Source organism: Bacteroides sp. HPS0048 (assembly GCF_964240755.1).
GTDB lineage: Bacteria > Bacteroidota > Bacteroidia > Bacteroidales > Bacteroidaceae > Bacteroides > Bacteroides nordii.
Genome location: NZ_CAXSVC010000039.1, coordinates 1 through 48,942, shown reverse-complemented (window position 1 = coordinate 48,942; position 48,942 = coordinate 1). Strand labels below are relative to the sequence as shown.

At 47.5% G+C, this 48,942-nt stretch carries 53 protein-coding genes and 3 pseudogenes; 15 read left to right on the top strand and 41 right to left on the bottom strand.

Going from position 1 to position 48,942, the window contains the following annotated elements; translation table 11 throughout:
• From ACESQI_RS21255 to ACESQI_RS21235, 5 genes are all read left to right on the top strand, one after another.
• Positions 1–621 (top strand): M91 family zinc metallopeptidase (locus ACESQI_RS21255; RefSeq protein ID WP_373127054.1); only part of this gene is annotated, 621 nt, incomplete at its 5' end.
• Between the two features lie 12 nt (positions 622–633).
• Positions 634–1,161, top strand: a complete 528-nt coding sequence (locus ACESQI_RS21250) for a hypothetical protein (RefSeq protein ID WP_002562621.1) — start codon at positions 634–636, stop codon at positions 1,159–1,161.
• 706 nt (positions 1,162–1,867) lie between these two features.
• Positions 1,868–2,080: a DUF6132 family protein gene (locus tag ACESQI_RS21245; protein WP_122201544.1), complete on the top strand. Its 213-nt coding sequence runs from the start codon at positions 1,868–1,870 to the stop codon at positions 2,078–2,080.
• 496 nt (positions 2,081–2,576) lie between these two features.
• A complete protein-coding gene (locus tag ACESQI_RS21240; RefSeq protein ID WP_074783354.1) occupies positions 2,577–3,800 on the top strand; it encodes a site-specific integrase in 1,224 nt (407 codons plus the stop codon).
• A gap of 20 nt (positions 3,801–3,820) precedes the next feature.
• On the top strand, positions 3,821–5,146 hold the full coding sequence (locus tag ACESQI_RS21235) for a site-specific integrase (protein ID WP_004311809.1): 1,326 nt from the start codon (positions 3,821–3,823) through the stop codon (positions 5,144–5,146).
• Between the two features lie 24 nt (positions 5,147–5,170).
• Here the strand turns inward: ACESQI_RS21235 and ACESQI_RS21230 are convergent, their stop codons facing one another.
• The 28 genes from ACESQI_RS21230 to ACESQI_RS21095 form a co-directional block, all read right to left on the bottom strand.
• Entirely contained in the window at positions 5,171–5,482 is a 312-nt protein-coding gene (locus tag ACESQI_RS21230) for a helix-turn-helix domain-containing protein (protein ID WP_004311808.1), read from the bottom strand.
• Positions 5,479–5,772 (bottom strand): helix-turn-helix domain-containing protein, encoded by a 294-nt coding sequence (locus ACESQI_RS21225; protein ID WP_074783337.1) that lies wholly within the window; start codon positions 5,770–5,772, stop codon positions 5,479–5,481. The genes ACESQI_RS21230 and ACESQI_RS21225 overlap by 4 nt, the downstream gene beginning before the upstream one ends.
• Positions 5,773–5,784: 12 nt before the next feature.
• Positions 5,785–6,108 carry a helix-turn-helix domain-containing protein gene (locus tag ACESQI_RS21220; RefSeq protein ID WP_074783352.1) on the bottom strand — a complete coding sequence of 108 codons (324 nt, stop codon included), beginning with the start codon at positions 6,106–6,108 and terminating at the stop codon, positions 5,785–5,787.
• A gap of 206 nt (positions 6,109–6,314) precedes the next feature.
• On the bottom strand, positions 6,315–6,731 hold the full coding sequence (locus ACESQI_RS21215) for a hypothetical protein (RefSeq protein ID WP_004311805.1): 417 nt from the start codon (positions 6,729–6,731) through the stop codon (positions 6,315–6,317).
• A 312-nt stretch (positions 6,732–7,043) separates the two neighbouring features.
• Positions 7,044–8,351, bottom strand: coding sequence for a sigma-54 dependent transcriptional regulator (locus ACESQI_RS21210; RefSeq protein WP_117808932.1), 1,308 nt, complete (start codon positions 8,349–8,351; stop codon positions 7,044–7,046).
• Between the two features lie 12 nt (positions 8,352–8,363).
• Entirely contained in the window at positions 8,364–10,685 is a 2,322-nt protein-coding gene (locus tag ACESQI_RS21205; RefSeq protein ID WP_373127051.1) for a hybrid sensor histidine kinase/response regulator, read from the bottom strand.
• Between the two features lie 146 nt (positions 10,686–10,831).
• Positions 10,832–11,434 carry a hypothetical protein gene (locus tag ACESQI_RS21200; RefSeq protein WP_060407914.1) on the bottom strand — a complete coding sequence of 201 codons (603 nt, stop codon included), beginning with the start codon at positions 11,432–11,434 and terminating at the stop codon, positions 10,832–10,834.
• A gap of 56 nt (positions 11,435–11,490) precedes the next feature.
• A complete protein-coding gene (locus ACESQI_RS21195) occupies positions 11,491–12,192 on the bottom strand; it encodes a DUF2589 domain-containing protein (RefSeq protein ID WP_117884719.1) in 702 nt (233 codons plus the stop codon).
• 21 nt (positions 12,193–12,213) lie between these two features.
• On the bottom strand, positions 12,214–12,711 hold the full coding sequence (locus ACESQI_RS21190; protein WP_005680436.1) for a DUF2589 domain-containing protein: 498 nt from the start codon (positions 12,709–12,711) through the stop codon (positions 12,214–12,216).
• A 229-nt stretch (positions 12,712–12,940) separates the two neighbouring features.
• Complete coding sequence (locus ACESQI_RS21185) at positions 12,941–14,647, bottom strand: fimbrillin family protein (protein ID WP_070750202.1); 1,707 nt, start codon at positions 14,645–14,647, stop codon at positions 12,941–12,943.
• Between the two features lie 12 nt (positions 14,648–14,659).
• Positions 14,660–16,234, bottom strand: a complete 1,575-nt coding sequence (locus ACESQI_RS21180; RefSeq protein ID WP_373127048.1) for a fimbrillin family protein — start codon at positions 16,232–16,234, stop codon at positions 14,660–14,662.
• Positions 16,235–16,256: 22 nt separating this feature from the next.
• Entirely contained in the window at positions 16,257–17,831 is a 1,575-nt protein-coding gene (locus ACESQI_RS21175) for a fimbrillin family protein (protein WP_122339069.1), read from the bottom strand.
• Between the two features lie 34 nt (positions 17,832–17,865).
• The gene (locus ACESQI_RS21170; RefSeq protein WP_122339071.1) at positions 17,866–18,753 is read right to left on the bottom strand and encodes a fimbrillin family protein; all 888 of its coding nucleotides are present in this window, start codon (positions 18,751–18,753) and stop codon (positions 17,866–17,868) included.
• A 20-nt stretch (positions 18,754–18,773) separates the two neighbouring features.
• Positions 18,774–19,661, bottom strand: a complete 888-nt coding sequence (locus ACESQI_RS21165) for a FimB/Mfa2 family fimbrial subunit (RefSeq protein ID WP_373127046.1) — start codon at positions 19,659–19,661, stop codon at positions 18,774–18,776.
• Between the two features lie 16 nt (positions 19,662–19,677).
• Complete coding sequence (locus ACESQI_RS21160) at positions 19,678–20,778, bottom strand: DUF3575 domain-containing protein (RefSeq protein WP_118420478.1); 1,101 nt, start codon at positions 20,776–20,778, stop codon at positions 19,678–19,680.
• Positions 20,779–21,015: 237 nt separating this feature from the next.
• Positions 21,016–22,098 carry an AraC family transcriptional regulator gene (locus ACESQI_RS21155; protein ID WP_077155676.1) on the bottom strand — a complete coding sequence of 361 codons (1,083 nt, stop codon included), beginning with the start codon at positions 22,096–22,098 and terminating at the stop codon, positions 21,016–21,018.
• Between the two features lie 154 nt (positions 22,099–22,252).
• The gene (locus tag ACESQI_RS21150) at positions 22,253–23,041 is read right to left on the bottom strand and encodes a PRTRC system ThiF family protein (RefSeq protein WP_075965637.1); all 789 of its coding nucleotides are present in this window, start codon (positions 23,039–23,041) and stop codon (positions 22,253–22,255) included.
• Positions 23,038–23,739 carry a prokaryotic E2 ligase family D protein gene (locus ACESQI_RS21145; protein WP_075965636.1) on the bottom strand — a complete coding sequence of 234 codons (702 nt, stop codon included), beginning with the start codon at positions 23,737–23,739 and terminating at the stop codon, positions 23,038–23,040. The genes ACESQI_RS21150 and ACESQI_RS21145 overlap by 4 nt, the downstream gene beginning before the upstream one ends.
• A 16-nt stretch (positions 23,740–23,755) precedes the next feature.
• The gene (locus ACESQI_RS21140; RefSeq protein ID WP_227045012.1) at positions 23,756–24,682 is read right to left on the bottom strand and encodes a hypothetical protein; all 927 of its coding nucleotides are present in this window, start codon (positions 24,680–24,682) and stop codon (positions 23,756–23,758) included.
• A 17-nt stretch (positions 24,683–24,699) separates the two neighbouring features.
• The gene (locus ACESQI_RS21135) at positions 24,700–24,867 is read right to left on the bottom strand and encodes a hypothetical protein (protein ID WP_227045009.1); all 168 of its coding nucleotides are present in this window, start codon (positions 24,865–24,867) and stop codon (positions 24,700–24,702) included.
• 5 nt (positions 24,868–24,872) lie between these two features.
• On the bottom strand, positions 24,873–25,094 hold the full coding sequence (locus tag ACESQI_RS21130) for a PRTRC system protein C (RefSeq protein WP_075965634.1): 222 nt from the start codon (positions 25,092–25,094) through the stop codon (positions 24,873–24,875).
• A gap of 3 nt (positions 25,095–25,097) precedes the next feature.
• On the bottom strand, positions 25,098–26,072 hold the full coding sequence (locus tag ACESQI_RS21125) for a PRTRC system protein E (protein WP_075965633.1): 975 nt from the start codon (positions 26,070–26,072) through the stop codon (positions 25,098–25,100).
• A 33-nt stretch (positions 26,073–26,105) separates the two neighbouring features.
• The gene (locus ACESQI_RS21120) at positions 26,106–26,321 is read right to left on the bottom strand and encodes a hypothetical protein (protein WP_075965632.1); all 216 of its coding nucleotides are present in this window, start codon (positions 26,319–26,321) and stop codon (positions 26,106–26,108) included.
• Between the two features lie 12 nt (positions 26,322–26,333).
• Positions 26,334–26,657 carry a hypothetical protein gene (locus ACESQI_RS21115; RefSeq protein WP_159441746.1) on the bottom strand — a complete coding sequence of 108 codons (324 nt, stop codon included), beginning with the start codon at positions 26,655–26,657 and terminating at the stop codon, positions 26,334–26,336.
• 11 nt (positions 26,658–26,668) lie between these two features.
• The gene (locus tag ACESQI_RS21110; protein ID WP_055300465.1) at positions 26,669–26,905 is read right to left on the bottom strand and encodes a hypothetical protein; all 237 of its coding nucleotides are present in this window, start codon (positions 26,903–26,905) and stop codon (positions 26,669–26,671) included.
• 195 nt (positions 26,906–27,100) lie between these two features.
• Positions 27,101–29,200, bottom strand: a complete 2,100-nt coding sequence (locus tag ACESQI_RS21105) for a DNA topoisomerase (protein WP_373127042.1) — start codon at positions 29,198–29,200, stop codon at positions 27,101–27,103.
• Between the two features lie 93 nt (positions 29,201–29,293).
• Positions 29,294–29,557 carry a DUF4099 domain-containing protein gene (locus ACESQI_RS21100; RefSeq protein WP_075966082.1) on the bottom strand — a complete coding sequence of 88 codons (264 nt, stop codon included), beginning with the start codon at positions 29,555–29,557 and terminating at the stop codon, positions 29,294–29,296.
• A gap of 48 nt (positions 29,558–29,605) precedes the next feature.
• Positions 29,606–31,378 (bottom strand): DUF3945 domain-containing protein, encoded by a 1,773-nt coding sequence (locus tag ACESQI_RS21095; protein WP_075965624.1) that lies wholly within the window; start codon positions 31,376–31,378, stop codon positions 29,606–29,608.
• A gap of 104 nt (positions 31,379–31,482) precedes the next feature.
• Between ACESQI_RS21095 and ACESQI_RS21090 the strand changes: the two genes are divergently transcribed.
• Together ACESQI_RS21090 and ACESQI_RS21085 are read left to right on the top strand one after the other, a co-directional pair.
• Complete coding sequence (locus ACESQI_RS21090) at positions 31,483–31,659, top strand: hypothetical protein (protein WP_195326194.1); 177 nt, start codon at positions 31,483–31,485, stop codon at positions 31,657–31,659.
• 6 nt (positions 31,660–31,665) lie between these two features.
• Positions 31,666–32,049, top strand: a pseudogene (locus ACESQI_RS21085) (beta-barrel fold lipoprotein); the annotation flags it as partial.
• A gap of 128 nt (positions 32,050–32,177) precedes the next feature.
• Here ACESQI_RS21085 and ACESQI_RS21080 read toward each other — a convergent pair.
• Positions 32,178–33,239: a LuxR family transcriptional regulator gene (locus tag ACESQI_RS21080; protein ID WP_373127040.1), complete on the bottom strand. Its 1,062-nt coding sequence runs from the start codon at positions 33,237–33,239 to the stop codon at positions 32,178–32,180.
• A 303-nt stretch (positions 33,240–33,542) separates the two neighbouring features.
• Between ACESQI_RS21080 and ACESQI_RS21075 the strand changes: the two genes are divergently transcribed.
• From ACESQI_RS21075 to ACESQI_RS21065, 3 genes are all read left to right on the top strand, one after another.
• On the top strand, positions 33,543–34,763 hold the full coding sequence (locus ACESQI_RS21075) for a DUF3575 domain-containing protein (RefSeq protein WP_269096961.1): 1,221 nt from the start codon (positions 33,543–33,545) through the stop codon (positions 34,761–34,763).
• On the top strand, positions 34,760–35,680 hold the full coding sequence (locus tag ACESQI_RS21070; RefSeq protein WP_127075091.1) for a DUF5119 domain-containing protein: 921 nt from the start codon (positions 34,760–34,762) through the stop codon (positions 35,678–35,680). The genes ACESQI_RS21075 and ACESQI_RS21070 overlap by 4 nt, the downstream gene beginning before the upstream one ends.
• A 108-nt stretch (positions 35,681–35,788) precedes the next feature.
• Positions 35,789–36,907 carry a fimbrillin family protein gene (locus ACESQI_RS21065; RefSeq protein ID WP_029257268.1) on the top strand — a complete coding sequence of 373 codons (1,119 nt, stop codon included), beginning with the start codon at positions 35,789–35,791 and terminating at the stop codon, positions 36,905–36,907.
• Positions 36,908–37,087: 180 nt separating this feature from the next.
• On the opposite strand, the gene ACESQI_RS21060 is transcribed toward ACESQI_RS21065, so the two are convergent.
• Positions 37,088–37,345 (bottom strand): hypothetical protein, encoded by a 258-nt coding sequence (locus ACESQI_RS21060; RefSeq protein WP_118104835.1) that lies wholly within the window; start codon positions 37,343–37,345, stop codon positions 37,088–37,090.
• A gap of 4 nt (positions 37,346–37,349) precedes the next feature.
• A complete protein-coding gene (locus ACESQI_RS21055) occupies positions 37,350–38,108 on the bottom strand; it encodes a ParA family protein (RefSeq protein ID WP_005868802.1) in 759 nt (252 codons plus the stop codon).
• Between the two features lie 287 nt (positions 38,109–38,395).
• On the opposite strand from ACESQI_RS21055, the gene ACESQI_RS21050 reads away from it, so the two are divergent.
• From ACESQI_RS21050 to ACESQI_RS21035, 4 genes and pseudogenes are all read left to right on the top strand, one after another.
• Positions 38,396–38,725, top strand: coding sequence for a hypothetical protein (locus ACESQI_RS21050; protein ID WP_005868799.1), 330 nt, complete (start codon positions 38,396–38,398; stop codon positions 38,723–38,725).
• A gap of 3 nt (positions 38,726–38,728) precedes the next feature.
• Positions 38,729–39,559 (top strand): virulence RhuM family protein, encoded by an 831-nt coding sequence (locus ACESQI_RS21045; protein WP_074784307.1) that lies wholly within the window; start codon positions 38,729–38,731, stop codon positions 39,557–39,559.
• 13 nt (positions 39,560–39,572) lie between these two features.
• A complete protein-coding gene (locus ACESQI_RS21040; RefSeq protein ID WP_074784310.1) occupies positions 39,573–40,211 on the top strand; it encodes a recombinase family protein in 639 nt (212 codons plus the stop codon).
• 127 nt (positions 40,212–40,338) lie between these two features.
• Positions 40,339–40,653: pseudogene (locus ACESQI_RS21035) on the top strand (cell filamentation protein Fic); the annotation flags it as partial.
• 56 nt (positions 40,654–40,709) lie between these two features.
• Here the strand turns inward: ACESQI_RS21035 and ACESQI_RS21030 are convergent.
• The 3 genes and pseudogenes from ACESQI_RS21030 to ACESQI_RS21020 form a co-directional block, all read right to left on the bottom strand.
• A pseudogene (locus tag ACESQI_RS21030) lies at positions 40,710–40,844 on the bottom strand (hypothetical protein); the annotation flags it as partial.
• Positions 40,845–41,194: 350 nt separating this feature from the next.
• Positions 41,195–41,449, bottom strand: coding sequence for an IS66 family insertion sequence element accessory protein TnpB (gene tnpB, locus ACESQI_RS21025; RefSeq protein ID WP_237471669.1), 255 nt, complete (start codon positions 41,447–41,449; stop codon positions 41,195–41,197).
• 4 nt (positions 41,450–41,453) lie between these two features.
• Positions 41,454–41,888, bottom strand: coding sequence for a transposase (locus ACESQI_RS21020; protein ID WP_074784313.1), 435 nt, complete (start codon positions 41,886–41,888; stop codon positions 41,454–41,456).
• Positions 41,889–42,445: 557 nt separating this feature from the next.
• Here ACESQI_RS21020 and ACESQI_RS21015 point away from each other — a divergent pair.
• The gene (locus tag ACESQI_RS21015; protein WP_074784316.1) at positions 42,446–43,321 is read left to right on the top strand and encodes an Abi family protein; all 876 of its coding nucleotides are present in this window, start codon (positions 42,446–42,448) and stop codon (positions 43,319–43,321) included.
• A 419-nt stretch (positions 43,322–43,740) separates the two neighbouring features.
• Here the strand turns inward: ACESQI_RS21015 and ACESQI_RS21010 are convergent, their stop codons facing one another.
• The 7 genes from ACESQI_RS21010 to ACESQI_RS20980 all read right to left on the bottom strand — a co-directional run.
• Complete coding sequence (locus tag ACESQI_RS21010; protein ID WP_074784319.1) at positions 43,741–44,217, bottom strand: hypothetical protein; 477 nt, start codon at positions 44,215–44,217, stop codon at positions 43,741–43,743.
• A gap of 12 nt (positions 44,218–44,229) precedes the next feature.
• A complete protein-coding gene (locus ACESQI_RS21005; RefSeq protein WP_081356603.1) occupies positions 44,230–44,481 on the bottom strand; it encodes a hypothetical protein in 252 nt (83 codons plus the stop codon).
• A gap of 11 nt (positions 44,482–44,492) precedes the next feature.
• On the bottom strand, positions 44,493–44,750 hold the full coding sequence (locus tag ACESQI_RS21000) for a hypothetical protein (protein WP_074784331.1): 258 nt from the start codon (positions 44,748–44,750) through the stop codon (positions 44,493–44,495).
• Between the two features lie 235 nt (positions 44,751–44,985).
• The gene (gene mobC, locus ACESQI_RS20995) at positions 44,986–47,013 is read right to left on the bottom strand and encodes a conjugal transfer protein MobC (protein ID WP_074784322.1); all 2,028 of its coding nucleotides are present in this window, start codon (positions 47,011–47,013) and stop codon (positions 44,986–44,988) included.
• A gap of 34 nt (positions 47,014–47,047) precedes the next feature.
• Positions 47,048–48,301, bottom strand: coding sequence for a conjugal transfer protein MobB (mobB, locus tag ACESQI_RS20990; protein ID WP_074784325.1), 1,254 nt, complete (start codon positions 48,299–48,301; stop codon positions 47,048–47,050).
• Complete coding sequence (mobA, locus tag ACESQI_RS20985) at positions 48,291–48,761, bottom strand: conjugal transfer protein MobA (protein ID WP_074784334.1); 471 nt, start codon at positions 48,759–48,761, stop codon at positions 48,291–48,293. The genes mobB and mobA overlap by 11 nt, the downstream gene beginning before the upstream one ends.
• On the bottom strand, positions 48,739–48,942 hold a 204-nt coding region (locus ACESQI_RS20980; protein WP_373127056.1), incomplete at its 5' end, for a hypothetical protein. The genes mobA and ACESQI_RS20980, both read right to left, overlap by 23 nt.

Sequence of the window (48,942 nt, the reverse complement as noted above, 5' to 3'; positions counted from 1 at the left end):
GCAAGATTGCAATATACTCGCATTCCAAGATTCTCAACAATGGATCCATTGTTGGAAAAGTATTATCATTTATCGCCATATGCGTATTGTGCGAACGATTTCACACATCTGATAGACCCAGATGGGAGGAAAATAGTAGTCGGTAGTTTTTGGGGAAGAGTTGCAGCTTTCTTTGGTGCAGATAATTTTGAATCTCAGGTTCAAAATCAAACAGAACAACTAAAAGAAATGGATGAAGATGTAAAAAATGTGATTGAAGATATGGAGAATAGTGAGCTTGAAGTAAAGATTGTTCCAACCAATAATAGGAAAGAGACATCCCAAAATGCCACTGAGAAGAATTATCCAAATGCGGAAATAAAACAAGGTTCTACTATCTATTATGATGTGAATTCTAAATCGAATCATTTAGGACCTCGTTCTCCTATAATTGGGCTTGCCCACGAATTAGGACATGCAGATGACTATATAAATGGTAGAGGTGTCAATTGGAATAAAAAGGGAACAGCCAAAGAAAAAAAAGAAGCTAGGCAACAAGCGGAAACTAATGCAATCAAGATTGAAAATAAAGTAAGAAAAGCATTAAATGAGCCATTAAGACCATTGGATTATTTTAAATAAAAAGATAATTATATGAAAAGAATATGTTATATGCTAATAATGACGGTTTTAATATCTTGCCAGTCCGATTGGAAAACAATATTTCATGGAAGCAACGACTATGACGTATTAGTCTGTTTTCCAATAATTTATAAAGGAGAGGACTCAATAATGGTATATAAGTCAATTGGGGGATTGTATTTATCCCAAAATATTCAACTTGTATCTTACAATGATTTTTGCACTGAACTATACAAACATATTAAAGAAAAAAAATGTATTGAAGTTGATTCTACCCTATATTCTACTCTTGGTCTTAACAATCGCATTGATGTTGATTCTACCCTATTACAATTATATAATAAATGTGGTATAGATAGTCTTTTGAATAAATATTTAGATAAGGAGTATGAAGCTTTATATATTTATCCTCCTGTGGCTTACAATGAACAAGTGAATGTAGAATATATTTTGTATTTATGCTCTTTACATAACATATATTTCGAAGATAGAGAAGCTGGAGGAGATGTGTATGGCTGGTTTCGTTGGCATAAGAGATAGAAATATTGGATATGAGAAATGTTTTATGCTAAAGAACTTATTAATATGTATTATAATGTCTTTTTAGAATTATTTGGATTATTATCTACAAATACTATGCATCTATATTCTGAAGGTCCAAAAAAAATGGGCGTTATTATGATGTATACTACTTTGACCAAGGAATAATACTTTGGGTATGGCGTAACAAAATCAGAACTATCCAAATTGGCTATATATATGAAGAGGACGGAGAGCATATAAAATTATAAAATACCCCCATTAGATTGCATAAATAGATGTTGAAATGATCATCCTATTCTTTTCATAATAAAATGGATATGCTATTGTATATACTATAATAGATGTTAATGATCAACGAAGAACTATATATAAATAACAACATAAAAATAGTACATTATGGATTCTAATAAATTTTATAGTTTTTACATGAAAGGATGGGATGAACCATGCTTAGGAATTATCCAATCTATAGGAGACGAGTGGATTTTAATAAAAAAAATCATAGTAAATCACAACTATATACTTAATTGAACGAACTCGGAATAATCGATCCCTTTTCCTTAATTCTTATCAAATCCATGAATTATTAGCAAATAAATGTTACTACACAAATATTTTCCGAAGGAAATTTGTTTTAATAGAAAACAGTTAAACTGATTACATAACTATATGCTTCAAAACGAAGCTTTAATAAAAGAATAATATGATAAGAAATTTCTTTAAAAGCCAGTGGCTTACTTTGACAGGAATAGCAGTTGGTGCATTGGGTGGTTTTCTGTACTGGAAATTTGTAGGTTGTACTACCGGGAGTTGTCCTATCACATCCTCACCTGTCAATAGTGCTTTATGGGGGGCACTTATGGGTGGACTACTCCTAAGTTCTTTTAAAGTGACAACTAAAGAAAAAATAAAATAAAAAGAAACAAGGAAAAATAAAAATAGGTTTCAGGTGATTTGATTATTCGGCACTGTCCACGATTTTGTGTAAATAGAAAACTAGAGGATTCGAGTTTTATACTTGAATCCTGTTTTCAAATATAAGAAAACTCGCCCAAATACGGATGGATTTAGGAAGAATAATGTAAACTATTGGGTTTTCAGGGAGATAGGCAATATTATTCTACATTTGTAAACGTGTGCTTTGAAGCTGTTTTTTGAATAGTTAAGCGGAAAAATTGCTACCTATCCGTTGCCCATTCCAGTTGTATGGAGTTGTTTGAAAATCCTTTTTGCTCCGACCATAAAGAACGCAGTTTTATCATTTTAGCTTAGCGAAGGTACTTATTTTTTTTGAGATATGAAAAATATAGGTTCCGGAAGTCAATGGTGATAGCTTTGTCTATGTTTGACGATATTTTACATGCCGATGATTAACTCTGTCTCCGTTAATTTTGCAAACAATGGAACAGATTATGAATCAAACAGATGTAAAGGTTTCGTTCTACCTTAAAAAGAGCGAGGCGGATGCCAAGGGAAATTGTCCCGTAATGGCACGGCTTATTGTCGGCAAGTACTCTGAAACAGCATTCAGTGTTAAGCTTCGTGTGCCACAGTCTTTGTGGTTATCTGGACGTGCCTGTGGGAAAAGCGCTGCGGCCCGAGACATAAATAACAGGCTGGATGAAATACGTGCAGCTGCTTTCAGTATCTATGCGGAACAATCCGCAAACCGTGAAGTTGTTACTGCAGAAGAAGTAAAACACCAGCTTTTGGGAATGGCTTCGGAACAGGAAACCTTGTTAAGCTATTTCAGGCTTTTCATGAGAAATTTCGAGAAACGTGTTGGGATTAACCGGACGGAAAGCAGCTTGAACGGTTATCGAAATTCCTATGATCATCTGGTTCGTTTCTTACAGTCACAATACAAGTTGTCAGACATTCCTTTTGCAGCATTAGACCGTTCTTTCATTGAAAAATTCGATTTGCATTTGCGTACGGAATGTCATTTAGCTCCAGGAACGATTGTAAATCTTACTGTAAGGCTGAAAACAATTGTCGGAGAAGCGATTGCGGACGGTATCATTACAGCGTTTCCTTTTGTGGGTTATGAACCGACACATCCGCAACCGGAACAAAAATATCTTACAACAGAGGAATTGAACAGAATCATGACCACCCCTTTGCATAGTCGCACCCTTTATCATGTACGGGATTTGTTTTTGTTTTCCTGCTATACTGGTATTCCTTATAGCGATATGTGTATGCTGACAAATGAGAATCTTTCCCTTGCTGAAGATGGCACTTGGTGGATTAGGAGTTCACGCAAGAAAACCGGTGTAGATTTTGAAATACCGCTTATGGAATTGCCGCTTCATATCATTGAAAAGTACCGGGATGTGGCTCCTGAGGGAAAACTTCTTCCTATGTATTCCAACAGTTCGTTGAACCATTATTTGAAACAGATAGCCGTACTCTGTGGCATAGAACGCAAGCTGGTCTTCCACGTAGCCCGTCATACCTATGCGACCGAAATCACCCTTTCCCATGGTGTACCACTTGAAACGGTCAGCAAGATGTTGGGACACAGCAGAATTGGCACTACACAGCTTTATGCAAAGGTTACAGACAATAAGATAGATACAGATACAAAAGCATTGGATAAAAAAATTGCTGAGAGGTTTTCTGTAGTTATTTGATAATGGCAAAAAATAGGATTATGAAAAGAAATACTGATAATATGGAAATCAAACGTCGCAGTACATTTGCGATATTGTTTTATATAAACCGTACCAAAATCCGTAAAGACGGAACATGTCAGCTGCTGTGCAAGATAAGCATAGATGCCAAATGGGAACAGATAGGAACGAAAGTGTCTGTCAATCCTGCCGTTTGGAATCCGGAAAAGGGACGGGCTGACGGCCGCAGTGAGAATGCTATTACCGTCAACCGGGCCATTGATGATCTGACAAAAGAAATCAAGGAGCATTATAGGCGGATTAAGAACAGTCTGGGATTTATTACGGCAGAGCAGGTAAAGAATGCTGTGATGGGAGTCGGTCAGAAACCGCTAACTCTGCTGGCTCTTTTCAGAGAGCATAACGAGGAGTTCAAGAAGCGTATCGGGGTGGATCGGATAAAGGAAAGTTATGATTCTTACTTGCGCTCATATAAGCACCTTTCTGCTTTTGTGCAGGAAAAACGTGGTATAGAGGATGTTCTTTTACGGAATCTTGATCGTGTTTTTTATGATGACTTTGAACTGTTTCTCAGGACGAACAGGAACTTAAGTCCGAAGACAGTACATGAACACCTTTATAGACTGAAGAAGATGACTATGAGGGCTGTCAGTCAGGGAACAATACGCCGCGATCCTTACTGTCGTCTTCATCCGGAATTACCCAAACGGAAAAGTCGTCATCTGAAATTGGAAGATCTGAAGACACTGCTTACAACCCCGGTCGAGAAGCCACAGCTTCAGTTTGTCCGAGACATGTTCATTTTCTCCACCTTTACCGGACTTGCCTATGCAGATTTGAAAAGACTGACTGTTAATGATATTATACAATCTGAGGATGGTTCGTGGTGGATTCATATCCAACGTCAGAAAACAGGGACATTGTCTTCTGTACGGCTGTTGGATATTCCGTTGAAGATAATTGAAAAGTATCGGGAACAGCGTCATGATGACAAGGTTTTCAATTTATACAAGCGTGAGTATTTCATTATGCTTACCCGTAAGTTAGGTGAGGTATACGGTTTTGAACTCACATTCCATAAGGCGCGACACAATTTCGGAACTCATATAACTCTTTCAATGGGCATTCCAATTGAAACGGTCGGTAAAATGATGGGCCATATGCGAATTGAAACTACGCAGCTTTATGCTAAAGTCACCGACAAGAAAGTAGATGAAGACATGAAACGTCTGAAGGCAGCTGGTCTAAGCCAAACATCCGGCTTATATGAGGAGGATATTATAGTAAGGAAACAGAGACGAAAATCCCAAAGCCAGCTATCAGAAAATAAAGAAACGACCTTGTAACGAGGCCGTTTCTTTTGCATTGTTTCATACCCATCGCTGTTCTTCCCTGCATCTTTTATATGCGTCGTCAAGAACTTTCTGTATGTCTGACTCTTTGTAAAGGGCTTTTCCCTGCACAAGGTAGTAAGGTATCACGCCGAGGGTCCGGTATTCCTGCAAGGTACGCCGGCTTACTTTCAACAGCTTTGAAAGTTCCTCGTCCGTGAGGAAATAATCACTGTGGAATGCGGGTCTCGGAGCCGTCCTTATTGCGTCTATCATACGCTCCATGTTTTCCAGCCCTTTGAAAATAGTATCAATCCGCTGGTCCTTTCTGTCTATAAGATCGTAACTCATGGCTTTCTTTTTTGTGGGTGATAACTTGATTCCAACATGTTTTGCACATCTTCCGGCTTGTAGAAGAACTTGTTCTTGATCCGGGTGAAAGGCAACAGTCCTTTCTCACGATATACCTGAAGCGTTCTCTTTGATATGCGGAGAATCTCGCATACCTCCTGATTGTCCATCCATTTTTTCAGTCCTGCATCTTTGGCCGGATTGCATATACCAGTGACTTTTTTCTCTATCATGCTGAATCGGACAACCAGTTCGTCAAATGTCCGTTTGTCTATACATATAATTTCCATACTGCCGTTTTGTTAGAATTGAATACCGAGTTCCTTTTTAATTTTTGCCGGAAGTACCTTTCCTTTCCTGCTCAGGAAGTCCTGGACTTCCGAAGCCTTGTAATAGGTACGTCCGTCAATCATGTAGTAGGTGACGAGTTTCTTCTGGCGGTAGCGTGCAAGTGTACGCTTGGTAACACCAAGGAGCTCGCACATATCCTGGTTGTCAAGCAGCTTGTCACCCTCAAGAGCGGCCGTCTGCCTGTTCATGCGGTTCAGCCTGTCATCTATCCTGTCAAACCGTTCCATTATCTGATGGAGCATCATCTGGAATGTCTCCCTGTCTATCTGTATCATAATGAATTCTGTTTTTAGTGTAATAATTCCATTTTTTACACCGTGTTGCGCAACAGGTTTCATTATGATATAGGCCAAAACATAGACCAACGGAACATATCGCCACATAAAAGTATGACAAGTCATTGAGTAATAGGGAAATAAAAAATCAGCCCCATAAAAATGAGACTGATGGAAGTATTGCAAATGCAATATGTTGCAATGCCTTATTGCAATGTCTTGCAATAAACCAGGCGACAAATTCCGTTTTTGAATGTTTTGGATTTTACGGTTTTCCACTCTCCACGTGGCAGATGTTTTGAGACGGATTTATGGTTCGGACGAGTGGAAGGAAACAGGAAAATGATCATTTCATCTATGAGATGATAAACTGAGAGACCACGCAAAAGTTCTATACTTTCTTCGTCATGTATCTCGGCTTGATAAAGGATGGATGGGTCTGACATGTCTTTCTCGCACATGAAATCCACAAGCGGATAACCCGGATAGAGCCGGCGGGTACATTTGTCGCGCCCGTATGAGAATCCGTCCTTGTCGTCTCTCATCCATTGTAATAAGGGGTCGTCTTCAGCCGGAATGGAACCGTCTAATGTCATTGCTATCAGAACCTGTAACTTGGCCATACCTTTTTTCCTCTAAATGAAAAGCGTGAAACTCACGCACTATCAGGTAGAGGCTCTGGTAAGCCCATTGTAGAATCATGCATGAGCTCACGCTATAGGACATAGCATAAGCTACACGCAAAAGCCTCTACAATATCAATTTACCAGATTTCTACCTGAGACGTCTTGCGACTTATGTTGTAATGTTCGGCAAGGCTTAAAGCAATGCCGATATTTTCTCCTTATGTTGTGACTGTCATTCCTATATTACAAGGATTTCCAATCATATGCAAATGTAGGCATTTTATTCCAAACAGAAATATGGAATGACGGTTATTTGTCATTCAATCCATATTTTTTCATTTTCCGATATAGTGTGGACGGATCAATATGCAGTATGCCTGCTGCTTGTTTGCGACTCCCATGGCTGGTTTTCAATGCCTGTATTATCGAGTGTTTCTCTTCCGCATCGTTTTCAGGAAAAAGATTGATTTCATCGGTCGCCGCTTCCAGTTTGATATTCAGGTCGGCGGTTTCAATGAGCGGCTGTTTAGCCATAAGTACCGCCCTTCTTATCCTGTTATGCAGTTCCCGTACGTTCCCAGGCCAGCGGTAAGAGAGAAGCAATTGTTCCGCTTCAGAACTGAAGCCTTCTGTCGGTCTTTTCAGTTCTCCGGAAAACTTTTTTCTGAAATGATGAGCCAAAGGCAGAATGTCATCGGGGCATTCATGCAAGGAAGGCAGGACAATCTCAAATTCGCATAGCCGGTGGTATAGGTCTTCCCTGAACCGTTTTTCTTGTATTGCAAGTTGGAGATCTTCATTGGTGGCGGCTACAATTCTTACATTAGCCCGCTTTTCTTTGTTACCACCTATTGGGATGTATGTGCCTTCTTGCAAAACCCGCAGCAGCATGGCTTGGACGTCCAGGGACAAGGTCCCTATTTCATCCAGAAAGAGTGTTCCGCCTTTTGCCATTTCAAAATATCCGTCCTTGTTGGCGTCGGCACCGGTAAATGTTCCCTTTATGTGCCCGAAAAAGAGGGTGGGTGCAAGCTCTTTGGGTATGACTCCACAATTCACGGCGACAAACGGCATATCCTTCCGCTCTCCTATATAGTGGATACGCTGTGCAACCGATTCTTTTCCGGCACCGTTAGGACCAAGTATAAGCACAGAAATGTCAAATGGGGCGACTGTACTGACCAGATGTTCGACCTCCTGCATCTGAAGGCTGTTTCTGGGGAGCAAATCCTTGTTTTTGTCGCATATCACAGATTTGGGACGGAAAATATCTTTCAGTTGTCTTTGCAATTCGTCCATCTGTACCGGCTTTGCCAGATAGTCTTTGGCTCCCAGTTTTATGGCTTGTACAGCATCCGGTACTGAAGCATATCCGGTCATGATAATGAAAGGGATATCCATCCGTTCCTTCCGCATCCATTCGAGCAAAGATATACCGTCCCCTTCCGGCAGGCGTACGTCGGACAGCACAAGGTCGAAACTTTCTTTCTTGAGCAGTTTTCGTGCCCCTGGTTCATCTATTGTTATCTCTGCTTCATAACCGGATTTTTCCAACCTTTTTTTCTGTTGCCCGGCAAGCATGATGTTGTCTTCAACTATCAGTATTCTGTATTTCATTCATGTTTTCATTTAATTATGTCCGTCCATTTCCGATAATCGGCTTTTTGTCTCAGATATCAGCCGGTCTATTCTTCTGACAATTCTTTCCACATCATTGCGGAATGCTGACTCATCCGTATCTTCCACATACTCTTCATAGCTGTACGATTCCAGCTCATGGGCTATTCCCAATTGCTCCCACATCGGGTACATCCTGTGCAGAGTTTCCCATATCCGCTTCCGGTCGGGCTTTTCCTGACTCAAAGAATCCAGCAAGTCAGAACTGTTCCTATTGGATTCCTCTATAAGAGTCTCCAAAGTCCAGCGTTCGTCTCCCGTAGTGACATACAGAGCCTCGAAATCTGGAGAATGATTATCCATTGTTCTGTCCTGTCCAATGAGTGACGAGAGAAATTCGAGCAGGTCTCTTGTATAGAACGGTTTGTGGATACAGCCGGCAAGTCCGGCTTGAATATAGCGGTCTGCATCGCCGTCGTTACGGGCGGTCATTGCAGCTATGGGAATTGTCCGTGAATTTCCTATGTTGGAAAGGCGTAGCAGATGCAACAGGTCAAAACCTCCCGTACCACGCATCTGTATATCGGTCAGCAATAGGTCGTATTCTCCGGTTCTCAATGCCTTGACCACTTCCTGTGCATTGGTACAGGCTCGGCATGAGATACCGTTCCGTTCCATCATTTCAACTGTGTTGCGCAATTGTATCGGATCGTCATCGACTACAAGAACCCGTCGAGGAAGTCTGAGGTTTCCCGTATAAGTTTCTGGCTTGTCTCTTGCAGGCTCATTGGTCTGCCTAAGCGGAATTTCCACCTTGAATTCGCTGCCTTTACCGATCTGGCTCGAAACAGAGAGTCTTCCTCCGAACAGGTTCACCAGCCCTTTCGTAATGGAAAGTCCCAGTCCGAAGCCTTCTGAATCCAAATCAGGAGCAGCCCGTTCAAAGGGCTGAAAAATGCGTTGTGTTGTGTTCTCGTCCATTCCTATCCCCGTATCTTTGACCTTTACTGAAAGAGTATCTTCTTCATAACTTGCCAGAAATTTGATATAACCTGTACGGGTGAATTTTACAGCATTCTTCAGAATGTTGACCACTATCTGCCTTATGCGGTCTGCATCGCCAAGGGCGGTGATGCCGCAACCCATAAAAGCCTTGTCAAACATCAATCCTTTGTCGTTCGCCTTGCGTGTGTATTCTTCAGCGATACTTTCCAGAAAGGATTCAAGATGGAAAGGAATTTCGTTTAGGGTTTCTTTAGCATCGTCCAGACGGGAGAGGTCAAGCAGGCTGTTGGCAAGCCGGGTGATATGACGGGATGATTCAAGGATGTTTCCGAGATAGGCATTGCGGCGTTTCCGGTCACGAGTATCCATGGCCAGTTCAGCACTGCCACTGATGGCATTGAGAGGTCCTCGTATGTCATGGGAAAGTGTGATGATTATTTTCTTGCGCATGTCGGAGAGTGTACGGTTTTGTGTTGCCGTATCTTCCAGTTCAGCCTTGTCCCTTTCCCTGCGGTTAAGGTCACGCATGATGATAAGGTGCGAAATGATGAGCAGGATGATGGCCATGCCGATTACTCCTGCCATTAAAAAGAACGACATTTTCTCTGCTTCTGCCATTTTTAACTCTCTTTGTGAGAAGGCTGTTTGTGCCTGTTCGTCAAGGTCGTTTATCAGCTTGTTCAATGTCCTGTTCAATTCCCTGTTGCGCATACGCAGGCTGTCGGCATAAATGTCCATTTCGCTCGCTTGTCTTTGATGTATTGCTATCAGGCTGTCACTGAAATCATGAAGTTCTTTTTGGGATGGCATTACTTGTATTTCTTCTTTTTTCCCGAAGAATCCTGCAATCCCTTTTTTCTTTTGTTCTATGGTACGGATATGTGTTGCACGCCTTGCCACTTCCGGCAACTGGTTTACCAGCACGCTGTCCGCTTCAGTTCGCCGTTCAAACATTTCCATTATGTGCAGCAGGTGTGTCTCCTTTTCGGCAAGCAGAGCACGAAGAGTGTCTATCTGTTCCGGGCGTACATATTCACGGCAGTGCCGTTTCAGCAAGTTCAGTAAACTGTCGGCTTGCAGTCGGCGGTTACGATAGTATAGATAGTCCGCTTTGTTCCAATTTACCACACCCTCACCCAATGTGGCGAGCCCCGTAATACGGCGATGAGCCGTGTTGATACTACGACGCACTTGCCGTATCTCGGCGGACTCGGCCTCTATCTCTTTTATTCGTTTGCGTTCATGTACCAAAATGGCGACCATACTGCCTATGGCCGCCAAAAGAATTATATATCCCAAAAGAATCTTATGTCGTAATCTTATCTCCATCAACTAAATCAAGCGTTTGCTAAAATGGCAGCCATGCTGCCGATGACTGCCATAAAATAATGTTGCGTATGTCATGTCTCAATAAAGCTGCCATTCACAATTCAAACAAAATTCATAAATAACGGGTAGTGCTTGCATTTTGCATTTTATAGCTGCAACAAACGAAACCTATCGTTAAAAAAGCCTCTGTATTTACCTCCTTTGGGTGTAAATGTTTTTATGATATCTACTGATGGATGAACATATTTTGTATAAACGCCAAAAGCACCTACATGCCAGGCATTATTATAATAAACAAATATGAATTGAACATTTGGAGCTGCCGTCTTATAAAGCCCATAGTTATCCCAATAGGATCCGGATTGAATTCGACAGACTTGAGCCCCTCTATTTGTAGGCGGGATGCGATACATATTTCTACCATCACTATCATGATAGAAGACATAACGATTGAGACTTGGGAAAGAGTGGACTTCTATAGCACATCCGCTTAACGCCAGTGTCGTGACAATTTGTCCATTGAATGGATGGTTAACAACACATGAACCTACATTATTTGGTATGAATGGGAAATAGAAGTCAGTACCAAGTGGTGTTGGTATTAACCTGAAAAGAGAGCCTCTTCTCAAACTAATTTCTGTTATTGTTACTGGACCTGCAGGAAATGCATATCCTTGAGGAAGCACAAAAATATTTGAACTATTGATAGTCGCTACAGGGTTAATTCTTAAACTCGGTAATATCGGCATTTTTGTATGAATTATAAGAACGGGACTTTATCCATCCCGTTCTATATGTTTATACTCTATTTACTGCTTTCTGTATTTATAGGCTCGATACAGGAAGCCATTATATCCATCAGTTTTGACAGACCTTCGGTCTGTGGTTGCTGGCTGGCCGAAACATGTATCTGGTATTTTGCCGTTTGGTTGGTCATGCGGGTGTTCTCGCGGGCGGTCGTGACTTTGCCGCTGATTTCCGCATTTATAAACCAATGTTTTGCAGAAGCTTTTGCCTCTACTTCTGCGTTGGTAGTGCTTTTTACGTTTGATGTATCGGTAACCTCCATCTGGAAATCGACATCCACGCGATCTATGAGCAGGGAAGGAATAGGCACCAATCCTATAAACGGAGCCTTGACACTTTGTGACATTGTTGTCATTTTTCCATCCTGCTGTATCGGTCTTTCGACATCGAATTCCAATATACGCGCTTTATTGCCGCTTTTACCATCAAATGCAATTTGCTGGTAGAAATTCCATGCTGTCGCTGCCAATTCCTGTTGTGCTTCGGCTGCTGCAATAAGTGGAGCTGCAATAAGTTCCCGCATGGGAAGCCCCTTGAATTTGTCAGTCACGTTTGAATCTGCTTTAAGAACTGGAGAAGTTTCTCTGTTTTGAGTCTCTTCCAATGCAGCGGAGATAATTTCTTTCGCCTGTCCGCTTACATTTTCATTCAAGTTTTCCGCATTTTCTTGTTGCCCTTGGTTCTTTATTTCTTCTGCCATAACATTTGAATTTTAAAATTGTTAGATATTTTTTACAAAATCGTCAATAATTCGGGAAATGCTCTCTGGAGTCTCCTGAACCTTAAAATTGACGCAAACCTCCATGACATCATCCGCATCCGGTTTTATGTTGCTCATCTGCATCTGGAGATTGGCTCTTTGTGGGCTGGATAACAATAAGTTGTTTTCTGGAATCTGTGATTCCACGCTTCCGACCTTCGCCTTGAACTTTATCTGCACATTATCCATCGCAAGATAATGATGGGATATCAAAGCTATAAGTGGAATATCAATAGTCTTGTCTCCAACCATGATTTTTTTCGATTGGAACGTATTTGCGTTATTTGCATTTGTTCCTTCAAAAAGTCTGGTCAGATTTTGTATCTGATGATTCTGCAATGTATCTTGTGCACAGTTTACGGCGTATTGCAAACCATTCATAATATCAGAGAATGAATTGGTTTGAACACTGTCCGGCTCATCGTCATTATTTTTCTTGTCTCTGTGAAAAAGTCCCATGTTTTTAATTTAATTACTTGATTTGTTGCCTTTAATGAGCACCAATCTTGACAATGTCCGGCTTACAGCTTCCATATTTACACTGGAGTCTATATTATTATTAACAATGCCTTGATGCCAAAACCTATATGGTGGATTCTCCGTGTGTTCCAGCACGTCCTCCTTTTTTTATTGGGGTTATACTTCGGTTAATGTTCGTTGCGGGCGGAACATTTCCGCCCGCAACGGCTTACTGCTTCCTCAAGGTAGGCAATGCTCCTTTAAGTTCGTAACGCCACTTTGAGCCTGCGTTCTGCAAGGCGGTGTTCATGGCATCAACGGCATTCTTCCAGGTAACGCCAGTGCCGTCCACCTTCGTGGCTTCGGGGACGATGTTTTCTTTATTGTAGCCGATGCCTTGTTCATGATTGTTCTTCCAATAGCAGGCGGTCACGGTGGTGTAGTTATTTCCCAAAAAGCCGCCGATATGTACTTTGCCGGTGCTACTACCCGTACTGGTTACGTTGCCCGTGGCATAGCAGGCAAGGAGGCTGATTCCTGCGTTCATTCCCACCAGACTGCCGCCAGCGATATTCTTTTTGGGGTTTATTTCTATGATCACGTTGCCCGTGGCATAGCAAGCGGTCAGGGTGGCACTCGAATTCGTCTGACCTGCCACGCCGCCGACATCGACCGTTCCCTTCACTGTGGCAGAGGAACTGCATCCGGTGATGGAACCGCCTATTTGAACACCCACCACACCGCCGACATACACCGTGCCGCTGACGTTGCCCGACACCGAGCAGTTTTCAATGGTGCCCCAGCTAGATCCTACCACGCCGCCAATACTGCCGCCATATATTTGATTGCTTGTTATCTGTACGCCCTCCATCACCACGTTCTTCACCGTACCAGCTCTATTGAGCCAGCCGAACAGACCCGCAAATTCGTCATTTGTCGTAAAGGTCAGCCCCGTAATGGTATGGCCGCCACCATCGAAGGTGCCTTTGTATGAGTTGTCGTAGTCTGTGCCTATCGGCGTCCAGGCTTTGCCGGTGAGGTCAATGTTTTTGTCGAGGGTAATGTTTATGTCGGTCTTACCTCCGTTCACTAATTCGGCTATATTCATCAGACCGTCGGCGTTATAGACCGTGTAGCTGCCGTCGTCCTCTATGATATAGCCTCTTGCCGTAGCGAGGGAGACGGTGTAGGTATATTCACCGCCCGCCTGCCAGTCGGTAGCATTCTTCATCTTATAAACTAAGGTCTTGCCGTTAGTGAAGGTGCAGGTAATGAAGGCCGTGCCAGCTGCCACACTTTGCGGGGCTACGATGGCGGTGTAGGTGTTGCTGCCCTTGTCATACGGGACGATTATATCCGGGTTGCCGCCTTCGGTGGAGAGACCCGTCAGCTGCACGGATGCCAGCCCCTCGGTGTTGTCCGTCAGAACGATGGTCACCCGCGCCGTGCGGTGGGTGAAGCGGAGCGTGGGGCTGCCGTAGGTCACCGTCTGCCCGTCGGCTACGATGAGGTCGCTGCCCTCAAAGTCTTTCTGGGCACTTTGGTTGGCTTTTACCTTTACCGCAGGTGGGGTTGTCTCGCCAGCGGTGTAGGGCCACCACGCCGTGACGGTGATGTCGTTGTGGTTGGTCCAGTAGTACGGGTCGGTGGAGGTCAGCGTGGCGCTGGTGGGGTCGGCGGTGGAGGGCGTCACGTTGTACGTCTTCACCGTGCCGTCCATCAGAACTGCCACGCTCTGCACACCCGTCCAATTGCCATCCGCGGGGGCACGGGTGCCGACGGTGGCTGTCGCGGCGGGATTCAGTCCCGTGGCGGTGAAGACGATGGATGTGCCTTCCGCCCCTTCCGGTAGGAAGCCCGCTTCGTCCTGCGTGCAGGCGGCAAGGGCGAACAGCAGGGCGATGGCTGCGAATATATGGATGTTTGTTCGTTTCATGATGCGTGTTGTTTAGGGGTTGTTATTGTTTCTTTTCAGTACGGGCAGGCCGTCGGTGCCGAGTGCCCACTGGTAGTCGTTGCCGGTGAGGGCGGGGTTCATGCCGTCGACGGCTGTCTGCCATTTCGCGGTCGCACCGTCCACCTTCGTGGCATCTACCGTTCCTCCATGATTACGGAATACTCCTTGCCCGGCATTGCCTCCCCAATAACAGGAAGTTATAGTATTGTAGTTATAACGCACTATTGCTCCAGATTCATACTCTTTCAATGTGCCGTCGAACCAGCAAGCGGTGATACTGCCATAATTTAAATCGGCTATACCACAAGTTCTACCATATGCAGAAATTTTTCCCGTCACAGAGCAGGCAATGATTTGACCCTCATTTTGCTCCACTATTCCAGCTGCTGATCCACTACTGCCATACAGATTCACATCTATGAGTTGTAGGTTCTTTATCACACCACGTACATTTAATAACCCAAAAAGTTCAGTAGTCGCTGCTGAAATGTTTAATCCCGTAATGCGGTGTCCCTGCCCATTAAAGACGCCGGAGTAACCTGGCCATGTGCCTATCCGTGTCCATTCCCTACCCGTCAGGTCGATGTCGGCGGTGAGGGTGCAATTTATTGATTCATCTTTTTGTACGGCTTTGTTCCATGCCAGCAAGCCGTCGGCGTTATAGACCGTGTAACTGCCGTCGTTCTGTATAGAATAACCCAAATCCTCAGCCTCACCGCTCTCGCTGCCACCGTCAGCCCAGTCACCGATAGTGCAGCCATCTAATGTCAGGCCAGTGGCGTTCACCTTAACGGTATATTTATAGCGACTGCCTGCTGCCAACACGACGTTGTTCTGCGGCCGGAAGTAGAAAGTGCCGCTGCCGAGTTCCACCCTGATGAACGGCTTGCCTGCCACAACGGTCTGCGGAGCGGTCAGTGCCTCGTAGGTGTTGCCGCTTGCGTTGTAGGTCTTGATGGCGGTCGGGTTGCCGTTATCGGCAGACAGGCTTACGAGGCTCACCGTGGCACCGGCGACGCTCGTGAATCCCGTGCCGGGCTTCAGATCGATTGCCACGCGTGCCGTGCGGTGGGTAAATTCAAGTGTCGGGTCGTCAAATTTCACCGTCTGGTTTTCGGCAGAGATGAAGTCGCTGTTCTGAAAGTCAGCCAATTTGCTCTGGTCTTCGGCCACCTTCACGGCAGGCATCTGTGTGATGTCGGCATTATCGAAGGGCCACCATGCCGATACGGTAATCGGGTCGCGGCTGGTCCAGTAGTGCGGGTCGTTCTCGCGTGAGAGTGTGGCACTCTTGAAATCGGTAGAAGCCGTTACGGTGTATTCCTTTACCGCATCGCCCGTCTTGAGTGCCACGGAAGTGACGCCCTGCCAGTCGCCGTCCACGGTGGCACGGGTTGATGGGGCTGCCTGCGGCGTTGCCTCTACGGACAGTCCGGTGGCACGGATGACTACGGGGTATTCTCCTTCGGGCAGACGGTTATCGTCGGCAAGTTCGTCCTGCGTGCAGGCGGCAAGGCCGAGCAGCAGGGCGATGGCTGCGGATGTATGGATGGTTGCTCGTTTCATGATGCGTGTCGTTTAGGGTTCGTTATTGTCTCTTTTGTAATACGGGCAGACCGTCGGTGCCGAGTATCCACTGGTAGTCGCCAGCGGTGAGGGCGGTGTTCATGCCGTCGACGGCTGTCTGCCATTTCACGGTCGCGCCGTCCACCTTCGTGGCATCTACCGTTCCTCCTTCAATACGGAATACTCCTTGCCCGGCATTGCCTCCCCAATAACAGGAAGTTATATCAGCGTAGTTATAACGCACTATAGCTCCATTGTTAGACTCTTTCAATGTGCCGTCGAACCAGCAAGCGATGATATCGCCATAATTTGATTCGGCTATACCACAAGTTCCACCATATGATGCAGAAATTTTTCCCGTCACAGAGCAGGCAATGATTTGGCCATGATTTCGGCCCACTATTCCAGCAGTATTTCCACTACTGCCATACAGATTCACATCTATGAGTTGTAGGTTCTTTATCACTCCACGTTCACTTAAGAGTGAACCCAAAAATCCAGTATTATTCATTGCTGAAGAGTTAAATCCTGTAATGCGGTGTCCCTGCCCATTAAAGACGCCGGAGTAGAATGTAAATATGCCTGACCGTGTCCATTCCTTACCCGTCAGGTCGATGTCAGCGGCGAGGGTGCAATTTATCGATTCATCTTTTTGTGAGGCTTCGTTCCATGCCAGCAGGCCGTCGGCGTTATAGACCGTGTAGGTCTTGGTGTTGCTGTCGTAGATGTAGCCCAAATCCTCGGCTGTGCCGCTCTCGCCGCCGCCGTCAGCCCAGCTGCCGATGGTGCAACCCTCTAACGTCAGGCCGGTGGCGTTCACCTTGACGGTATATTTATAGCGGCTGCCCGCTTCTAATACGACGTTGTTCTGCGGACGGAAGTAGAAGGTGCCGCTGCCGAGTTCCACCTTGACGAATGGCTTGCCTGCCGCAACGGTCTGCGGGGCGGTCAGTGCCTCGTAGGTGTTGCCGCTTGCGTTGTAGGTCTTGATGGCAGTCGGGTTGCCGTTATCGGCGGACAGGCTCACGAGGCTCACCGTGGCACCGGCGACGCTCGTGAATCCCGTGCCGGGCTTCAGTTCGATTGTCACGCGTGCCGTGCGGTGGGTAAATTCAAGAGTCGGGGTGTTAAATTCCACCTTCCGGTTCTCAGCAGAGATGAAGTCGCTGTTCTGGAAGTCAGCCAATTTGCTTTGGTCTTCGGCCACCTTCACGGCAGGCATCTGTGTGATGTTGGCATTGTTGAAGGGCCACCATGCCGATACGGTAATTGGGTCGCGGCTGGTCCAGTAGTACGGGTCGTTCTCGCGTGAAAGCGTGGCACTCTTGAAATCGGTAGAAGCCGTTACGGTGTATTCCTTTACCGCATCGCCCATCTTGAGTGCCACGGAAGTGACGCCCTGCCAGTCGCCGTCCACAGCGGCACGGGTGGAAGAGGCTGCCAGCGGCGTTGCTTCTACGGACAGTCCGGTGGCACGGATGAATACAGGGTATTCACCTTCGGGCAGACGGTTATCGCCAGCAAGTTCGTCCTGTGTGCAGGCGGCGAGGGCGAACAGCAGTGCGGTGGCTGCGGGGATAAATAATCTATGTCTCATAATTCTTTATTCTAATCGATTAATTATTAACATCCTACAGGTCAGCGCCCACTTCTCCGCCGTCTATATCGTTCCACTTTGCAATGGTGGCTTCGCTGACTTCAAGGACTTTGTTGCGTACCTTGACGGTATAGGTATAGTTGTTGCCCGCCTGCAGTGCGCCTTCGGGCACGGTGAGTGTGGCATGATATTCCTGACTTTTGTAATTCACAACCAACGGCAGGGATGCAACTGTCTGCGGGAAGAGGATGATCGATGACGTGAGAACGCCGTCTGCCAAATTCATGGCCAGTTCTCCGGTCTGTGCCCCGTTGTCTGCGGTGGCAATACCGTCGGCCGTGTTGAACGTACCGGTGAGTAACAATCCGTCCAGCGTGTAACGTTCAGGCTTGACCACGCTGAAATCCACGCCGTCGCCCGCCTCGAAGGTAAGGGTTATCCGGCTCATGCGGTGGTGGAAGGAGTTGTCTTCACCGCCTTTGCCGGTTTTGTCGGTGAAGCTCACTACCGGGCTTTTTTTGTCTCCCGTGGCTCCTGTGGCAAAGAGGAAGTCAATGGCAGACTGGTTCTGCTGCGCCGTGGCATCGGTCGTGGCTGCGAGGATACCTCCCGCCGCGTTGTACGGATAGTAGGCGCGGAAAGTATGGGTCTTTGTATCTTCGATATAGATGACCTTTTTTTCTGCCTCAAATTTCCCATTTTTCAGGATGAAAGGCACGTTGCCGTACTGGGTGTCGTTGCCGATGTCGGTGATGCCGATACGGTCGCCGTTATCCCAGGTGGTTCCGCTGGCGCGGGTGGCGAGGGCGATGTCGGCGGTAAACTGGGCGGCCACTGGGTCACCGTTCAGGTTCTCGTTGTCGTTGTTGCAGGCTGCCAGTGCGAGGACGAGCGTCGCAAGTGCAAAAAATCTTGTCTTCATTATATCTGTCATTATATTAGTTACAAATCGGCATTTACATCATCACCTTTCACTTCTTCCCAGCCGTTGATTTCGGATCCGTCCACTTCCATGCCTTCGGGAGTCTCAACCAGCGTTCCGCCGAGGGTCAGCGATGCGCCCTTTCTGGTATTGAACTCCTTGAGGGCTTCCGTGAGGTCGCTTTTCAGCATCGTGGGGGTCGGGTTGCCGTCCGCATAGCGGATTTCACCCGTCAGCAGTTGTTCCGTGCCTGTCACACCCAGTAGCCGCACCGTGGCTTTCCACTTGCCAGCATCGTCACCTTCGGTTATCTTGGTGAAGGGCAGCACGACGTTCGAAGCGGCTCCGTAGGTATCAGTAGCGAAATTGAGTGTTCGGGCTGCACCCGTCAGATGGGCAACAATCTCCGTGATGCGTCCAGCGGCATCACCCGTCGGTTCGACGACAAGCGTCAGCTCGCGCACCTGCTGCTTCATTGTAGCGGTCAGCGGATAGTTCTTGTCTTTCTCGATGGTCACCTGTTCCGTATAGGTGAAGAACCATCCCGGGGCATTGTTCACAAAGGCATCCGTGCCTGCCCGGGTTCCCGTGGCTGCGGCAATGGTGGCTGTGGTGCCGTTCACCGTGATTCCTTCAGCCGGGTTCCACACCGCAAGGGTGTAGCTGCCCGGAGCAAACAGATGGTCGGGGGCATGGGTGGCGGAAGTCTCCGTACCCGTATAGTCGCCCATGGTGACCGTCCATGTGGCAGGTATGTCGATACCCTCACCGCGGGCCGACCAGTCGGCTGTTACCGCAATCTTCCCGTAGTCGGGGTGCGGCGTGTCATAAAGCGTGTCCTTCACGCAGGAAGAGAGCAGCACGGCGGCTGCCATTCCCATCATATTTATATATTGTTTTGCTTTCATATTCTATTCCTCCGTGTTAGAATAACTTCCATACCAATGTCACACCGGCATTGATGGGGCCCCACCAATCTTTTGTCTCGTTGCCGTGGCGTACACGCACGCCGTCGATGACCTCATATTTCTCATAGTCGGCATTCAGGTAGCCCAGACCGAGGTTGAAATCAAGAGCCAGTGCCTTGTTCAGCCGCAGCTGGTGGCCGGCGGTGATGCCGCCACCCATCAGGTCGCCCTGTTTGCCTGTTTCGGAGAGCTTGTAGTTGAACTGTCCGGCCTTGAACAGCGCGCCCAGATACCAGGCTTTCTTCTCACCCATATAGTAACGCACTTCCGGAGCCACTTCCCAGAGTGCATAGCGGCGGTCCTTGTCGCTCCACGTCCATGAAGTCCACGAGCCGTTTACGGCAATGCCCCACGATGGGCAGATGCGCCATTCCACGCCAAGGTCGGGTGTCAGGGTAGCCCAGCGCAGCAGGTTGGCACGCAGGGAGAGATGATAATCAGTTGTGATTTTGGTTTCCGACGGCGTGTCGGCAAGTGTATTTTGTTGAGCGGCTTTCTCGGCTTCTGCCTTTTCAGCGGCAAGTCGGGCTTCTTCCGCCTTGCGCTGCTCTTCGGCAAGTCGTTCCTGTTCGGCACGCTTCTCGGCTTCCAGTCGTTCGGCTTCCGCCTTGCGTCGTGCTTCCGCTTCCGCATCCGTCACGGCTGTTTCCTTGACCGGTACCGTCAGGCGCACAGTGACAAAGTCTCCCTCTGTCGCATGGTTGCGGGTGATAAAGTTTTCTTCCTTGATTTCCGCACGGATAATCAGTTCGGATTTCACACGGTTGGCACGGATCTTCGCCGTGGCAAGGTTCTCGGTTTCACTGCCCAGCGAGTTGCAGTAGCCGTCAACCAGCAGCGGCAGCCTGCCGTCAAGAATGTCCGTTCTGTTGCGCTCGATGCATTCCAGCAGACGGGCAAGTTCCGTGTCATTGCCATTCCAAGGCACGTAGAACATGTCCTTCTGCGGAACGAACCGGAAGGTGTAGGTCGTGTCTGCTTTCTGCTGCGCAATGACAGGAAAAGTTACCGTCATCAGCCACAGAAACAGGGTGAGAAAAGTGATTTTTCTGCTCATATAAACTTGAATTTATTATCTTTGTCTTCTCCAAAGGTAATAAATGCCATTCAGCGCCCAAAATATTACAAAAACTTTTTCTGTTGAAATACAGCGTTTTATAAAAATTGTCGTTTGAGCACTTTTCAAATTGTCGTTTGAGCACTTTTTTTTGTCGAATTAGCACTTTTTTGTCGCTTGAGCACTTTTTGAAAATGAGCTTCTGAGACCTTTTTCATCGGCTTTTTACCACACAAATTATTCCAGATTTGCTTTTTTCCACTTGCCAGGCGTACATCCTTCCTTCTCTGTAAATGATTTGATAAAGTTACTGCGGGAAAGAAAACCGGAAGACTCAGCCAGCTTCTGTATATTGATTTCCGGATGCTCCTTCAGTATGTTTTTCGCATACTCCAACCGGAGACCGGTTATCCATTCGCGGAATGTCATTTTATACGTAGTCTTGATATAAGCGGAAAGATAGGTACGGTTCGTATGAAGTATTTCGGACAGTTCTTTTATGGTAAGTCCCTGCTGGACATAGCCGTCTGTCTTTATCCAGTTGGCCACTTTCTCTATAATTTCTGTATAGGACACTGGAACTTCTTTCTCAGAAACTATTTCAGGTTCTGTTTCCGTATCTGTCAGAAGTTCTTCTTCAGACTGTATATCTTGCTCAAAAGCATTTTCCACCTGTTCATAGAACAGCAGGTAGTTCTGATAGCTGTAGAAAAGATAGCTGTAGAACGGTATTGACGACAAAATCCAGATAAAAACATATTTGTCTGGCAGAAATGTCAGCAATCCGCATCCGACACCGAAGATAACAGCCCAATAAGTGAATATGGAAAGCCATTCGATATATGTGCCTATATCATCCGCCTGAGTTTCATTGAAAATCCGAATGGCTCTACGATATGCAATTATGACTCTGCGAGCTAAAACGACTCCAAAAACGATTAACCAGACAGCTAAAGCAAATAAAGAGATTTTTTGCATGATTCCGCTTGGCAACAGGAACAACACAACTCCGGAAAGAGTTGAGAATATAATCCATAAAATGATATGTGTCCACACACGCCGTTTGGTAATGTAAAAACAATCAAGCAACATTATCAATGCCGAACTGAACAGAGAATAGCACAGGAAGTATGTGGACATGTTCATCAATATGGAAGAATCCGCATTTTTGAATCGAATACCAAAGAAGAAATGTACCGAATAATTTGCCGAAAGCAGCAGCATAGCTATACCCATAATCTGTCGGGAGCGGAGATAATTCTTGAAAATTTTCTTTTCAGGAGTCTTTGCAAACAAAAAATAAAAGCCGAAGAATAACATCAACGGCAGTGCGGCACAAAGTGAAAAACTGTATATAGATGGTTCCATTGTTATGCTTATTTGATTTTGATACAAAGTTACGAAAAATATTGGTTTTCAGGATTATTTTCCTGAGTTCTTTTTTATATTTTAATCATACGGAAACGCTTTGATATTATACAGTTATCGGATTCACTTTCATGGTGGAGAGATTCAGGTACAGCCCGTGATGCTCGATCATACCGTTGCGGAACATTTTCCACAGGATGTTGCAGCCGAGCTGTGCCAGTGTGGAGTTGATGAACAGGTCCTGTTTCTCCAGAGCCTCCGCCAGCGAACAGCTCGGTCCGGAATCCTTTTCCTTCACTCTTGCGTATTTGACATATCGTGTGATCACCTTCAGCGATTCCACCGTTTCGTACAGCTTGGATGCCGGCTGTCTGATTTTCTTAGGTACGGTTCCGAGGATGACCTGTCCCGTATTCTGCATGTTGCCGAAGTCCATCCAGTACAGTGGTGTTTCGTGGCTTCTGTATTCCGAAACCGGCACGGCTTTCAGTATGTTCCAGAGGTCGAGACGGGACTTTATGTTGTCCGTGCAGGTAATCATTATGTTGGCCAGATTATCCCGTCTGGCGTCCTTCAGGGCTGCCGGATAGATGTCCGGTACCGCCTTCCAGTCGTTGCCGAAGAAGTTGTTCATGCGTGTGACGAGGCACTGCGCCTTGTTCAGTCCGATGTCCGAAGGGCTGAAGAGCTGCCGCCCGATGTTGGCTTCCGTCACGATGTCGGAATCATACAGTGTCACGAACAGTCCGGGATGTCCGAGTCCCCTCAGTGCCGTGTCAAGCCTGGCCAGGCAGGTAAGCACCTGTGAGCCTGTTCCTCCCGCTCCGATAAGGTTTACCGTTACCGGATGCTGCGGGTTTATGAGATAGTTGTCGATGTAGTGTACTCTTTTCATTTCAGTATGTCTTTAAGTTTCATGTTGTTCAGTTGTTTCAGTTCGTCGAGGTTGAAGTCCCTGTCCCGTGCCGCCTTTGCCACCAGCACGAGGTTTGACCTTGTCGGGTTCCCGTTCCCTCCCAGGTGGGTGAATTCCGTCAGCCAGAATTTCCGTTCCCAGTACTGCAGCAGCTTTTCATAGGTCAGGTCCTTCGGCAGCTCTATCCTGGCGTTTCCCAGACATACGCTGGAACCTGTCACGTTGAAGAACGGTGCGGCATACAGTACGGTATCCGGTCTGGGAACGTTCCCCTTGTAGGCATAGATTCTCATTCCGTGCTCTCCGGCCTCGTAGATTACTCCCGGCAGGTAATATTCCGCGTTTTCTATTTTGAGTGCGGTGCTGAAGAACATCATCCGCTTGTGCGGTGGATTGTACCACACGTATCTTTCGCTGCCCTTGCGCGAGTCGCAATACAGCAGGTTGTCGGGTATCTTCCCGTATGGAGTGGTACCGTGTCTTTCCGAGTATTCCTTCACGAGGGTGTTCATGAATTCCAGTGTCACCGGTCTTCCTTCCGTCATGTTTCCCCGGTCGTCAATACCCCGGATTTCAAGGAAGAAGTTCTTGTCCCCTTCCGAGGCATAGGCTATCAGTGCCGCCCTGGGGTTGAGCGGTGTCTTGATCTTTCTGGTCAGTTCGTTGCTGTCTATCATATGCTTTCAGATTGGTTTATATTGTGATGTTGATAAATTTTTCCGCCCATTTGAAGAAGCGTTCCGGGTAGTCGTCCATGCGGAACAGTTCCTCCGTTTCCGGAGACAGGTCACAGGTGGTGACCGGAATGATGTCGTATGTCTCCCGGCTGTAGGAGTTGTAGTAGTCCACGAGGTTGTCCGTCACGGGATCATTGCAGTCATAGACGACCCTTATCTGCCTGTTGAGATACATGGGCAGGTAGTCCGGTTCCTCTTCATAAAACGGGTCGTAGCCGTATTCCATGATGCCGCGTTCAGGCGAGAGGAATTCCAGACCTTCCTTCATGGCGGAGAGCAGGGACTGTTCGTATCCGTTCGCCGGCTTATACCGTCCGATTGCCTTCGGCAGGTCCTTGTAGTAGGATTTCCGTTCCACTCTCCTGAGCAGACTGTGTATCCTGCCTTTCTCGTATGAATGCAGCAGTTTCAGCCGTTTTTTCCTGTCGTCCTGTTCGTCGTCATTCTCTTCAGCCAGCCAGGTAAGCGCATATTCCGTGTCATCCTCGTCCAGTATGGTGTCAATTCCGTTTGCCTGCATCAGGTTGTGGATGAAGGTGACAGATATGCGTCTCAGTTCCGGCCCGAGATTTTCCACAAATTTCACAGGGAAGTAATACAGCGTAAGTTCTCCCCATCTGTGGCATTTCCAGAGACGGAAAATGAGTCTTTCCCCATCCTGCTCGATGTTTACATTCATGTCATTGCCGACAAGGTCGCTCATTTCATCATGCAGTCTCGTTATTCCTTCCGCCATTGTGAGTCCCGGTGCATGTACCGCTTCCTTTTTCATAAGACTCGCATATCTGAAAAAGGAATCACGCAGGTACTCGTAGTTTTCCCGCGTGATCAGGTTGCACGGCTTTCCGTCAGGACTTTCCGAGAACAGTTCCGGCGGAGGCATCGGCGTGAATGTGGTGTTCAGAAAAGAATTACGGCACCGCTGGGTGCCGCAATCCGTTTCTTCCTTTCCGTGCCGTAATGCACCTTCCTTTCGGTTTCCGCAATGATAAGTCTCGCGAGCTGTTCCGCCTGATATCCGTCCAATGGTACACATGATTTCTTCTTTTTTCTGTAGTCCTTTGCCATATCCTTTATCCTTTTGTTCCGATAGTTGTCTTGAACTCATATTCTGTCATGTCCTCCCTGATGACCGGTCCGTGAACGGTAGCCGTCGTCAGTTCCGGGTACATGTTCGAATAGTAGTTCATGACCATGTCCGGCGAGATGTTCGGATCCGGGTCCTGAAGAGTAATATACTCTGTTCCTTTCTTGAATCTGAATGAGCGTGTCATTCCTTTAATTTCGAGTGCCATGTCTTAAACTGTCTGATAAGGTGAATACTTGGGTTCCAGCATGGACTGCGGGAAATCGATGTATTCCTCGTAGTCCTTCTCACTGTATGCGGGGTGTTCCTGATCGGAGAGGTACGGTTGCTGTTCGTCCTCCTGCATGAACCGTTCTTCCTGCCAGTCCTGAATTTCAGGCTGCGGCGGATATTGAGGTTGGGAAGGCTGCTGTCCGCCTGTCAGCTGTACGTATTGCGCGTGCGGCTGTATCTGCGGTCTTGCTTGCGGCTGTGGCGGCTGTTGTTGCGGTGGCCATATTCCTGGCTGTTGCGGATGCTGCGTGTATGCCTGTTGTGGTCTCTGCGGTACCGGCTGTTGCGGACGTTGCGGTTGCGGATTTCTCTGTACCGGTGTCTGTGTGTATACTGGCTGTTGGGAGTGTGGCTGTTGCTGCTGTACCGAAGGTTCCGGCTGTGCCTCCTGTTCCATCAGGTCGAAGAGGCTTCCCCGGTTCATTTCCGTGTCGGCTGCCTTTATCTTCTCCTCGATTTCCTTCAACTGGGCGGCATTCGCGTGTGCTTTCGCCTGTGTAAGCACGCTGACGGCTTCCCGATGGTTCCTGGCGGCTGTCAGTTCTTCCGCCTTCTTCATCAGTTTCTCGTACTTCTCCCGTTTCTCGCGTTCTTCCTTCGTCTCCTTGGATTTCGCTTCCTTGGCGGCCTTGCTGCTGGCGGCGGCCTTGTCCGCCTGTGCCTCAAACTGTGCCATGTTGGAGATCAGCCCGCACGCTTTCTGTATCGGTCTTGTGACTGCCTGCAGGAATCCTGTGTCAAGTTCCTGCGGTGTGCCCGTGACAGTCAGCGGCACGATGTGGTTCTGGGCCTCGTCCTTGAGTCCGTTCGATTTGGGCAATGTGGAAACGGTCAGTTGTCCGTTTGTCTTGCGGATGACGATCGTGAGGTCCACGCTTTCCGTCATCATCTGGTGGATTGCTGTAAAAAACATAATTTCAGATATTAAATGATTAGACGATGTGTTTCAATATTCGCTGAATAATTCAGCCAGCAGCCTGTTCCTATCCGGATGTCTGCATATTTCCAGAACGGGGTTCAGCAGCTTTGAGATGTGAACGGGACCTGTGGTTCCCCTTGGCGGCAGCTTGATTGCCGGTTGCGGGACGTGTACTTTTGGTCTTCTTGTCACGGGCATCCCTATCGGAGCTGGTGACTGTCTTGTGATGATCGCTTGTTGCATATTCTTTAATTTTTAACTGTGAATACCCGGGCTTTGGCAGCCCGTTGAACTACAAGGGCCCAACGGCAAATGCTTCCGGAAAGGCAGGGTTTTCGGGAAAAATACCGGAGCGCAGCGAGGATGATTTTTTCCGAAACCGCTTGCGGCCTGACCTTGCCGTCCGACAAGAAGCGTTTGCCAACTTTGCCCTGTAGTTCTCGGTTTGCCAATGTCTGTGTTTTCCGTCCATTCCCTTTTTCTTTCCGTGTCATTTCCGGCTGTGACGGATACAAAAAGAGCCGCCCGCTCCCGGACAGCTCCCTTATGCTGCAATGATAAATTCCGTGCATGTTCCATATCGTCAGATTTCAGAAGACCAGAAAACTCAGTATGCACAGAATGATTGCCAATGCCACGAGAAAACAGGCTATACGGTAGAGGAACCTGAAGAGTCCCCTGAAACAGATGATGGCCACGGCAGTCCATACAGGCGATATACCGTGGGAATAGAGCCAGCTGAATATGATGGCTGCTGTTACGGCCAGCGCGAGTGTCCTTGCCCATCTGCTGTCCGCTATCTTTCTGATACGTTCTTTTGCTTTCATAATCTTCATTTGTTTGGCGGGAATGCCATTCCCGGTTTCAGGGGCTTTCTTGCAGTCCGCCTCCACAGGCAAGGTTTTCGGGAAAAATACCGGAGCCTCTGGCGAGGATGATTTTTCCCAGAAACCGTAAGGCCTGACCTTGCCGGTGGAAACGGGCGGGCTGCGACCTTTGCCCCGCGAATCGGGATGGCTTCATCATTTCCTTTTCCTGCCGTTCCCGTTTTTGGGGAACGAGAGTGTCAGGGTGAACCCGGCGTCAAAGGTGACCGAAGCGTCGAAAGCCACGCCCTTCTTTCCCTTGAATCCCTTGATAAGGCGTGTGGAACCGGAGGAGAAAAGCTGTTCCAGATGCTGGTCCGTCAGTTCCTTGTTCAGGAATCTGCGGTACACGGTCAGTCCGCACCCTTTATTGTCGCAACGGGCACTCTTTTCCCTGACGATAATGTGTCCGGTCTTGCATTTGGGACAGGTGAATGTGCGGGCGGCTGCCGCCGGAAGGCTGAGGTTCAGGATTTCACGGGTAGCCTTGCGGGTGTAGTCCGTGATGGATGCCATGAACGTGTCCGGTCCGAGCGTGTGCCGCTCTATCTGGAGCAGGGTCTTCTCCCAGCTTCCTGTCAGGGAAACATCCGCCACGAGCATGTCCTTCACCGCATCGTAGATATGGAGTCCCTTTTCCGTGGGGACGATGCTCTTGCCGGAGCGGGCGATATAGTCACGTTTGAACAGTGTGGTGATGATGGCGGCTCTTGTGGCGGGCGTGCCGATGCCCAGCTCCTTCACGGCCTCGCGTGCCTGTTCGTCGGCTATCTCCCTGCCGCAGGTCTCCATTGCTGCCAGCAGCGTGGCCTCGGTATAGAGCGGTCTGGGCACGGTCTTCTTCTGGGACAGTCCGAATCCTGAAACAGGAACCGTGTCCCCTTCGGCAAATACGGCCGTACCCTCGTCGGTTTCCGGCTCGTCGTCCTGCCTGTCCTCTTTCCTGCAGAAGATGCCGCGCCATCCCGGACTGACGACAAGGGAACTTTTCGAGCGGAAATCCATGTTGTCCAGGCGACATTCCATAAGAATCAGTTCCTTCTCGCAGCAGGGCGAGAACGCCTCCAGCATACGTCCGGCTATCAGCGTATAGACGGCCTCCTCCGCTTCGGAAAGCCCTTCGGGTACGATGCCGGTCGTGATGAGAGCATGGTGGTCCGTCACTTTACGGTCGTCCACGCTACGGGTGTTGAGACGCGCAAAGTCAAGGATTCCGGCACTTGTGGCGAATTCGGGCATGGCCATTATCCTTTCCAACAGACCGGGCACGCAGGCCATCACATCGTGCGGGATATACCGGCTTCCCGTTCTCGGGTAGGAAATGAGCTTCTTCTCGTAGAGCGACTGGGCGATGTCCAGCGTCTTTGCTGCGGGCAGGTCGAGGTGCACGTTGCAGTCCTTCTGGAGTGCCGTTAGGTCGTAGAGCAACGGCGGCTGTTGCAGGCTTTTCCTGCGCTCCACCTTCGTGACCGTCGCCGAAGAATCGGGAGAGAGACTGCGGTAGGCGGCTTCCGCCTTCTGCCTGTCGTCAAAGGTCGCGGGATGGAAGAAGCGGCGGTGTGACGTGCCGCCATTGAGGGTGACATGCAGCTGCCAGTATGGTGTGGATACGAAACTGCGGTTCTCCCTGTAGCGGCTGCATATCATGGCGAGCGTCGGAGTCTGCACCCGTCCGATCGAGTTGTTGGACGAGCCGGAAACGATGGCCAGGGCACGGCTGGCGTTCATGCCCACCAGCCAGTCTGCCTTCGCGCGACTGTCGGCGGCGGTATACAGGCTGTCGTATTCCGAGCCGTCCTTCAGTTCCTCCAGACCTTTTCGTATGGCCTCGTCAGTAAGCGAGGAGATCCACAGGCGTCTGAACGGTTTCGTGCAGCCCAGAAAGTCGTATATCCAGCGGAAGATAAGTTCCCCTTCACGACCGGCATCGGTAGCCACGACGATGCTGTCACAGCGGTTGAACACGCTTTCTATGACTTTCAGCTGTTTCGAGGCGGCGATGTCCGTAACCATTCCCCTGTCCGTGCGCATCTGTCGGGAGACCAGGCGGAACGGGTCCGGCAGCATCGGCAAGTCCTCCTCCGCCGTTTTCGTATAACCATAAGTGTCCGGTATGGCCAGTGACACGAGGTGTCCCAGTGCCCAGGTCACCATATATCCGTTACCGGAACAGTAGCCGTCATTTCTTGTATCAGCCCCGACTACACGGGCAATGTCCATGCCTACACTCGGCTTTTCTGCGATGATTGCTATCATATTGTAAGATAAAAATTAAGCCGTTTCCCGTTTTCCATGCGGAAGACAGGAAACGGCGGTAAGACATCGGTTTACTTGATAATTGCTCCCAGATTATTTGCCCAGCGGTGTCACTCCCTGGATTTCCAGTAGCGGGGACTCGCCCTTACGGACCAGTTGGAGCGTGGCGTCCATCACCACGTCCACGCCGAGGAGCACGAGGCTCAGGGACATCACTTTCGTTTTCTCTCCCCTGAGGAGGGTGTCCATTTCGCCGGAGAGTTCCAGCTCGTCCTTCATGATACCGATACCGGAGAGTTCGTCCCAGTTCACTTCATCAGCCTTGAAAGGCATGTCGTTTCCGTTTTCCTTTTTCATATTTCTTTCTTTTTTTTGATTCAACATTCATTTTTCAGTAACCTGTTGTCAGGCAATGCTCGCACCTTTTGACTTGCGGTTTCCCTGTTCCTGTCGCTGGCTGTTGGCCACCACATTGCGCTGCGAGGCATCACGCTTGCGGTCAGGATTCTCGTTGTAGAAGTCCAGACGCCCCTGGTTGAAGTTCGCCTTGACGTACTGCGAGATGGTCTTCCCGTCATATCCCTTGATGCCTTCCACCAGCACGGCCTTTCCGCTCTGCAGGTCCGCACGCTGCTGTCTGGTCAGTTCCACGTCCCATACCTTGGGTGGAATCTTGAAATCCTCGCGCTGCTCGAAGCCGTCCGGCGTACGGGAGTAGCTCAGGCGTCCCGTTTCCAGGTCGGCCTTGATGAAGGAGGAGAATTCCTCTCCCTTGCGGTTCACCATGTCATTGAGGAAAATCACCTTGCCGTCACGGAGCTGCTGCTGTTCCTCCGCCGTAATCTTCACCCCGTTGATTTCGTTGGGAATATAGATTTCGCGTGCGCCTTCCGGAGAGTCCGGATTATAGCGGGTGTAGGACGGGCGGCCTGTCGCCTCGTCCAACTTCACGTAGGAGGAGAACACCTCGCCGTCCTTGCGCTGCATTCCCTCCACGAAGATGGCTTTTCCAGCGTTCAGGTCCTCAATCTGTTTCTGTGTCAGTTCCACGCCCCCGAGTGTCTGGCGGTTGAAGAGCTTGTCGTTCTCGAAAATGAACTCGACACCCCTGCGTTCGGCATTCACCTGAATGAAGGCGTTGAACTCGTTGCCGGATTTGGCGATCATGCCCTCTACATAGACCTTCTTGCCTTCACGCAGGTCATTCTGCTCCTGCTCTGTCAGTTCCACTCCCTTGATTTCCCTCGGGATGAAAGCATTCTCCGCTTTCATGGCGACCACCTCGTTGGTCAGCTTGTCGATGCTGATGAAGGATGGGATATATTCCCCGTTGCGTCCTTTCAGTTCCACGACACGCCCCATGTTGCCCGTTTCGAGCAGGTTCTTCTTGTCCTCGTCGGAGAAGATGTGTCCGAAGTACGGTCGGTCAAGGTCGGGTTTCTGCCGGATACCGTGGATGCCGAGCACCACTTCGCCCGCCATGGACTGCTGGAAGGACAGACGTGCGTCCGTTCTCAGTACGGCCGAGCCGAAGTTCATGCTTATGGGCACGACCTGGTTGGTCTTGTAGCCCTTGAGCATCTGTTCGAGCAGTCCGCGTTCCTGGAGGTATTCACGGGAGATTCCGAAATTCTTGAGCTGTTCCCAGTTGATCATGGACTCGTTGTAACGGTACTGGGGGGACTGGTTCTGCGGCTGGCTGTCAGCTGCGGCAGCCTGCTGCTGGGTTTCATTTTTCTTTGCCATTTCTTCTTGGTTTTTGGGGTTGATACTTTGGTTTTCCTTGTTGCGCGGAACAATCTCGTACTGCTTGAGAAATTCCTCCACGGCTTTTGTCTTTTTTCCTGCGGCGATGTCCTCGATGGCCTGCTGTACGGCAGGGTCGTCCAGCCTGTCTTCCTTGACGGAGAGGATTCCGAAGCGTGTCGGGTCTTTCAGCTGGCTCCAGAAGTTCTTGATGAAGTTCTCGAAGGCGTCTGCATAGCGGTCAATCTTCAGGAAGGAGTTCCGGTTCTGCCTGTCGGCGGCTACCGTGTTGAATTTTCCGTCCTGTCCGATTTGCGACACCGCTTCCAGAATCAGTTCCATCTTGTCAAGGATGAACACGATGTCACTCATCTGCTCGTTTTCGGAGACCTGCGGTTTCGGGGGTTCTTCCCTTGCATTTTTCTTTGCCATAATTTTTGATTTTTAGTGTTGATAACTCATGTTGTCACCGCAAATATATAGGAGAAAAATTGATAAATAATTGATTTGCAATATGTTAGGATGCACATTACACCATGTGTCATCACATTACACCGCAGGCCGGAGAAAACGGAGCGAAAAAGCGTGGGAAAACGGCAGGAAAAGGAGAAAAAACAAGGGACGAGAAAGAAAAGGGAAAAGACGGGAACAGGCTGGAAAGACAAGGGCATGGCGGTACGCACTGCCGAACGGAAGAAAAGGAAAAACTGTAATTATGCGACGACGAACCGGGAGGAAAAGGGGCGATGTATGAGGTAACGATCGAGCAGTCGGGAGATTTCCGCAGCTTCATTAAGTCGGTCGTGGTAGTCGCCAACGGTACGCGGTTGAAAGACGGGGCGACGGGGGAAAGCCTCGCAAGCCCGTTGATTCTAAGCGATGAAGAACTGGCCGTCGAAAAGGTGACGTTAACCACGACGGGAAAGGCGATCGAGTTCGCCGTTTCCGGTAGTGTCGTGGACGGGGAGGACGGTGTCGTGAACGAGCCGATGCAGTGGGTTGTGACCGTTTACAAGAACGGAAAGGAGATCGAGAAAAAGAGCCTTTCTTTCCGGGACGGGAAGGAGATCGGTATGGATGATCTTAATCTGTATTATAATTGACGTGACGACCTGAATGTCCCCCGGATGAATGTTCGGGGGATTTTTTTTCTTTTGGGCGTTCCCGTGGGACGGTCGGGCTTTACGTTTCAAGTCCTCGCCTAAAGGCTGTGGGCTTTACTCTGCAATCCCTAACGCATGGCTGAAAACTCCTCTTGCCGGCGGTGTTCTTCTTCATACAGCCTCATGCGTTCTTGTAATGCTTCTTTTAAATTGTCGCTTTTTTTCAGTCCGAGTTTGGCACGTATGTTCGCTCGTTGGCTGGTTATGTTTCCGCTACTCCGATGTAATAATTCGCATATTTGGCTGACGGTCTTGTCTTGCAGTATTAAACGGCAGATGTTTAATTCGGACGGGGATAAATTGGGATATATTCTCCTGATTGTATCAAGTTTACTTTTTTCCTTTTTCTGGTATGCGGCAAGGGCTGTAAAAAGATTTTCTTTGGATTGTTCCCCTATTATGTTTAACAGGGAGCTTGTCTTTTCTTCCGGGTTATTCTCGCTTAACAACTCGGCGAACGCGAATAGTTCTTCCTTTTTCATTTGGAGACGTTTCAAAAGCATTTCCTCTTCCTCTTTTAGCAAGTTGCTACTTTTTAGCAAGCTGCTGATATTACTGTGTAAGGATCTTCCTAATAAGGGGATCATGGTGTATATGATGATGATCAAAGGCAGATAACTGTATAGGAACGGTTCGTCGGTGATAAGTGTGCAGATTGTATAGGAAGCTATGGTAAGGGAGGACAATAGGATGGAGATATTACTCATATAGGCACAGATGGAAAGCATGGTAAATAAGAGAGAGATAGTAATGTTACTCATTATCAATGCTCTTTGATAACTATATTCATATCCGCTACATATTGAGCAATAAATTATTTCGATAAAAATCTCGATATGTATGGCTATCAGTATAATGGAAAAGGTCGTGGTCAGATTTACTCTCTTTTTAAAATAAGCGAGAGTGCACATAATGATAAACAGGAATAATACGCTGTTAATATAATAAAACTGTTCATTGGGAAATGGAACTGAATATATGTATATGGGTGCGCATAAGACCAGCATGAGCAGGGATAGATGAAAGACTCGTTTTTGTTGATACGTTATTATCATTTCTCTTTCTTTTTTGTCGTAAGTTTGAGTTTTTATTGAACTTAGAAAAGAGGCGGCTTTTGTGCTGAATATCATGTATTTTATTGTTTTAAGTGTTATTAAGTATGATGTTTCTTGCAAAGATAACTGTTTTTTTGTATGTTTAAGTACTTTTCTTTATGATGTTAAGTATTTTTAATTGTTGTGTAAGCATGATTGGCTGCTGTGGTAAGTGTTGTAGTTGTTGTGTGGTTGTCTTTTTAAGTATTTATAAGTTTAAAATGTTTGTTTTTTGCTTTGGAAGCTGGTTTATAAGTGTGTATTTTGCGGTCGAAATTCAAGGGGTGTAAAAGCCTGGGTTTGGATTGTCATATTAACAAATGATTAAATGACGAAAAGATGTTTTTTTATATTAAATGTGTATTGTTCGTGCTCGTGTTGAGTATAAGCGGAGAAATATCCGCTCAGGAGAAGCGTGATTCGGTAAGGATCTATTTTCATCAAGGAAAGGTAAATATAGATACATGTTTACTTGACAATGGGAACGAGATGGAGCGGTTTGCTAAAATCTGTTCCGCATTGAACGACTCCGTCCGTCTTATCAGGAAAATTCAAATAATAGGAGGAGCTTCCCCGGAAGGAGGGGGGCTGTTGAATGGAAGGCTGTCTGAAAAACGAGCAGAGGTTTTGTGGCGGTATATATCACCTTATATAAAGATTCCGGTATTGGAGAGGGATTTTCATTTTTCGGGAAGCGACTGGAACGGACTTATAACGATGGTGAGAGCGGATGTGAATGTTCCGGAGAGGGAGGATGTCCTTCGTTTGTTGGAGAAGATCGTCCGTTTGGAAAACCAGGACAGCCCTTATTGGGGGGGAGAACTGAAAAGACTGAAAGGGGGGAGGCCATACTCATATTTGTATAAATTCCATTTTCCGAAACTTCGTTCGTCGATGGTGAAAATATGCTATGATAGTGATCCGATGAATCCCGTCAGAGATACGGTATATATACATACACGTGATACGTTGTGCATCCGTGATACCGTTACCGTCATAGCTCCGGTAAAGAAACGGCCGTTTTGCATGGCGGTGAAAACAAACTTGCTTTATGACGCTGTTTTGATACCTGACATCGGGGTTGAGTTCTGTTTGGGGAAGAACTGGTCTGTGGCCGGGAATTGGATGTATGCCTGGTGGAAAAGTGATCGGAAGCATAATTATTGGCGTATCTATGGGGGAGATGTGGAGTTGCGCCGCTGGTTCGGTCGGAGAGCGGTGGAAAAACCGTTTTCCGGGCATCATGTCGGATTGTACGGGCAGATCGTCACCTATGATTTCGAATTGGGTGGGAAAGGTTACTTGGGGGATAAATGGAGTTACGGGGGAGGCGTGGCTTACGGCTACTCGTTACCTGTGGGACATCGGTTCAATGTGGATTTCACGTTGGGAATCGGCTACCTTGGAGGAGCGTACAAGGAATACATCCCTTTGGACGGTCACTATGTATGGCAGACCACTAAAAACCGCCGCTGGTTCGGCCCGACCAAGGCGGGTATCTCTTTGGTGTGGTTGATCGGGCGGGGGAATTATAGCCGGAAGAAAGGAGGCAGGCAGTGATACGGATACGCTTTAGTCTGGTGTTCATATTTTTATGGATAGGACTGACGGCTTGTGAGCATAAGGATTTATGTTACGATCATCCGCACTTTGCCACGGTGCGGGTAATATTCGACTGGACCAAGATTTCCAATCATGACAAGCCTGAAGGCATGAGGGTCGTATTTTATCCGACCGATGATGAAAGCAACACGTGGATATTTGATTTCCCCGGAGGAGAGGATGGGGAAGTGGAGCTCCCCGAGAATGATTACCGGGTAATTTGCTTCAACTACGATACCGACGGGATGGTTTGGAAAGAAAACGGCAGTTACACGCTTTTTACTGCCGATACGCGTGATGTTCGGTCGCCGGATAACCGGACAATGGCCGTCACCCCACCCTGGCTGTGTGGCGACCATATAGACAGAGTTATCCTCAAGGACATTCCGGAAGGAAGCACGAAGATAATACGGCTAACTCCCGTAAACATGGTATGTCACTACACGTATGAGGTGAACGGTCTTCGGGGACTGGACAGGGTGGCGGATTTGCGGGCCGCTCTTTCCGGCATGTCCGGCTCGCTTAACATGTCCGGCGACAGTTTGCCCGCCGGTCTTTCGGAGAGCCTGCTCTTTGATGGAATGGTTTCACGGAATCAGATTATAGGCGGATTCTATACGTTTGGACATTCCGCACTTGAAGGAGAGCCCAATGTTTTCCGGCTGTATCTCAAGAACCGTTCCGGCAGCATGTCTGTATTGGAACAGGACGTGAGCGACCAAGTGCATGATGTCCCGGTAGCGGGGCATATCGGTGATGTGCATCTGGTGTTGAATTTTGATTATGAGGTACCATCCGAGCCGGGAAATGGCGGTCCGGGATTTGATGTGGACGTTGATGATTGGGATGATGTGAATGTGGATATAGTGTTGTAAACGGATATTTGAGTTTTCAGTGCGGATTGGATGCCGGGTAAACGCTATGTCAACTATTAAGTAATTGAGTTTATTAATTATATGTATCAATTTGATTTGTTTTTATTTATGAAAAAAAGTACAGTAATGCTTTGGGCAATCTTTGGAGCGCTACTCATGGGTTGCTCAGACGAGGAGATTGCGAATGTGGAAACCTCCTCGCGGAATGCGATTGGTTTTAACGTGTTAAGTAATGCGGCGGAAACGAGGGCTACCCCTACTACCCCCTCCAACTTGACGAGCACCGATTTCGACGTGTTCGCTTTTACGGCGGATGGTACTGCCTTCATGGGAAAGGTCGACACGGAATATGGACATGACGGAGTGAATATCGTGTACAAAGATAATAAGTGGGATTATAAAAATGCGAACGACCTTCGTTATTGGCCTTCCGAGGCTTTGGACTTTTACGCGTTCAATCCCGGAACGGTTAGTGAAGACATGTTGGCGTTTTATAGGTGGGAAGCCTCCGGGACTTCTCAAAAGATAAGTTATACCTGCATCGATGAGTATGGAGCCGGTACTCATGCAAACTACGACGTGATGTATGCCATAGCCAAAGACCAGACAAAAGACTCAAACAACGGAAAAGTGAAATTTAAATTCAAACATATTCTGTCTCAGGTCGTATTCAAAGCAAAGACCCAATACGCTAACATGCGGGTGGACATCCGTGACATCAAGATTCATAATATCAGATTTTCCGGCGTCTTCACATTGCCTGCGGCAGCCGATGGAACGGGAAGTTGGAGTTCGCCTGATTTAACATTTCCACACGCATTTACCGTAGTGAAAGACAAATCCATCACGGTCGAAGGTAATACCACAGCTACCGATATTTCCACAAGTTCTCCTATGCTGAATATACCACAGGAGCTGACTGCTTGGACTGTTTCCGGAGCCAGCAAAACCAAGAAGGGTGCCGACGATGCGAAGCAATGTTATCTGGAGATCTCCTGCAAAATCCAGCAGTCCGGAGTTTATCTGTTGGGTTCAGCAAGTGAATACAAAATAATTTATGTTCCGTTCGGAGTTATATGGGAACCGGGCAAGCGTCATATCTACACGTTGATTTTCGGTGGTGGTTATACTGATCAGGGAAAGGCTGTGTTGAATCCGATCCAGTTTGATGCAGAGACAACAGGCTGGGTTGATGCAGATAATAAAGACGTAAACGTCAAACCTTAATCCAAACGTTTATTAATATCGTACCCGTTGGCAGGTTAAACATACGCAAGATTAACCCTGCCAACGGGTTTTTTATTGCTTTTATCATCTGTAATTTATGTGTAGGGTTGCTTTTTGCGTACCTTTTTCCTGGAGAATTTCTTTTGTGGAGTGTTTGCCCTGTATATTCCCGATACGCTGTTATAGCAGGGAACTGTTTTTATCCAAGTAGTCAGATATAGCCTCTTGCAATACCGATTTTAGCGAATCGCCTTTGCGGATCGCGATCAGCTTTAAGTTCTGGTGATAGGTTTCGTCCATGACAAAATTACAATGCACGGTTTTCGCTTTCTTCGGCTTTTGAGCCTCTTTTTGCCCGGCCGTGGATTGGATCAGGTTGTCTAACCCCCCGGTCGGCCCGGCCGACATATTGTTTTTTAAATCGTTCTTCTTTGCCATATGGTTACTTTATTTCTGTTAGCAGTTCGTTACATACCTTCTCGTAGTCCTCTGCCCCGGCAGATTTTGGGGCATAGTGAAAAATATCCTGCCCTTGTGTCGGGGCTTCGGCCAGCGTAATGGCGTTGCGTATATGGGTGCTGAACACTTTGCCCTGGAATGTTTCCTGTACCAGTTCCGAAACGCTCTTGTTCAGGTTCTTTCTTCCGTCGTATTGGGTTATCAGAACCCCGGCTATCGAAAGATCCGAGTTCAAACGTTGCTGCACCTTGTGGACGACCTGCATAAGTTTAGCCATTCCACGCATTGCCAGGAATTGAGCCTGAACCGGGATAATCAACCGATCCGAGGCCGTCAGTGCGTTAAGCGTGAGCAGCGACAGCGAGGGGGGGCAGTCGATCAGGATATAATCGAATTTCTCCTTTTGGCCTTTGATAAGGTGGGCTAAGATAAGCTCCCGTCCGGCCTCGTTGATTAACTCCGTTTCAACGGCCGAGAGATCCAGGCAGGAGGGAACGACGCTAAGGCCGTCCTTATGCTCGTAGATCGGCAGGTCGTATTCGCCTTTCATCGCGCCGTAGATCGTTTGGGGAAGCTCCGCGGAGAAGCCCAGCGATTCGGTCAGGTTGGCCTGCCCGTCAAGGTCGATCAAAAGAACCTTGTACCCTTTTTGACGTAACGCACCGCCCAGGTTGATCGTGGTTGTGGTCTTTCCTACTCCCCCCTTGTGATTCAATACGGAGATTACTTTTGCTTTGCTCATAAATTCAGTTTTTTAAATGGTTGTCATGTCCGCAAATATAGTTAAAATACTAATATACTAAAATACTAAAAGTAGTATTTTTCGTTTTTTGCGTGTTTTTTGTGCCGATCGGGGAAGCGTACCGAAATAAATCCTGTTTCCGTCTTTCGGTACGTTTTGTTTCTGTACCGGAATTAATCAAAGATTAGAATAACCATAAATGTTTTTATACGTTAATCATACGTATGTATATATGTATATATTTGTTTTTGAGTATCTTTGTGTGCTATAAATAAAAAATAAAAGACATGAGCACTTATTCGTATAAAAATCCGAAGTTTATAAATTCCCCTAAAGGGGTGGTTGAAGTTGTAGAAGTGATTTATGACGGCAAAGATGATCCGGCCTATTCACTGGCTATTATTAAATGGGAAAATACCTATAAATTAGGTATTCGTTGGAACATCGCTTATAGTGAATGGGACGATTACCGCAAACAGAACGGGCAAGATGAATGTATAGGTAATCCACAGTCGAGAGGTATTCCCACCTGGTTTGTTTTGCCCGATGATATGATGTTTAGTGAGAAGTTCAGCGGTGCGATGCAGAGGCTTGATGAATTAAGAAAAGGTAAATAAGCAATGGAACAGGGAGAAATCATATTATACCAGCCGGATGAAGCGGTCAAGTTGGAAGTGAGGCTGGAAGATGAAACCGTTTGGCTGACACAAGAACAAATAGCCGACTTGTTCGGGACTAAAAGGCCAGCTATTACCAAACATTTGAACAACATTTACAAAAGCGGCGAACTTGATGTAGATAGCACATGTTCCATTTTGGAACGTATGGGTAATGACGGCAAACAGAGATATACTACTAAATATTATAATCTTGATGCGATTCTGTCAATAGGATATCGGGTTAATAGCAAGAACGCAACCCTTTTTAGGAAATGGGTGAATAGTGTATTAAAGGATTATCTTTTAAAGGGGTATTCCATTAATAAACGTTTGTCAGAACTTGAAAGGACTGTCGCTCAACATACCGAGAAGATAGATTTTTTTGTGCGTACTGCCTTGCCCCCGGTTGAAGGCGTTTTTTATAACGGACAGATTTTCGATGCGTACAAGTTGGCCACCGATCTGGTAAAGTCGGCCAGGCGTTCGATCGTGCTTATCGACAACTATGTGGACGAAACGGTCTTGCTCATGTTGAGTAAACGCAGCGTCGGTGTCTCGGCCACCATTTACACCCAGCGTATCACGCAGCAACTCCAACTTGATCTTGACAGGCATAACAGCCAGTACCCACCTATCGACATCAGGACATACCGGGACAGTCACGACCGTTTCCTGATCGTTGATGAAACGGACGTGTACCATATCGGAGCCTCGTTAAAGGATCTGGGGAAAAAGATGTTCGCTTTCTCAAAGCTGGATATTCCGGCGGCTGTGATAACTGACCTGTTATAATATCCCTTGTCTTATGAATGTGGTTATCTATTCACGTGTAAGCTCGCAGTCGGCCAGGCAATCGACCGAACGGCAGGTTGTCGATCTGGAGAGGTTCGCAGCCGGACGGGGGTACGAGGTGACGGCGGTCTTTGAGGAAAAGATAAGCGGACGAAAGGCAAATATCGAACGCCCGGTTTTAAGCCGTTGCCTGGAATACTGCACAGATCCGCAGAACCGGGTGGATATGCTGTTGCTGACCGAGATCTCACGCCTGGGGCGTTCCACCCTGGAGATCCTAAAGGCACTCGATACGCTGCACACGCATAAAATATGCGTGTATATCCAAAACTTGAACCTGGAAACATTACGGCCGGACAAGACGGTAAACCCCTTGTCCTCTCTGATTACTACCCTATTGGGGGAACTGGCCGCAATCGAACGCCAGGGGATCATTGACCGCCTTAATAGCGGACGGGAGTTGTACATCCAGAAAGGGGGCAGGCTGGGACGGAAGCCGGGAAGTCGGAAAACGGCCGAACAGAGGAAAGAGGAATACCGGGAGGCGATCGCCTTGTTAAAGAAAGGCTACTCGATCCGGAACGTGGCGAAGCTCACGGGAAAGGCCGTTTCAACGATACAACAAGTAAAAAAAGACTTCATTAGTAGCTGATTATCGGAACAAATATTGTATTTTTGCAACAAATACGAGTAAATGCGCATAATTAAAAACGAGTATTTGCACGTGTCTAAAAACGAGTATTTGCACGAAAATAATCAGAATCTAAATAAAAACGGTTATGGCAACAATGGCGGAGAAAATGGCGGCTTCACTGGAGGAATTAAGAAAGCTTCAGGAGAAAGACCGCTGTGTCGTCCTGCAAGGGACGGCCGAGATAGGGAGGACGCATTTAACCCGGCTGTTGGATAACGGCTGGTTGCAGGAAGTAATGAAAGGCTGGTATATTGCGGCCAGGCCGGGAACAGAGGGGGACACGACGGTCTGGTACACCTCATTTTGGTATTTTATTGCGAAATATGCGGCCGTCCGGCTGGGGGAACAATGGTGCTTGACGGCCGACCAGTCGCTGGATCTGTATTCGGGGAAAGTTACAACCGGAAGGTTATCCATGACGACCCGGTTACGGCGTGGCGTTTTATTGGCGGCCCGGGACTTGGGGACGGTAATCTGTTCAGCCGCCCTGCTCCGGGCCTCTTCGATTTCCGCCTCTATCCGTTCCAGGTCGCCATAGTCAAAAGGGAGCTTCGGGTCTCCGTTATCGACAGGCTTGCATTTCTCACTCATCTTTCCGAACACCTTCCTCTTCAGCCATGCCAGGGAGGCGTTCAGCTCAACTATCGTACCCCGGAGCTCTTCTATGGTCCTTGCCTGGGCCGAGATGATCTCACTCTGTTTACGGTTGATATCCTGCAGCTGTTCCATTGAGGATTCCACAGCTTGTCCGGTTGCATCTTCTTTTGCCATTCAATATCTTTTTTTGATGATATAAAGATAGCGAAAAGCTATAAGAAAAACAAGCCTTCAAGCTGTTTGTTTACAACTGTTTACCAATGCTTTTTCAAATTGGAAAGCCGTCTTTGCCTGCCTTTGCTGACATCTTCATTGATGCCTTCCACCATAACGACCAGGTCACTTCAGGTCATGGGGTAAGAACGGGTGGCAGGATCATAGGCGGGTATCTTGAAGGTGCCTTCTTCAAGCAGTTTCTCGTAAAGGACCAGACCGCCCGGTTCGGCATGGAGCAATTTTAGCTTGGTCCGGAAACGGTTGTAGAAAATGAATACGTCCCCACTTCTGATGTCGCCTCCCATCCTCTCATGCACAAGGCCGCAAAGAGTGAACATACCTTTCCTCATGTCCGTATAACCGGGGCATAGGAAATATCTCATGCTGTCATTTAGGCAGAACATTGGCATTATATATTTTAGAGATCAGATTCAGGGCAGCTTCACAGCCGGAAGACCCTTTAAACTTCAACTTCAATCCGTTGGGTAATTCCAAGGATATTTCAGAGCTGTCCTTTCCTTTCAAGGGAGAGGGGACGCTAGGCTGGGGAGATGGCAGGGGAGTCTCGTGAGATATACCGAGGGATGGCGTGTCGCCATTGATTACTATGGGGACAAAGCTGTCTTTAACCCCTAAGCGGGAGGCTTCTGCCAATAACTCCCGCTCCGTTATACCGTATTTTTGTTTCCAAAGATAGAATCTACTACGGCTATAACCTTCATTCTCACAAAAATCAGCAATGGACAAACCACTCTGCTGCTGACGGAAAAGAACGGAGATAAATTTTTCTCTGCTCATCATGTGTTTACGTCGCTGCATCATAGGATATTATTTTTTTGTAGCAAAAGTAAGGAGGGAAAATGAACTGTAGAAGATGTACTTACTCAGGCGCTTACAATTATGCAGAGTTGGGAGCGAGCTGCTTTTGTCCCCCTTGATGTGTCCTTTTGTGACAGGAAGCGGAATTCTGTTTACGGGAATAACCGGATGGCGTAATCCATTGGGACGGCATACGTGAGCATGGTTCTCCCGCCGGATTCTTTTTTATTTTGACCTGTATCTATGCGTCGTAGGTCGCTTCGCTTGCTAAGTCCCAGTACTTTCCCCAACTCGGACGGCAATACCGGAGCGTTTTTTCGGGCGGAAAATTACCGCAGGGAATTTTGTGTCCCGAAAACCGAAGGCTTGAACGTGGAGGTATTCGCCCTCCGAGTTAACTTCTCTGAAGGGACTTGTCAAGTGAAGCGTGGCTTATGGCGTAATTTTATGGAAGAATATGGATTAAAGCCTGTTATAAGATATGTTTTTATAAATCAATGCATACAGAAGGTGCTTGTTCCATATAAAAAAAGTAACTTTGTCTTTTAATTAAGACCAAAATGAAGAAAGCATATACGATAGAACAGCAAATCGCCAGACTGAAATCAAACGGTATGACGTTTGACAATGAGGAGAAAGCAAAAGAAATTCTCCTTGATGTCGGTTATTACCGGCTTGGATTCTATTCTTTTCCATACGAAATAAAATTCCCATGTCTGGAACACCGTGACCATAAACTAAAGCCGGGTACAACATTCAAGAGTGTCTATGATCTTTATGAATTTGATACCAGACTCCGAAGAATACTGCTTAATGCCCTTGACCGTATCGAGGTCAATATCCGTACAAAACTTATCTATAATATATCGCTCCGGTATATTGATGACCCCTGTTGGTTTGTCAACCGCAAGTATGTAACTTCCAAATTTGTGAATGACTTTGAGGAACAGGTTTATTCCGCCTTGCGTAAAAATCCCATAATACAGCACCATCATGCAAACCATTCCGGAATATATGCTCCTGCATGGAAGACCATAGAGTTCATGACAATCGGTAATATCATAACATTATATGATTCATTGAAAGAACCGGAAGCAAAAGATCTGGTTGCCAATGCATATGGTTGTTCAAGAGGTGTTTTTTTCAATTATCTGGAAACCATCCGAGTCCTTCGCAACAAGTGTGCTCACGGGGGATGCATTTACCGTATGGATTTCCCAAAAGGCATCAAACGCTTGCCTGCTGACATTTCTGCTGATTGCAGACACAATATCAAAGGTAGCATAGATGTTGTAAGATATATGCTGGGGTGTATCTCTCAAAACCGGAAAACGGATTTGGAAAACGAGATTTATAATCTTGTCAGTTCCATTCAGACGACTGAGGCCAAGAACGTCATAGCACAAACCTCCAAACTTCACGGCTCTTTCATTTAAACTCGGAACAAACTGATAACCACTGATTATGTTGATTTTACATCAACAGAGACAGATGGCATTTAGTCTATGTTGTGTCAATAGCGACGTTTGGCTGCTCCTAAATGCCTATCAGCCACAGACATTGAAATTTCAAAGCATTTTTAAATGAAAGAGCCGTGTCCAAACTTGAATATTGAAGCCATATTATTTGGCGGCATAAAAAATAATACTTACCTTTGCAACACTGAAAGTGCCCGTGCGAGCATAGTCGTCGCATCTGCACTATAAAAAGGAAGTAGAGAAGTCCCGGTCATTACGATTGGGATTTCTTGTTTTTTATAGCTATGTATATTCCGAATAGAGTCTATATAGAATAAGGAAAAGGACTAACAGAGCTTATAATTATCAGTACTTTAAAACCTTATTCTATATAATGCCTAATCTTCATACACTCCGAAGCCGAAATATCCGGCTATGACAAAATCTTCCCCGCTTTTGTCAGCAAGCGACAGCAGGCTGTCCAAAGTATCGCAGTAGAAAAAGATTTCATCATCCATTTCCGTATCGAAGTCCAGGGCGATTCTTGTCTCCAGCGTCTCCAAAGTGTCATTCCAGCGTATGGCACATTCGAGAAAATGCGGTTCATGTCCCTTTTCAGTACGGTATTCCTGATATTTTTCACGGATTTCCTTCTTGATTTCCTCCGGCTTCTTCCAGGAACTGTCGTCCACGATTTCAAGACTCAGCCCCTCGACAAGCAGGCAAGTGCCTTTGTCATATACCATCAGGGTACGTTTTCCCATATATTTTTTTCTCAAGTTTTCCCAATCGGGAATGTCCCATCGTTCGGTAGTCCATACTCCCCGGTAATTTTCGGGAACAGCGAGGTATTCGCTCTGTGTCATTCTTTTCATCTTTCCGTGTATTTATGGTGAAACAAAAAGAACCTTGCAGGTCTTGCAAGGCTCTCCAAATGCTGGATAGCGGTCAAACTCGTTGCAGGCGTTCCAGTCCACGCTCATTGTGTATCCTTTCGGGAAATGTGTGCCGACAAATTTTTCAATCATAGCCCGTTCCTCTTCGTTCAGGCTGCCGTCCTCTTCCGTTCCGTATTCCAGGGCATATATGGCCCATTCGGGAATGTTGTCCCATTCCGTCTTTTTCATGTGCGCTGCCATAACTTACCGTTTTATGCGGCGGAAAGCCTACAGATTATCTCCTGAAGTTCCTGTTCCCATTTTCTATCAACATTGCCGAAGGATGGATAGGTAAGCTGGTACCAGTTGTGGTAGTCGAAGAGTTTCATCCTCAGCGGATAGTAGTCGAACATTTTCCTGCCGTCCCTGAAGATGCGGATATGGTTTGTACCTACGTTCATGGACTGTAGTCCGTGTCCGTTTAGAATCTCATGGAATCTTTCCATCGGAGTGAAGTTGCTTCTGCTCATATCTTTCATTTTTTTGAGTTAGACATCTGCGGCTTGTCAAGCCGGTATTTTATTTCTTGCCTGCCTTTCTGTCCCGTGCCGGATTGCACAAGGCTTTGCGAAAAAATACCGGAGCCCCCGGGCGAGGATGATTTTTTCAGCAAACCACGGAGGGGCCCGGCCTTGCACAATCCAGCGGGCACGGGACGACCTTTGCAGGCGGAAATAAAACAGCGGTCTCCCTTTTTCTCTATTTTCAGTCATTGTTTTCTTCTCCCTCCTGCTGCGGGATGAGGTATCTCAGCTCCGGATCATTTTTTATTCTTTCCATCTCTTCTTCTATTATCTGCAACACGTCCGCCTTTATCTGCGAGTAGTTGCGGTCAATCTGCTGCTGCATGATATCGTTTCCGTCCGCGTCCCTGAACTCGTTGATGACAGGAATTTTCTTGTAGGCTTTCATTTCTTCCGATACCTTTGCGCTGTCCACGATGATGCGGGCATGGAAAATTTTCTGGTCTATCTCTTCTCCGAAATTGTCTGCCACGCTGCCAACGAATGTACCTTGCGAAAGATTGGCTATCTTGGAGGCGGGTATCAGGGAATCAAGCTGCGTGTTGATGGAAGTCGAAGTATCCTGACGGTTGATGGATATGGACTGCCGCTGCTGGAGTATCTTGCCGAACCGTTCCGACAGTGATTTTGCCGTTTCTCCTACAACTTGCCCGCTGAAGATATTGCCCACTGTATTTTGGATTACCTTTGCCTCCTTGTCTCCGTAGTCGCGTGCAAGCTGCGAGAAGTCCTGGAAGCCGAGACAGACGGCCACCTTGTTGCTTCGGGCGGTCGCAATCAGGTTGTCGATACCACGGAAATAGATGGTCGGAAGCTCGTCAATGATGATGGAACTTTTCAGTTGTCCTTTCTTGTTTACCAATTTGACGATGCGCGAATTGTACAGGCCGAGAGCCGCCGAATAGATATTCTGTCTGTCCGGATTATTGCCCACGCAGAGGATTTTTGGATGTTCGGGATTGTTCAGATCCAAAGTAAAATCATCCCCTGTCATCACCCAGTAAAGCTGTGGCGAGATCATTCGCGAAAGCGGAATTTTCGCACTTGCTATCTGGCCCTGGAGCTGGTCTTGAGCTCCGCCTTGCCATGCATCCATAAAGGGGGAAAGATAGTTTTCGAGGGACGGATAAGAGGTAAGAATCGTGAAGATATCGGCATATGGCTTGTTAAGAAATTCAATTGCATGAGGGAACGTGCAATACTTTCCGTCCTTGTAAATCCGCAAATACCAGATGATTGCGGCAAGCAGGATAATCGGTGACTCCACGAAAAAATCACCCTGTTTCTGTATCCAGGTCTTGTTCAAATTGAGCATTATGGTATAGGCACTTTCGTAGGCATCACTGATGTCTGCCATGAATCTCGGATTGATGGGATTGCAGCGGTGGCTGCGTCTGGGGTCGTCAAAATTGATGACGTAGAATTCCGGCTTGACCTTGTAATGTTGTCTGTGCTTGAGCAGATGGTTGTAGGCTATCTCCGAGAGGTCCGGAAATTTGTAGTCGTAGATATACATGGCAAAGGATTTCTCGATCTGCTGTTTGATGTAGTTGTTCACCACGGCATAGCTCTTTCCGGAGCCGGGTGTTCCCAGTACGATAGAGGCTCGGAACGGGTTCACGATGTTGATCCAGCCGTCCCATTCCTTACCCTGATAGACAAATTTCGTGGGCAGGTTTACGGAATACTCGTTTTCCATAAGCCTTGTTTCCTGCATGAAACTTTCGTTGGCGGTGTTGAATACGTCTTCCATAAGGTTGTGCTTCAGCATACGGCTGATCCATATTCCCGACATAAGCAGGAGAATGTAGCCCGTGGTAAGCGTCAGCGTATATACGGTAGCATTCACTGTCGTACTGAACGGCAGGTCAAGCATCCACCAGTTCATGAAGAACAAGACAATGCCGCCGAGGAAGGCGGCGTATATTTTCCGCCACGTCATCTTCTGGTTCTTGACACCTTTCGTACCCAGACACGAAAGTCCCAGAAATATGAAGGCGAACACTTTCGTCACGAGCAGGTTGCTGAACAGTCCTGCCGTCTTCTGGAAGTTCAGCAGAATCCTGTCCACGACTCCAATGTTGATGCCCATATCCACGAATGCGCTGTAGCAGAACCAGTAGACATGGATTACAATAAACACGATGGAAATGGCACGCATGAACTCCATGACCTTGGCCAGTCCTCTCAAATCATCTTCTTGTTGCATAACTGTAAAAATTTTGATGGTTGGTAATTGACAATCAGGATATGCCGCGTGAACGGCGTTTCTTCTTTTTTTTGCGTTGCAGTCTGCGGGCGAGTGCCTCCTCCTGTGGGTCCGGTCCGTTGATGTCGGGACTGAATATTCCGAAAGTCTGCTCGATGGCGCTTTCCATGTTGTCGGAAAGGCTCTCCCGTGTGGAGGTATATTGTCCGGGGAATTCCGGCTCCGGAAATTCCTGCGGCCTGTTAAAAAGCTGTTCGAAGGCGTTGGCGGAAAACTCCTTGCCCAGACGGGAACCGTTATATACCTCACGGTTCCTGTGGTCTATGAAGGTCACGCCGTAGATGCGGCCTTCCTCGTTTTCCCTGAACACCACATCAATGCCCTTTTCCCCGAGCAGCCGGATGAAATCTTCCCGGTTTCCACGGCAGCCGTGCATGGCCAGCGTGACGGCATCATGGATTTTCGGCTGCCACTTCCGGTTTCTGAAGTCACGGACATTGACGGCAATCCTTTTTTCTATCCCTTCGTAGCCGAAGCGCTTGCCGATGAGCGAAGACTTGATGGGCGTACATACCGGCCTGCCCGCATCGTCCGTCAGGGTATATACGATGCCGTTGTAAGGTGAGCCTTCAAATTCTCCCCGAACCTGTTTGGCCTCGATGTTGAAGCATGAGAGCATGGCACTGAACTCCCCGAATGTCTGGAAGCGGTAGGCGGTGAAAATGCTCTTTAGGATATTGCCGACCTGACGTTTTACGCCCCCGTCCCGGTAGTCCGCCTTCTTGAGATACGGTTCCAGCAGTTCGTTCCGCTTGTCGGCCACAGGCTTGAGCCCGAATCTGTTTTCCAGTTCCCGGCAGGCTTTCATCGAACGGTTCCATTCGTATGCGTCACTGATTTTTTCGCCGTTCTCCTTCACGCAGGTGGAGACAATATGGACATGCCTGCGGTCGATGTCCTCGTGCAGATAGACGATGTAGGGCTGGTCGCCGTAGCCCATCTTCTGCATATACTCGCGTGCCAGTTCTGCGAACTGCCCGTCCGTGAGGCGGTCGTCCACCGATGGGTTCAGGGAGATATGCAGTACCGGCTTCTCCGTGTTCCTGTTGGCGGCGAGATAGCTCTCGAAAGCCCACAGCGTCTGCTGCATGACATTGTGGGGATTTCCGGTGAGGTCGGTAATCATGCGGTTGCCCGCGATGATACGGGCGGTTGCCTCGTCCACTTTACGCTGGTTGTAGATGACCGCCCCGTAGAGCGATACACCCCTGTTGATCTTAGCCACCATTCTGCTGTTCCTCCTTCTTTCTTTTTATAAGGTATTCCTCCTCGAACTCCCGTGTAAGCATGATGATCCGCTTGCTCAGCACCACCAGGTCGATGGTAGCCTTCTCCAGATTACGGAGCAGGGCGAACGCCCGTTTCTCGCCGAAATTGGACTTGACTGCCTTCACTGTCTGGTTGTAGTTGTTGCCGATGGCCTGAAACTGGTGATAGAAATTTGTAAGTCTGATGTAGTAGTCCATCGCAGCCTTGTCGATTCTGACGACCTTCATTTCACGTCCGAAAATCATCGCTTTGATGAACTTGGAATGCTGTTTCAGTCCAGATTTCTGGAACAGGATTTCAAAGTGGCCGTTCTCTTCCGAGTTCAGCCGTACCACATAGCGGTGTACCGCCGGGTCTGTTTTCGGCTTCCGTCCCGCACCTTTTCTTGTCTTTCTTTTACTGTTTTCTTCCATACGCATTGAGATTTTCTGTTCTGTTTCTTCCGTCATGGATTTCCGACTTTGGAGGAAATCCCTCCCGAGCCTTCAGGCGAGCGGCAAGTTTGTTTTGAGTGCCCGAATTTATTTCGGGTGCCTCAAAACACAACTTGCTATTACCGCTTGGTAATGAATTTTCCTTCGTCAAATTAAATTTTGACCT

Excerpts from the sequence above, each read along its gene's own strand:
- ACESQI_RS21075 (WP_269096961.1), top strand. The coding sequence starts at position 33,543 with ATGTTTTTTTATATTAAATGTGTATTGTTCGTGCTCGTGTTGAGTATA.
- ACESQI_RS21045 (WP_074784307.1), top strand. The coding sequence starts at position 38,729 with ATGGAACAGGGAGAAATCATATTATACCAGCCGGATGAAGCGGTCAAG.
- ACESQI_RS21110 (WP_055300465.1), bottom strand. The coding sequence starts at position 26,905 with ATGAAAGCAAAAGAACGTATCAGAAAGATAGCGGACAGCAGATGGGCA.
- ACESQI_RS21215 (WP_004311805.1), bottom strand. The coding sequence starts at position 6,731 with ATGGCCAAGTTACAGGTTCTGATAGCAATGACATTAGACGGTTCCATT.
- ACESQI_RS21230 (WP_004311808.1), bottom strand. The coding sequence starts at position 5,482 with ATGAGTTACGATCTTATAGACAGAAAGGACCAGCGGATTGATACTATT.
- ACESQI_RS21145 (WP_075965636.1), bottom strand. The coding sequence starts at position 23,739 with ATGATAGACAGCAACGAACTGACCAGAAAGATCAAGACACCGCTCAAC.
- ACESQI_RS21000 (WP_074784331.1), bottom strand. The coding sequence starts at position 44,750 with ATGAGCAGAAGCAACTTCACTCCGATGGAAAGATTCCATGAGATTCTA.
- ACESQI_RS21220 (WP_074783352.1), bottom strand. The coding sequence starts at position 6,108 with ATGATACAGATAGACAGGGAGACATTCCAGATGATGCTCCATCAGATA.
- tnpB (WP_237471669.1), bottom strand. The coding sequence starts at position 41,449 with ATGAGATATTTCCTATGCCCCGGTTATACGGACATGAGGAAAGGTATG.
- ACESQI_RS21210 (WP_117808932.1), bottom strand. The coding sequence starts at position 8,351 with ATGAAATACAGAATACTGATAGTTGAAGACAACATCATGCTTGCCGGG.
- ACESQI_RS21125 (WP_075965633.1), bottom strand. The coding sequence starts at position 26,072 with ATGTTTTTTACAGCAATCCACCAGATGATGACGGAAAGCGTGGACCTC.
- ACESQI_RS21095 (WP_075965624.1), bottom strand. The coding sequence starts at position 31,378 with ATGGCAAAGAAAAATGCAAGGGAAGAACCCCCGAAACCGCAGGTCTCC.
- ACESQI_RS21235 (WP_004311809.1), top strand. The coding sequence starts at position 3,821 with ATGAAAAGAAATACTGATAATATGGAAATCAAACGTCGCAGTACATTT.
- ACESQI_RS21200 (WP_060407914.1), bottom strand. The coding sequence starts at position 11,434 with ATGCCGATATTACCGAGTTTAAGAATTAACCCTGTAGCGACTATCAAT.
- ACESQI_RS21105 (WP_373127042.1), bottom strand. The coding sequence starts at position 29,200 with ATGATAGCAATCATCGCAGAAAAGCCGAGTGTAGGCATGGACATTGCC.
- ACESQI_RS21240 (WP_074783354.1), top strand. The coding sequence starts at position 2,577 with ATGAATCAAACAGATGTAAAGGTTTCGTTCTACCTTAAAAAGAGCGAG.
- ACESQI_RS21060 (WP_118104835.1), bottom strand. The coding sequence starts at position 37,345 with ATGGCAAAGAAGAACGATTTAAAAAACAATATGTCGGCCGGGCCGACC.
- ACESQI_RS21195 (WP_117884719.1), bottom strand. The coding sequence starts at position 12,192 with ATGGCAGAAGAAATAAAGAACCAAGGGCAACAAGAAAATGCGGAAAAC.
- ACESQI_RS21225 (WP_074783337.1), bottom strand. The coding sequence starts at position 5,772 with ATGGAAATTATATGTATAGACAAACGGACATTTGACGAACTGGTTGTC.
- ACESQI_RS21130 (WP_075965634.1), bottom strand. The coding sequence starts at position 25,094 with ATGGCACTCGAAATTAAAGGAATGACACGCTCATTCAGATTCAAGAAA.
- ACESQI_RS21160 (WP_118420478.1), bottom strand. The coding sequence starts at position 20,778 with ATGAGCAGAAAAATCACTTTTCTCACCCTGTTTCTGTGGCTGATGACG.
- ACESQI_RS21065 (WP_029257268.1), top strand. The coding sequence starts at position 35,789 with ATGAAAAAAAGTACAGTAATGCTTTGGGCAATCTTTGGAGCGCTACTC.
- ACESQI_RS21100 (WP_075966082.1), bottom strand. The coding sequence starts at position 29,557 with ATGAAAAAGGAAAACGGAAACGACATGCCTTTCAAGGCTGATGAAGTG.
- ACESQI_RS21010 (WP_074784319.1), bottom strand. The coding sequence starts at position 44,217 with ATGAAAAGAATGACACAGAGCGAATACCTCGCTGTTCCCGAAAATTAC.
- mobC (WP_074784322.1), bottom strand. The coding sequence starts at position 47,013 with ATGCAACAAGAAGATGATTTGAGAGGACTGGCCAAGGTCATGGAGTTC.
- ACESQI_RS21190 (WP_005680436.1), bottom strand. The coding sequence starts at position 12,711 with ATGGGACTTTTTCACAGAGACAAGAAAAATAATGACGATGAGCCGGAC.
- ACESQI_RS21090 (WP_195326194.1), top strand. The coding sequence starts at position 31,483 with ATGTGTCATCACATTACACCGCAGGCCGGAGAAAACGGAGCGAAAAAG.
- ACESQI_RS21245 (WP_122201544.1), top strand. The coding sequence starts at position 1,868 with ATGATAAGAAATTTCTTTAAAAGCCAGTGGCTTACTTTGACAGGAATA.
- ACESQI_RS21050 (WP_005868799.1), top strand. The coding sequence starts at position 38,396 with ATGAGCACTTATTCGTATAAAAATCCGAAGTTTATAAATTCCCCTAAA.
- mobB (WP_074784325.1), bottom strand. The coding sequence starts at position 48,301 with ATGGTGGCTAAGATCAACAGGGGTGTATCGCTCTACGGGGCGGTCATC.
- ACESQI_RS21115 (WP_159441746.1), bottom strand. The coding sequence starts at position 26,657 with ATGGAACATGCACGGAATTTATCATTGCAGCATAAGGGAGCTGTCCGG.
- ACESQI_RS21020 (WP_074784313.1), bottom strand. The coding sequence starts at position 41,888 with ATGATGCAGCGACGTAAACACATGATGAGCAGAGAAAAATTTATCTCC.
- ACESQI_RS21040 (WP_074784310.1), top strand. The coding sequence starts at position 39,573 with ATGAATGTGGTTATCTATTCACGTGTAAGCTCGCAGTCGGCCAGGCAA.
- ACESQI_RS21250 (WP_002562621.1), top strand. The coding sequence starts at position 634 with ATGAAAAGAATATGTTATATGCTAATAATGACGGTTTTAATATCTTGC.
- ACESQI_RS21165 (WP_373127046.1), bottom strand. The coding sequence starts at position 19,661 with ATGAAAGCAAAACAATATATAAATATGATGGGAATGGCAGCCGCCGTG.
- ACESQI_RS21055 (WP_005868802.1), bottom strand. The coding sequence starts at position 38,108 with ATGAGCAAAGCAAAAGTAATCTCCGTATTGAATCACAAGGGGGGAGTA.
- ACESQI_RS21080 (WP_373127040.1), bottom strand. The coding sequence starts at position 33,239 with ATGATATTCAGCACAAAAGCCGCCTCTTTTCTAAGTTCAATAAAAACT.
- ACESQI_RS21140 (WP_227045012.1), bottom strand. The coding sequence starts at position 24,682 with ATGCCTCCGCCGGAACTGTTCTCGGAAAGTCCTGACGGAAAGCCGTGC.
- ACESQI_RS21185 (WP_070750202.1), bottom strand. The coding sequence starts at position 14,647 with ATGAAACGAACAAACATCCATATATTCGCAGCCATCGCCCTGCTGTTC.
- ACESQI_RS21015 (WP_074784316.1), top strand. The coding sequence starts at position 42,446 with ATGAAGAAAGCATATACGATAGAACAGCAAATCGCCAGACTGAAATCA.
- ACESQI_RS21120 (WP_075965632.1), bottom strand. The coding sequence starts at position 26,321 with ATGCAACAAGCGATCATCACAAGACAGTCACCAGCTCCGATAGGGATG.
- ACESQI_RS21205 (WP_373127051.1), bottom strand. The coding sequence starts at position 10,685 with ATGGAGATAAGATTACGACATAAGATTCTTTTGGGATATATAATTCTT.
- ACESQI_RS21155 (WP_077155676.1), bottom strand. The coding sequence starts at position 22,098 with ATGTTATTCTTCGGCTTTTATTTTTTGTTTGCAAAGACTCCTGAAAAG.
- ACESQI_RS21005 (WP_081356603.1), bottom strand. The coding sequence starts at position 44,481 with ATGGCAGCGCACATGAAAAAGACGGAATGGGACAACATTCCCGAATGG.
- ACESQI_RS21175 (WP_122339069.1), bottom strand. The coding sequence starts at position 17,831 with ATGAGACATAGATTATTTATCCCCGCAGCCACCGCACTGCTGTTCGCC.
- ACESQI_RS21180 (WP_373127048.1), bottom strand. The coding sequence starts at position 16,234 with ATGAAACGAGCAACCATCCATACATCCGCAGCCATCGCCCTGCTGCTC.
- ACESQI_RS21135 (WP_227045009.1), bottom strand. The coding sequence starts at position 24,867 with ATGGCAAAGGACTACAGAAAAAAGAAGAAATCATGTGTACCATTGGAC.
- ACESQI_RS21150 (WP_075965637.1), bottom strand. The coding sequence starts at position 23,041 with ATGAAAAGAGTACACTACATCGACAACTATCTCATAAACCCGCAGCAT.
- ACESQI_RS21170 (WP_122339071.1), bottom strand. The coding sequence starts at position 18,753 with ATGAAGACAAGATTTTTTGCACTTGCGACGCTCGTCCTCGCACTGGCA.
- mobA (WP_074784334.1), bottom strand. The coding sequence starts at position 48,761 with ATGCGTATGGAAGAAAACAGTAAAAGAAAGACAAGAAAAGGTGCGGGA.